Consider the following 57,671-nt stretch of genomic DNA (forward strand, 5'->3'; position numbering starts at 1 on the left):
TTCCGATTCAAGAATTTATTGATTATCAATACATAGCACAAAATCAGATCAAAGAAAACAAATATAAAAATAAAATTAATAAATCAAGTATTCCAAAGGGCATCTGTGAAGAAATTGGAATTGAAATTAAAGGCTTTAAGAAGAAGGTTAACTGGCATTATCATATTAAGGATTTTATCACGGAGGCAATGAATTATAAACAACAAGGGGGACAAATCAACGAACACTCAAAGAAACAATCATAGTTTTGAAATAATACCTCACTATGAAGAAAGTAAAGACAGCTGTATAAATGAGACAATTGAGAAGAATATTGAACAAGTAATCAAATACATAATGAAGAAATATTCCAAAAACATAAGAAATGAAGTATAATAAACTAATGATAACTATAATAAGGAGATGTCATTTGATTGATAACCTTAAAAGGATCTGAAAAATTTAATAAGCAACAACTAGAGGCCTTGATTTCAAAAATCAAGGCTATTGTTTATGCTCGTGTTTCTACCGATATGCAGGTTGATAATTATTCAATAGAATCTCAGATTGAAAGATGTGTCAATCTAGCAAATCAGAAGGGAATAACAGATGATGAAATAGTTGTCTTAGTGGAAGATGGTGAGTCCGGTGATAATCCAAACCGTCCAATGATTAACTATGTTTGTTTTCTTTTAGAGTACGGTATTGGAGATCATGCAATATTCTTACACCCAAGTCGGATGAGTCGTTTTCTCCAATTACAGACTCAAATATCTAACCGTATATGGGGACTAGGAAAAGATTTTTGGTTCGTAGAATTCGATTTTGACAAATCTAACCCAGAATCAATGTTGAATTTTAATATTCAGGGGTCCATATCAGAGTACAATAAAGCAAAAATACTTGCAGATACTAAGCGAGGTAGGACTACTAAGGTAAAGAACAATTTAATACCCGGTATTAATAGAATATATGGATACCATTATGATAAAGAGTTAGATACATTGGTTGTAAACCCTCAAGAAAAAGATGTGTATTTGAAAATGGTAGATTTGTTATTAGTTCAGAATTTCAGTGTGTCAAGAATAGCTTTTGATTTGTCCTTAAAGGGAATTGCCGCTCCAAAGGGTAAAAGATGGTATCAATCAACGATTAGCAGAATACTAAAGAATGAAACATATATAGGTACTTTCTATTTCGGAAAGACTAAAGTAATAACTAATCTCGATGGAACAAAGAAGCAAGTGCCCCAGCCACGTGAAGAATGGACATTAATCACTGTACCAAGTTATATTAACCAAGAAACATATGAAAGAATACAGAAGAAAATTGAATCATTAAATACAAAAACTAGAGGTAGGCCATCCGAAGATTATTTATTGCGAGGATTATCTAAATGTGGTCGGTGTGGAGGAGCAGTATCATCAGGAACTAGCAGTAAAACAAATGGAGCAATTCATAAATATTATACTTGTGTGAAAAAGGCGAAAAAATCATTTGAGGTTGGCTCTGGTGAATCAAATCAATTGTGTAGAGGGAAGAACTGGAGAGTTGACTATGTTGATAAAATGGTGTGGGAATATATATTGAATATAATCCTACACCCTGAAAGTTTTTTGACCAGAATATTGAATAAACAAAACGAGCATCAAAACACCGATGATCTTATTAAAGAAAAGAAAGATTTGATAAAATTAATAAAAGAAAAAGAGTATGAAAGAAATCGCTATACTGAAATGTATGCGAGTGGAATTATTAAAACGTTAAAAGAAGTTGAAGAAAAGGTACAGAATATAGATCAATATATCAACGAACTTAAAGAGAGTCTGCACTATATTGATACTAGCCTTACTGAAGTAATACATGAAAAAAACGATATTGCTAAATTGACTCAAAGTATTAGTGATTTGCAAAAAATATTGAGCGAACACATTACAATGGAGGATAAGCGCAATATTGTTGGTGTGTTTATAAAAAGAGTAGTATTTAATGAAGATAATAAGATAGACATTTTCATGAATTTCACTCAAGATAGAGGATATGGGTTCACAAAGGAAATAAATACACATGGAAATATAATCATTAGTGAAATCGATGGAGGACCACCGCAGCCAGTTTGTCCTGATTCTGGCCGGGTATTCCGGAGAGATTGACTATTTTCTGATGAGCAATCCGGGTCTGCCCTCGCGGTTTCCGATCCAGGTTGAATTTCCCGATTATACCATCGACCAGCTGCTGCAGATTGCCGAGCTGATGGCCAAGGACCGTGATTATATTTTGATGCCGCAGGCCATACTCAGACTCAAGCAGCATTTGCTTATGGAAAAGACAGAGAGTCTGCATGCTTTCAGCAATGCAAGGTATGTACGCAACAGTATTGAGAAGGCGGTACGCGCACAGGCTGTGCGGCTCTTGAACCAGTATGAGAGTACAAGTCCGGGCAAGCAGGAGCTGATGACGCTGCGGACCGAGGATTTCAAAGGATAGTCCAGGAAGAATAGATGAGGAGCATGGAATGAATGGCAACTACAACACATGACACAGAGACAGAAGTGCAGGACCGGGCGATTCTTGTCAGTCTGGTGACTGACAAGATCAAACGCACCGGGATCGACCCTGAGCTCTCGCTTCAGGAGCTGGTACAATTAGCAGAGACCGCCGGGGTAGAGGTTCTGGATGTACTGCGGCAGAATAAGGAGACCCCGGATTCAAGATGGTTTATCGGTAAAGGTAAGGTGGAAGAGCTTCGGATGGCCGCTGACGGGCTTGGCGCGAATACCGCGATCTTCGATCAGGAGCTGTCCGGGGCGCAGGTGCGTAATCTGGAAGAGGCGCTGGATCTCAAAATCATTGACCGTACACAGCTGATTCTCGATATCTTCGCCGGACGCGCGAAGACCCGGGAAGGGATCATCCAGGTAGAGCTGGCCCAGCTGTCTTATCTGCTGCCGCGTCTGTCCGGGCAAGGCAAGAATCTGTCGCGTCAGGGAGGCGGAATTGGTACGAGAGGTCCCGGAGAGAGCAAGCTGGAGACGGACCGCCGGCATATCCGTGACCGGATTACCGAGCTGAAGCGCCAGCTGGATGAGGTGGTCAAGACCCGTGAGCTGCACCGTGAACACCGCCGCAAGAGCGGTGCGGTTCAGGTGGCACTGGTAGGCTATACCAACGCGGGCAAATCCACGCTGCTGAAGCAGCTGACCGATGCCGATGTGTACATCGAGAACCAATTGTTCGCTACCCTTGACCCGACCTCGCGTGTGCTTCAGCTTCCGGGCAGCAAGGAGGTCGTGCTTACGGACACCGTCGGCTTCATTCAGAATCTGCCGCATGATCTAGTAGCCTCCTTCCGCGCTACGCTGGAGGAAGTCAATGAAGCCAATCTGGTGCTGCATGTGGTAGATTCCTCTTCTCCGATGCGTGAGGAGCAGATGGAGGTCGTTCAGAGTATTCTGCAGGATCTGGGCGCGGCAGGCAAGCCGCAGATCGTATTGTTCAACAAAATCGATCTGTGTCAGCCGGAGCAGCTGGAGATGCTCCCGACCGGTGAAGGCTTCCTGAAGATCAGTGCTTTTAATGAGGAGGATCTCTCACGGATCACGGAGATCATCAGCGATCAGCTGGCCGGGGATACTCTGATCTTCCGCATTCCCGGTGACCGCGGGGATCTGTCCTCTCTGCTCTATCGGGTGGGCGAGGTGCTTGAACAGGATTATGACGGAAGCGATGTACTCTATAACGTGCGACTGAATAAAGAGGACTACGATAAATGGAGCTACAAGCTGGCTGAATTCGTGGAGCCGCAATAATTTCTTAACTGAACCCGTTTGGATCTGACTTGGCTGGTTAGAGATGAAGCATCTATATCCCCGCATTGCAACAGTCTGCTTTGGATACTGATCCAGGCAGGCTTTGCTGTGCGGGTTGTGCCTGATGCATAAGCAGGACATCATTATACAGAATGTTAGGAGAGATGAAGGGGACATGGCAGGATTTGCAGAGGATTTATTACAGGCGGCGGAAGCTGCAGAGCTAGAAATCGAAGGTGCGGTCAAGGCGCTGGATCGGATTGTGGATCATAATCAGTGGAAGGTGATCGAAGCCTTCCAGCGTCAGCATGTGAGTGATTTTCACTTCGCAGGTTCTACCGGTTATGCCTACAATGACCGGGGGCGTGAGGTGCTGGATCTGGTCTATGCTGAAGTATTCGGTGCGGAAGCTGCGCTAGTCCGGCCGCATTTCGCTTCAGGAACTCATACCATATCTACCGCTCTGTTCGGTGTGCTGCGGCCCGGAGATGAGCTTCTGTACATTACAGGGCGCCCCTATGATACGCTGCACAAGGTGGTGGGGAAGCCAGGAGACGGGACAGGCTCTCTGGCGGATTTCGGCATCGGCTACCGGGAGACAGCGCTGACAGAAGAGGGTAAGGTTGACTGGGAGGAGGTCGCCTTAGCAATAAATGACAAGACTAAGGTCATCGGAATCCAGCGTTCGCGCGGCTATGACTGGCGTTCTTCCTTCACGGTCGCTGAGATTGGCGAGATGGCAGCACGGGTAAAAGCCATTAAGCCGGATGTTATCGTATTCGTGGATAACTGTTATGGAGAATTCACAGAGACGCTGGAGCCGCCGCAGGTTGGCGCTGATCTGGTCGCCGGTTCGCTGATCAAGAATCCCGGCGGCGGAATCGCCGAGACTGGCGGTTATATCTGCGGCCGTGCAGAGCTGGTGGAGCTGGCGGCCTACCGTCTGACTGCCCCTGGAATCGGCGGTGAGGTAGGTGCGATGCTCGGCACGACACGCGGCCTGTATCAAGGCCTGTTCATGGCCCCGCATACGGTGGGACAGGCTGTGAAGGGAAGTATCTTCGCAGCGGCGGTATTCCAGCGCTGCGGCTTCACCACCAAGCCTGCCTGGCATGAGCCGCGTACGGATCTGATTCAGGCGGTGGCTTTTGACGGACCCGAGCATCTGATTGCCTTCGTACAAGGAATCCAGCGCGCAGCAGCGGTAGACAGCCATGTCGTGCCTGAGCCTTGGGACATGCCGGGGTATGAGCATCCAGTCATCATGGCTGCCGGGACATTCATCCAGGGCGGAAGCCTGGAGCTGTCAGCCGACGCGCCCATCCGCGCACCATATATCGGGTATATGCAAGGCGGATTAACCTATTCTCATGTCAAATACGGGGTATTAATGGCTCTTCAGAGCATGAGGGAGCGCAAGCTGCTGTAGTTCTCGAACACATAGGAGGCAGAGGCCGATGTACGAAGCAGAAGCAATCGAGGGATTGTTGCAGAAAAGGAGTGCGGACAAGGCTCCACTAGTCGTCATGATGTGCGGAGTAGCGGGTTCGGGCAAAACGACTTTTGCGCTTAAGCTGGAGCATGAGGGGTTCGTCCGGCTGTCCATCGATGAGGATATCTGGAGTACATATGGCCGCTACGGGATAGATTATCCTGAGGAGGAGTACGAATCCTTGAAGGAACAGTCGGAACGCAAGCTGCGCAAAGAGCTGGTGCAGCTGGTTCAGGCGAAGCGTCATGTGGTGGTGGATTTCAGCTTCTGGCAGCGGCAGCGCCGGGATGATTACAAGCAGCTGATCGGGGAGTATGGCGGGAAATGGGCTGTGATCTTCCTCAAGGTACAGCCTGAAGAGCTACGGCGGCGGCTCCTGTTAAGAAGCGAGCGGATGGATGCCAATGCGGCATTCACCATTACCGAGGAGATTCTGACCCGTTTCCTGAACGGATTCGAGACTCCGGCTGGAGAAGGGGAATGGGTCGTTGAAGCGTGACATGCTATGAAACATGTACAGTAAGCCTTTAAGGCCCCCGCAAAGCACCTATTTCGTCATCGGAACTAAAGCCCTGTTATGTGGGCGGATTTTGCCTGCGGATTACTCTTTGTGATATACTTCGGGGAACCAAATCCCATGCATCGGACACTTTGATCTGTTAATCTCACAATGGGTGAAAGAAATCTTGTGAGAAAAACTCACATACCATTGACACGCCATATAAGGAAATGTACAATGAGATGAGAAAAAGATCATTGGAAGGTTGGATGAGTCATGGGTGATGAAATCCGCAGAAATATGGCATTATTTCCGATTGGAATCGTAATGAAGTTAACAGATCTATCCGCCAGACAAATTCGTTATTATGAGCAGCACAGCCTGATCGTACCTGCGCGTACCTCCGGCAACCAGCGTTTGTTCTCTTTTAATGATGTGGAACGTCTGCTTGAGATCAAGGCGTTGATTGAGAAGGGTGTTAATATTGCCGGCATTAAGCAGGTGATGAATCCTGTCTCGAAGGAATCTGAAGAAGCTACGGTTATTACCCCTGACACAGAGGTGAGACGTAGAGAGTTGTCTGATTCGCAGCTTCACCGTCTGCTGAAGCAGGAGCTGGTTTCCGGTAAAAGACCGGGACAAGTGTCTCTGATCCAAGGTGAGCTATCCCGGTTTTTTAATAAATAATATAGAGCTGTTGAAAGGGAGAGGGTAACGTGAGCTTTACTAAAGAGGATATTCTGCGCATTTCCAAGGACGAGAACGTCCGGTTTATTCGCCTGCAATTCACCGATTTGCTGGGAACGATCAAGAATGTAGAGATTCCGGTAAGCCAGCTTGAAAAAGCACTCGACAATAAAATGATGTTCGATGGCTCGTCCATCGAAGGTTATGTGCGGATTGAAGAATCCGATATGTATCTGTATCCGGACCTGAGCACCTGGGTTATCTTCCCTTGGGTGACTGACAGCCGTGTGGCACGTCTGATTTGTGATGTGTACATGCCGGATGGCACACCGTTTGCCGGAGACCCGCGTGGTATCCTCAAGCGTTGTCTGCAGGAAGCGGAAGAAATGGGCTTCACAGCTATGAATGTCGGACCGGAGCCGGAATTCTTCCTGTTCAGAACAGACGAGAAGGGCAATCCGACTACAGAGCTGAATGACCAGGGTGGATATTTCGATCTGGCGCCAATGGATCTTGGGGAGAACTGCCGCCGCGAAATCGTATTGACACTGGAAGAGATGGGCTTTGAAATTGAAGCCTCCCACCACGAAGTGGCTTCCGGCCAGCATGAAATTGACTTCAAATATGCCGATGCCATCAAGGCAGCGGATCAGATTCAGACCTTCAAGCTTGTCGTGAAGACGGTAGCCCGCCATCACGGCCTGCATGCAACCTTTATGCCTAAGCCGCTGTTCGGTATGAACGGATCTGGTATGCACGCTCACCAATCCCTGTTCAAAGGCAAAGAGAATATGTTCTACGATGAGAGCGATAAGCTGGGCCTTAGCAAGACTGCCCGTTATTACATGGCGGGGATTCTGAAGCACGCACGTGCTTTTGCAGCGATCACTAACCCGACTGTCAACTCTTACAAGCGTCTGGTACCTGGTTATGAAGCGCCTTGTTATGTAGCCTGGTCTGCAAGTAACCGCAGCCCGATGATCCGTATTCCGGCTTCGAGAGGACTCAGCACACGCGTTGAGGTTCGTAACCCGGACCCGGCGGCTAACCCTTACCTTGCACTCGCTGTTATGCTGAAGGCAGGTCTGGATGGAATCAAGCGTCAGCTCGATCTTCCGGCTCCTATCGACCGTAACATCTATGTGATGTCCGAAGAAGAGCGGATCGAAGAAGGCATTCCAAGTCTGCCAGCCGATCTGAAGGAAGCCCTGAACGAAATGATCCGCAGCCACGTGATCACAGAAGCCCTCGGCGAACACGCCCTGGCCCACTTCTACGAGCTGAAGGAAATCGAATGGGACATCTACCGCACCCAGGTCCACGAGTGGGAAAGAGATCAGTACATGACGCTTTACTAGGATACAGCAGCCCTTGGCGCTATTCGCGCCGGGGGCTTTTTATATTTTTTAGAGAGTATGATTTACATCTGTCCGGGGATCTAGTGCTCTTACGTATGTGGGATTCAAGATGTATACAAAAAACCGAACACAATTGGCGGCCGCGAAGGGTTAGTTAGATTGTGGTGAAGACATACCCAAAAAGCAGGCTTCCTAAAGCTAGCACAACAGTCATGCCAAGGAGCACTCTAATATAAAAAACCAACAGCTTTCTTTTACCGAGAAATAAATCCCGGACTGCTGTTGGTATATGGAACTGAACGTCTCTGATTAGGTTAATGTATGATTATATATTTTGGTCATCCTTATGATGAAGATCCCTATATTCATTCTTTGTTAAACCAAACAACATAGAATCATGATATTTACCATTGATATAGAAGATTTGACGTCGGACTCCTTCTTGAACGCATCCTACTTTTCTAAGCATAGCAGCCGATGCCTTATTTCCGTCCAGAACATAATCATTAAATTTATTAAGTCTACGCTCGAAAAATGCATATTTTAAAAGCATGTGCACTGCCCTGGTACCGTAACCCTTACCTCGATAGGGATGATCAATTACAATACCTATGCTGAAAGTACCATTCCTCTCGTCAATGCTGTTTAGATTAATACCACCTACCGTTTCACCGTTCATATTTTCAATAGTAAACATGATTCGGCCATTAGTGGACGAAAATTCAACGTTCTCTTCAACGAATTTCTTCGCACCCGAGATTGTAGGCGGCAATTCAATAGTACATTCCAGAAAACGACGGGCAGGGGTATCGAATGCAGTTAAATATATACTTTCCCAATCCTCAGCCTCTATTGAACGCAATCTAATTTCATCATCCTGCCAATAATAGTTTGTATAATCTATATTTCGCATAAGTACACCTCCAAATAATATCACGATTCTATAAGTTTATCTCATGAAATATATATTTTGGAGGTGCTTTTTGATTATAAGTAATCTTAACATGATGACATTACTTAGATGGTGAAGTTCTAAGATTATTGTTCAAAGTCAAACGGGGGAGGGCGGAAGATCTGCTACATTAGTATATAAGTTATTCCGAAGTATGTTTATAAAAAAGGCGCCTACTCCCACCAAACGTAGTATGTGCCTAGCTGCTCTGTAAGTTGGTTAATCGTAGCGAGGATCTCTGGCGAATATTCGGTGATCAGAACGCCTTGGATGAGCGGCATTGCCTTAAGCGAAAATCCATTCAACGTTTCCTCCCAGGTTTAATAGATTATTCTTCGAGAGGAATCGGGGGCCGGATGATATACCATAGCAATCCATAAGCTAATCCAAAGTAAAGGAGTATACCCAGTATGGATAGGGACAGAAGAATGAGGATAACCTTATTTCCGTTCATACATTTACCTCCTAAATAAAAAAACTCTCCCGATTTTTAGTGCGGGGGAGAGACTGAAGATGAAGACTGAGCAAAACCCTTACAACATAATATAAAGGAATTATAACTCCAGATCAATTCATTTTACATACTATTCCATCTCCTATATACTTAACCAGAAGAGAATTCTAGTGGCAGACATGGGAGCGGATGATGAAGAATACATATAAGATTATGCTTTCGCTGATGCTCATCCTGGCGCTAACATGTCCGGTGGCTGGGGCGGAAGGAGTGGCTGTGCCAGCGGAGACCCAAACTAGGCTTATGGAGCAATATGGGCTGGATGCGCCGGCTCTGCCGTTGTGGGATTGGAGCAGCGTTGATGTCGGGGGCAGTGGCATTACAGGTGGGATGCTGTTCGTGTACCGGATGATGTTGAATCCGCTGGGGGTCATGTTGCTAGAGATACTATATATTCTGTAGTAGAGGGGGAAAAGAATGAATTCGCGTTATGATACGCCAAGCCCTGCACGCAGAGTCCGCAGGAGATCGGGCGGTAAGTCGTTACTGGTTCTTATCCTTGTTCTGATTGTGATGGCGGTTACGAATCCGGGAAAGGAAGCATTCAGTGAATATTCTGTAAAGAATCTGGAAAATACGCTCGGTCAGGAAATAGGCGACGGAATTACCAAGCAGGTGGCCCAGCCTGTAATTGAGTCTTTGACCGTGAGGGATAACTACATTTTGTTTTCTGTATTCAGTGTACCGGACCTTAAGAATACCAATTTTTTTACCCGGGATGGCGGGGCCACGAAGAAGTATATCGGATTGTTCAAAATCCTGTTTATTAAGCTGTAAATATGGTTTACATATTGTTCCATGACCCGGTATAATTGAATAGATTCGAGACGGAATCTTTAATATGGTTGTGGAACAAGGAGGAACGAAGTTGAATACGGCTTATAAAGTACTGTCCAGTGATGCTGATCTATTCGCTGCCGCACTGGCACAGGTACAGGTCTACGTCGTTCAGCTGGTTGATGGCAAACCGCATGTGATTGCTGATTATGCCGGACCTGTACAGAAATGGACACCGGAGTACATTGTGCTGGCCGGAATGACTTATAGACGCGATGAATTTGAATTCCGGGTACGATTGAACAAGAAGTAAGCAGATTCGCTGCCCACTACCTGCAGCTCTAACTAACATTACTGCCGAATCACACAATCTTTGGAGCCATTCTTGGCATCTCTTATACTATCCAAGTGTAAAAGAGGTGTAAAGATGAGCCAAAGAGAACGTAACCGGATTCGCAGAGCCATTAATGTCCTGCTGACACAGCGGGCAATCCTGCTGGAGAGACTGGAAGAAATCAATGAGAATCTGCGCAGGGTGCCTAGAGGTTCGCGGGCCAGAAGAGAACTGCTGGCAGCCAGAGAATCGATCCGCGAGGCCATCCGTTTGAATACGGTGGCTATCCGTCTGTTGAGAAGTGTGCTGTAGTCTGTATCCGCTCTAATTTATATGAGTCACAGGAACCCTTGGGACGCAATCTGGCGTCTCAAGGGTTTTTGCGACGTTCCTATTCCCGGATGGTGACACGGGTACCTATGGGAACGAGGGCGGCTAGAGCCAGAACATCTGCGTTATACATACGAATACAGCCGTGTGAGACCATGTGGCCGATGGAGGATGGGTCATTGGTTCCGTGGATGCCGTAATGCGGCTTGGACAGTCCCATCCAGAAGGCACCGAACGGACCGCCCGGATTGGGCTGTTTGTTAATGATGGTGTATTCGCCTACAGGCGAGACGGTTAACATTTTGCCGATGCCGACAGGGAAGCCTCTGGTGACAACGTCATTATCCAGCAGGTACAGCATGCGCTGTGACAGATCGACGATAATTCGGTAATTGGGCATACAGATCAGCACTCCTTTGTAACAGGATATGTGCGGAGCTAGGCAGCGGTTCGCAGAAAAAATGGCCAAAAAGCCGAATGCGAACAAATGTTTGTATACATCTTTTTGGCCACTACACGAAGTAAAATGAACATAAAACAGGCTGCTTCGCATGGTGCGGAGCAGCCTGTTCTTAAGCGGGGAGTAGATTAGTGGATATCGCGGAATAATCCGATGACCCGGCCCAAAATCGTAACGCGGTTGAGGCGGAGAGGCTCGTACGCCGGATTCTCCGGCTGCAGCCTGATATGATCCCGTTCTTTGTAGAAGGTCTTGACAGTTGCTTCATCTTCTTCGGTCATCGCTACAACAATATCGCCGTTGTCGGCAGTCTGCTGCTGGCGCACGATGACATAATCCCCGTTCATAATTCCGGCATCCACCATACTGTCACCAAGGACAGATAGCATAAATACCTTGTTATCACCTACATAATGAGCAGGCAACGGGAAGTAATCCTCAATATTCTCTGTTGCTGTAATAGGAACACCAGCTGTAACCTTACCCACTACCGGGATGCGGGTAACGGTCTGGACGAATTGATGCACATTCTCTGAATCTTCCTGGCCGAGTAGTTCAATGGCACGCGGTTTCGTTGGGTCACGCCGGATCAGGCCCTTTTTCTCAAGCCGGTCCAAGTGACCATGCACGGTGGAGCTGGAGGCCAGTCCGACAGCCTCGCCAATCTCGCGGACGGACGGAGGATAACCCTTGCTGCGGACTTCATTACGTATAAATTCCAGGATCGCCAGCTGACGACTAGAAATCTTTGACATCGGTATCAACCCCATATACTATGTTTGGGAAAATTATAACATAGAACTTCCGTTCGTACAAACATAAGTTCTAAAATGAGGAAAATAAGAGAACGGAAATAAAGAGAACAAATGTTCCGAAAAAACTATTGATCGAAACACATGTTCGTGTTATATTATTTTCGAAAGCAAGAACATGTGTTTGGAGGATGATAATCATGTTAAAGTATAGTACATACAACAGCATCTACAATAATGAGGATATCAAGGTGTCCGCTCCCGGTAATCCAACTGCTAATAGTAATGTAACCAAGATCAAGGACGCGATTCTTCATAGTGTCGCTGCGCTATCATCACTATTCCGTCAGGTTAGCCTGATGAAGATGCTCCTGGTGCTGATGCTTGTTATTTCGGGATTCACTGTGGTGGGGAATGTTTTTGCCGGTTCGGTCTCGTCGATGAAGCCGGATAAGCGGATTGTAGTCGAACGCGGGGATACCTTATGGAGTATTGCGTTAAGCAACAAGCCTGAGGACATGAAGACAGCCGTATATATAGAAGGAATAATGAAGAGTAATCATTTGGAGAACAGCTTCATTAAGGCCGGAGATATTCTGACTTTACCTTTATACTGAAGGAATGCAGCAGGCTAATGATCGACTCGGAGAGCTTTCAGGGGGTAGACCTTGACAAGCTCTTTTTCTCATGGCAAAGTTAAAATGAATTTAGAGGGAGGGAAACGTATTGAATATTGACGAATTGGTCGCACGCATCAATGAATTGGCACGCAAAGCTAAGAACGGCGGCCTGAATGAAGAGGAACTGGCTGAACGTGCCAAGCTCCGCGAGATTTACCTGGGGAATATCCGCACTAACTTTCGGGCCCAGCTTGATACCATCGAAATTGTGGACAATCCGGAGCATGAAGAAGGCAATAACGGACTTAAGCATTAGCCTGTTGCCTTTTCATAGATAATACAGGATGACTAGGGGGAACTTACATGGCCCGTTCTTGGGAAAGAATGGTTCAACGCAACACCAAGCAAATTAACCAGCAAAGAAAGAAGCAGGGGAAGGACTCCATTTACACTTCCAGCACTAAGACTGCTGCGAAAAGCATCGATATTTTCAAAGGCCGCAATATTGTATTCCCCGTTGTACTGATGCTGCTTGGCATCATGTTCTGGGTGGTCGGCTCAATTGACGAAGCCAAAGGAAGCGGGATTCTGGCCAACTGGCTGGGTGTAGTGCTGTACTTCCTGCTTGCTGCGCTGCTGTTCTTCCGCCGTCCGTTCCTTAAGGTTGAGCGTGCGCGTATCTCTACTATTAAATACAACCGCGAACGCTTCCTGGCTGCGGCGGATATTGAGAAGATCACTTTATCGCGCAGTGTAGTTACTATTAAGTATAAGGGTAAGCGCAAGCAGTGGATTTTCTCCAAGCTGATTAACCGTTATGACACTGCTGCGATGGGGGAACGCCTGGAGCAGTTCGCCAAGAACAACAACATTGAGGTTGTGCACGAATAGGAAGACAGACCAGCATATAGGGAGTGGAAGAACAAATGCCGATTACCGCCGTACTATTTGACCTTGACGATACTCTGCTGTGGGATGACCGCAGTGTGGAAGAAGCCTTCCGCTATGCTTGTGAGGCTGCTGGAGATTCCGTTGATCCCGGGGAGCTGGAAGCTGCTGTACGCAGGGAAGCCCGTACACTGTACGAATCCTATGAGACGTATCCGTTCACGAAGCTAATCGGTATTAACCCGTATGAAGCGCTGTGGGCGAACTTCACTGCCGGTGAGCAGCCGGAGTTCCGTCAACTGGAACAGCTTGCCCCTGTCTACCGTAAGGAATCCTGGCGCCGCGGCCTGGCCTCACTCGGGGTAGAGGATGAAGCGCTGGCTGCACAGCTGGCTGACAAGTTCGCCGCAGAGCGCCGTAGCCGTCCCTATATCTATGAGGAGACACTTCAGGTGCTGAACGAGCTGCGCGGTAAGGTGAAGCTGCTGCTGCTGACGAACGGCTGCCCGGCCCTTCAGCAGGAGAAGCTAGATGGTGTGCCGGAGCTTACCCCGTATTTTGACCACATTGTAATTTCGGGAAGCTTCGGCAAAGGCAAGCCGGACAAAGGAATCTTCGAGCATGCGCTCGGACTGCTGGATATTACTCCGGAGCAAGGGATAATGGTGGGCGATAAGCTTACGACAGATATTCTTGGGGGCTTGTCTGCCGGACTGACCACGGTCTGGATCAACCGAAATAGCAAAGCCTCGGACCCGGAGATTACGCCGGATTACCAGATCAGCCATCTTTCAGAGCTTCTGCCGCTGGTAGACTCCCTATAATTGAATTCTATGAGGCCAGTATCCTATTTTAGGATATTGGCATTTTTTATAAAGATATGACTATTCTCATGTTAACGAGTGAATCATGCAGCTTCTTTAAGGCAAATTGAATAAAATGTGTATAATAAGAAGAGTAGCGATCTGACTTTCATTGTAATATAGAATGGATATGTTCGTGGATGAAGAAGAATCTACCTATGAACCGGGAGGACTTCAGATGATGAAGCCAAGGATACGCAGGGGACTTATATGCATTATAATGGGGATGACGCTAGCCGGATGCTCGGGGAATAAGGAAGATGAGATGCAGATGCATGCTGCGGCCAATTCCTCCATGTCACCGATTAAGGTGGAGCTGAGCTGGACCCCGGAGGAAGTAACCGCAGGGACGGCAGTAAGCTTCAAGGCTGTGGTGACACAGGACGGTGAACCAGTGGATGATGCGAGAGAAGTAATGTTTGAGGTCAACGAGGCAGCGGATAAGACCAAGAAGGTTGAAATCAAGGGTGAAAGTGCCGGGGAAGGGGCTTATGTCGGGGAACATACCTTTGCAGAGGCAGGCGAATTCAGTGTCACTTCACATGTGACTGCCCGGACGCAGCATTCCATGCCAAGCAAGAAACTTGTGGTAGCGCCGTAATAGAAATGAAATCAATAGAAATACAAATAATGCAGGGTGGAAAGGAAGGCTTTCCGAAATCCCTTTATTCTGCTAAAATTACTCTAATGTTTCACTGGGGGGATGGAAAGTGGCCAAATACACACTTGCTGAGAGCTTGCAGCAGCGCATATTGATACTGGATGGAGCTATGGGTACCATGATTCAACAGGTGCCGCTCACCGGCGAGGATTTCGGCGGGGATGACCTGGATGGCTGTAATGAAATGCTGGTGCTGACCCGGCCGGAGGTTATACAGGACATTCATGAGAAATACCTGGAGGCCGGTGCGGATCTGATTGAGACGAACACCTTCGGTGCCACTTCAGTGGTGCTTGCCGAATATGATATACAGGACCGTGCCCGGGAGATTAACCTTGCGGCCGCCAGACTTGCACGTGATGCCGCTGATAAATATGATACACCGCAGCGCCCGCGTTATGTTGTAGGAGCTATGGGACCGACCACCAAGACGCTCTCTGTCACCGGGGGAGTCACCTTCAAGGAGCTTATAGACAGCTATGAAGAACAGGCGGTTGCCCTGATCGACGGCAAGGTGGACGCGCTGCTCCTGGAGACATCCCAGGATACCCTGAACGTGAAGGCTGGAAGCATTGGCATCCGTAACGCCTTCGAGAAGAGCGGAATTACGCTGCCGGTGATGATATCAGGAACAATTGAACCTATGGGAACTACACTTGCCGGTCAGAATATAGAAGCCTTCTATATTTCGCTGGAGCATCTGAAGCCGGTGTCCATCGGACTGAACTGTGCTACCGGACCGGAGTTCATGCGGGATCATATCCGTTCTCTGTCCGCAATCTCTTCAGCGGCCGTCAGCTGTTACCCGAACGCAGGTCTGCCGGATGAGAACGGGAATTATCATGAATCCCCGGATTCCCTGGCCCGTAAGCTGGGCGGCTTCGCGGAGAAGGGCTGGCTGAACATTGCCGGCGGCTGCTGCGGAACGACTCCTGATCATATCCGGGCGATGGCTGAAGTGATGGAGGCTTACCCGCCGCGTAAGCTTGAAGGCCAGCATCCTCCGGCCTTATCGGGGATAGAGCCGGTGTACGTGGAGAGTGAGAACCGTCCGTATATGGTCGGTGAACGGACCAATGTCCTCGGTTCCCGGAAGTTCAAGCGTCTAATTGTCGAGGGGAAATATGAGGAAGCTTCGGAGATAGCCCGTGCCCAGGTGAAGAGCGGCGCACAGGTTATTGATGTCTGCGTGCAGGACCCGGACCGGGATGAGACGGAAGACATCATGCGGTTCCTGGAGCTGGTGGTGAAGAAGGTCAAGGTGCCGTTAATGATCGATACGACGGACCCGAAGGTCATTGATCTGGCCTTGCAGTATTGTCAGGGCAAAGCGATCATTAACTCCATTAACCTTGAAGATGGTGAAGAGAAGTTCGAGCTTGTCACGCCACTGATTCATAAATACGGAGCAGCGATTGTAGTTGGTACCATCGATGAGACCGGCCAGGCCATCCTGGCTAAAGACAAACTTGAGGTGGCCAGACGTTCCTACGATTTGCTTGTCAACAAATACGGTCTGGCTCCCGAGGATCTGATCTTCGATACCCTTGTGTTCCCTGTAGGAACCGGGGATGAGCAGTATATCGGCTCCGCCAAGGAGACGATTGACGGTATCCGTCTGATCAAGGAGGCTATGCCTGCTGTTCACACGATTCTCGGTATCAGTAATGTCTCCTTCGGTCTGCCGGAAGCCGGCCGCGAGGTGCTGAACTCGGTATTCCTGTACGAGTGCACCAAGGCCGGTCTGGATTATGCCATTGTGAACACCGAGAAGGTGGAGCGGTACGCATCGATCCCTGAAGAGGAGCGCAAGCTCGCAGAAGAGCTGATCTATAATACGAATGACGATACCTTGTCTGCGTTCGTGGCGGCTTTTCGCGGCAAAAAGGTCGAGAAGAAGGAGAAGATCTCCAATCTCTCCCTGGAGGAGCGCCTAGCTTCCTATGTGGTAGAAGGCACTAAGGAGGGGCTGATCCCGGATCTGGATGAAGCGCTGAAGACCTCGCCTCCGCTGGAGATCATTAATGGACCGCTGATGGCGGGGATGTCTGAGGTCGGACGGCTGTTCAATAATAATGAATTAATCGTGGCAGAGGTACTCCAGAGTGCGGAGGTCATGAAGGCCTCTGTAAGCCATCTGGAGCAGTTCATGCAGAAGGATGAGACCTCGGTTAAGGGGAGAATCATGCTTGCGACCGTCAAGGGTGATGTGCATGATATCGGTAAAAACCTGGTCGAGATTATTCTCTCCAACAACGGTTATGAGATCGTCAATCTGGGGATCAAGGTTCCGCCAGAGAATATTATTGAAGCCTTCCGCAAGGAAAAGGCTGACGCCATCGGCTTGTCGGGACTGCTGGTGAAGTCGGCGCAGCAGATGGTGCTGACTGCGCAGGATCTTCGGTCCGCCGGTATTGATGTGCCGATTATGGTGGGCGGTGCGGCACTGACCCGCAAATTCACCAAGACCCGAATCCGTCCGGAATATGACGGACTCGTCTTATACGCGAAGGATGCCATGGACGGTCTGGATATCGCCAACCGGCTGATGAACCCGCTGGAGCGGGTGAAGATTGAGGAGGAGGTCCGCGAGGAGGCTGAGGCTGCCGTAGCTGTCGCTCCGCAAGCGCCGCTTCCCGAGCTTACGCGCGCAGTCCGCTCCAAAATCTCTGGTGATGCTCCGGTGTTCACCCCGCCTGATCTGGAGCGTCATGTCCTGCGCAATTATCCGCTAGGACATGTGATTCCTTATGTGAATATGCAGATGCTGCTCGGCCATCATCTCGGTCTGCGCGGCTCTGTAGAGGCGCAATTGGCAGCGCGGGACCCGCGTACGGTAGAATTGAAAGAGACCGTTGACGATATTCTGCATCAGGCGATGCTCGAAGGCACGATCGTGCCGCATGCGATGTACCAGTTCTTCCCGGCCCAGTCACGCGGGAATGACATTCTGATCTATGATCCGCAGGATCAGGCCAAGGTGCTGCATACCTTCACCTTCCCGCGCCAGAATGTGGAGCCGTATCTCTGCCTTGCTGACTTCCTGAAGCCAGTGGAGGGCGGAGCCATGGACTATGTGGGCTTCCTGGTGGTTACTGCGGGACATGGTGTCCGTGAATTATCGACTGAACTTAAGGATAAGGGTGATTATCTCCGTTCCCATGCTCTGCAGGCAGTCGCTCTTGAAGTCGCGGAGGGTCTGGCTGAACGTGTCCATCATATGATGCGCGACACCTGGGGATTCCCGGACCCGGCAGATATGACTATGAAGCAAAGACATGGCGCGCGTTACCAGGGCATCCGTGTATCCTTCGGCTACCCGGCCTGCCCGGATCTGGAGGATCAGGGGCCGTTATTCAAGCTCATAAAGCCTGAGGATATCGGCGTGCAGCTTACCGAGGGCTTCATGATGGAGCCGGAGGCTTCGGTCTCGGCGATGGTCTTTGCCCACCCTGAAGCGCAGTACTTCAATGTGGAGAAGCTCTGAGCCTTCCGCATGCTTACCGGTCAGAAGGGGCTATGCCCCGACTTTTCGGAACCTCCCGTTACCGGGAGGTTTTTTGCTGCAAAAGATGCTTTTACAGCCAAAACAGAGTAGAATTCTTGTCATAAGAACAGACAAGATCACAAAAAATAATGAAGACATCAGGGCGAGAGAGGGGAGGGACATAATGGAAATCTATTTTCTCGGAACGAATGCCGGGGTGCCGACGCTGCAGCGCAATGTGACGTCGGTTGCACTCCGGCTGCTTGAAGAACGGCGAACCTTCTGGATGTTCGACTGCGGGGAAGGGACACAGCATCAGGTTCTGCGCTCGCCGCTGCGGCTGGGCAAGCTGGAGAAGCTATTTATCACCCATCTGCACGGTGATCATCTGTTTGGCCTGCCTGGACTCATCTCCAGCAGGGGCTACCAGGGCGGGACTTCACCGCTTACGGTGTACGGACCTCCCGGGCTCAAGGCATATCTGGACATATCGCTGTCTGTCAGCCAGTCCCGCATTCCTTATAAGCTGGAGATTGTGGAGCACAGCGGCGGGCTGATTTTTGAGGATGAGACCTTCAAGGTGGAAGCAGGACTGCTGGAGCACCGGATTGACAGCTATGGCTACCGGGTTACGGAGAAGGACAGTCCGGGTAACCTGAATACGGAGCTGCTGAAGAGCTATGGACTGAAGCCGGGACCGCTATATGGCCGGTTAAAAAAAGGCGAGGATATCACTACTGATGAAGGCGTGCTGATCCGGGCGGCCGAGGTGATTCATGCACCCAAGCGCGGACGCATCGTAGTTATTCTGGGAGATACCCGGCCTTGTGCGGGCTCACTGCCGCTGGCGCAGGATGCCGATCTGATTATTCATGAGGCGACATTTGCCCATGGCCTAGCAGAAATGGCTCATCAATATCATCACAGCACGGCACAGCAGGCTGCGGAACTGGCAAGAGATGCAGGCGGGGCTGAGCTAATCTTGACCCACTTCAGCTCGCGTTACACTTCGCAGGAGGAGCTCGCTCCACTGCTGAAGGAAGCGCAGGAGATCTTCCCGAATACGCTGCTGGCAGAGGAATTTTGCACCTTCCCGGTCTACCGGAGAACCCCGGGAAATGACGCTGCGGACTGAATTATTTTCCGGGAAAGCGCAGGAAATGACAGGGCTATGCCAAAAATAGCCGGGCGCTGCAGGAGTTCGCTAGCGTTCGACGAAGAACGTTAAATTTAAAGTAAAAGCTGAAGATTAAGCGTACGAAGCAGTAGAGAAAATGCCGAAACGAAGCGGCTAAAAATCGCAGGCAGGCGGGCAATAAATCCATTCACAGCGCGCTTCCCGGAGAAGCTGCCGCTGCTCTGAAATATAATTCATAGGGTTAATAATAAATGAGATGAACCACTTAATTCGAATCGACAGGAGGAGTTATGAACAATATCGGAGGCTTGTTAATTGATCTGGATGGCACCTTGTATCATGGCGGCAGAATGATTCCCGGGGCCCAGCGGCTGATAGCAGCGCTTCGTGCGGCGGAGATTCCGTTCCTGTATGTGACGAATAACTCTTCAAGAACACCGGCGAGTGTAGCTGCGCATTTGCGCGGAATGGGCATTGAAGCCAGGCCCGAGGAGGTCTGCACTTCAGCGCTGGCTGCGGCGCGTTACATTGCCGGAGAATCTCCGGGAGCATCCGTGGCGATACTTGGAGAAGAGGGGCTGGTGGAAGCCTGCACAGAGGCAGGGCTAACCCTGGTCTCCGAGCATCCGCAGGTTGTCGTTCAGGGGATCGACCGTTCTTTTACATATGAAGCACTGGCCCGCGCCTCGCGTTGGATTCGTGAAGGAGCCAGATTCGTCCTGACCAATCCCGACCTGATGCTTCCCTCCGATGACGGAGTGATGCCCGGTGCAGGTTCGATAGGTGCAGCTATTGAAGCAGCCAGCGGAGTGGCGCCCGTGGTCATCGGCAAGCCCGAGACGCACCTGGTGACATATGCGACATCTCTGCTCGGCATCAAGCCGGAGGATGCGGTGATGGTGGGTGACAATATGAGAACGGATATCTTGGCGGGGGCCAATGCAGGCTGCCGGACTGTACTGGTGCTTACGGGACTTACCACCCGGGATAATCTGGAGCATTACCAGCAGCTGACCGGAGTCAAGCCTGATGAAATTTGTGCTGATTTAGCTGAACTTATGGTACTGCTCGGTGTATAATGACAAAGGTGACCATTTGACCATCCAAGAAGGGAAGATGACAATATGCCGGAATTGCCGGAAATGGAGAATTACAGAAAGCTGCTTAGCCAGCATCTAATAAACGTACCCATTACAGGGGTAACCGTAAATAGAGAAAAGACTATCAATATGGAGACTGAAGAATTCGTGAAGGGACTGGTTGGTGCCCGAATTGTATTCGTGGAACGCCGCGCCAAGCATATCCTCTTCCATCTGCATGACGGCCGCAGACTGCTGCTGCATCTGATGCTGGGCGGACTACTGTTCTATGGTACAGAGGAAGAACGTCCTGACCGTACTACACAGGTTGAGCTTGCGTTCGGTGAGCATATCCTCTACTTCATGGGACTGCGTTTGGGCTATCTCCATCTGCTGTCTGTCAAGGAGGGTGAAGCGGCAATGGGGAAGCTTGGACCCGAGCTGCTGGACCGCCGGATGACGGCCGAACGCTTCGCCGGACTGCTCAAGGGACGGCGCGGCGCGCTGAAGAGTCTGCTGGTTAACCAGCATGTTATGGCCGGAATCGGCAACTGCTATGCTGACGAGATTGCTTATGAAGCCCGTCTGCTACCATCTACGCTTGTTCAGAACCTGTCACCGGAAGCGGTGACCCGGCTGTACGACAGCGTGCGTAAGGTGTTAACGGATGCCACTGAAATCGGCGGGTATATGGAAATGCCGTTCATGACCGGCGACACCGTGACCGGTTCTTATAATGATGCCTGTAAAGTGTATGACCGTGAAGGCGAGCCTTGCCTGCGCGGCGGGGGAACCATAGTGAAGACAGAGCTGTCCGGACGCAAGGTATTCTATTGCCCGGATTGCCAGCATGACGCATAGCCCCTTCATAGGGGCGCATGTCAGCATACGCGGCGGGTACGGGCAGGCTGCCCGGTCCGCCAGGGAGAGCGGGGCTACATGTTTTCAGTATTTTCCGAAGAATCCGCGCAGTCTGAAGCTGAAGCCGGTAGACTACCGCGATGCAAGCAGCTGCGCAGAATACTGCCGGGAGCAGGGGATGGCTTCCATTGCCCACACCCCGTATCCGACGAATCTGGCTGCTGGCCCGGGCGACAGAGAGGTGATGATTGCCTCCCTGCGCAACGATCTGGAGATTGCCGAGGCGTGCGGATCGGTGGGCATTGTGGTGCATTTCGGCCATTTTGCCGGGATGGAGCCGTTACAGGGTTATCAAAAAATTATACAATGTATGAACGAGGTGCTGGCAGACTGGACGGGACGAACCAAGCTGCTGCTTGAGAATATGGCAGGGAATCATGGGTATGAAGGCATGACGCCCGAAGAGCTGGTTAAGGTCCGTGAGCTGTGCCGCTACCCGGAGAAGATCGGCTTTTGCTTCGATACCTGCCATGCTTTCGCTGCAGGCATCTGGAACCCGGAGCAGACGGAGGAGCTTATCGCACGCGGTGAGAAGCTGGGGTACTGGGCGAATCTGGCGGCTGTGCATTTGAATGACTCCCGGTTTCCCTACGGCTCCCGGCGGGACAGACATGCCGGAATCGGCAGCGGATATATCGGGGGAGCGGCGCTTAGCCAGCTTGTGAAGATGGAGGCCCTGGCTGATAAAGTGATCGTTATGGAAACGGAAAAGGGACCGGATGGCACGCACAGAGCGGAGATTGCTGCTGTGAGGACCTGGTTTGAGGCGGGGGAGGATTGAGGATGAAGGAAATGAATCAGCCGGAGCTGCTGGAGCTGCTGGCCACGAAGGGCGAGCCGCTTGTCCTGTTTCTGCATACCCCGCTATGCGGAACCTGTAAGGCAGCCCGGCGGATGATTGAGGTGGCGGAGCATCTGCTTCCGCCTGGCCTTTTGATTGCTGAGGGGAATGTCAATAGGCTCCCTGATCTGGTGAACACCTATCAAATCTCAAGTGTGCCCGCTCTGTTGGCCGTATCTGCTGACCGCAGCGCTGAACCGGACATCATCTATTCCATTCACTCTGTTGAACGGGTGCTGGCATACATAAGGAGAGTGACATTATAATGATATCATTACAACATCTGTCCCTGCGCAGGGAGGAGAGCCTGATTCTTGACGATGTATCGCTGGATATGAAGCAGGGGGAGAACTGGGTCATTCTCGGGCGTAACGGCTCCGGCAAAACCACCCTGCTGGAAATGATGACCGGCTACCTGTTCCCCAGCAAGGGCTCTGTTGAAGTGCTGGGGTACAAGTATGGTCAATGTGATCTGCGCGAGGTGCGCAAGAGAATCGGTTATATCGGCCCGTCCCTGATGGAAAAGCTCTCGCTAACCGACCCGGTCTGGGAGGTTGTAGCTACTGGTGCCTATGCGTATTTACGCTTCTACCAGGAGATTCCGCAAAGTGTGAAGGACCGGTCGCTTAAGCTGCTGGAGGAGATGAACCTCGGCGAACTGGCGTATCATCCGTTCGGCTTGTTATCCCAGGGGGAGCGTAAGAAGGCTATGCTGGCCCGCTGCCTGATCGCAGAGCCTAAGCTGCTTATTATGGACGAGCCTTGCGCCGGTCTTGATTTATATGAACGGGAGAAAATGCTTGCCGAGATCGACAAGCTGCGGCAGCATAACGTTGGAGTGGTGTATGTCACCCATCATGTGGAGGAGATTGTTCCGCTCTTCACTCACGTGGCGCTGATCCGTGACGGGAAGCTGGCAGGAGCCGGTCCCAAGGAAGAGGTGCTGACGCAGGAGATGCTGATGGCTACCTATGATCTTCCGGTCAAGGTTGAATGGGATAATGGACGTCCCTGGATAAAAATAAGTTCTGGAGGCAAAGCGATTTGAACGATGTTACGGAAGACAAGATCATTTCAAGATATATCTGCACGGCGAACCATGGCTTCGCCCCCTATGCACAGGAGGAGCTTAGACGCCTGTTCGGAGCGGTGAAAAGCACCTTGCTGCTGCCGGGAGAAATCTTCCTGGCCACGCTTGAGGCGGAGCCGGAGGAGGTAGTGCAGCGGCTGGCACAGAACCTGCCGGTCTTCTTGCGCCACATCCAGCCTGTTGATTTCCAGGACACCGGCGATCTGCCGGCTCTGGAACGGCTGGCGGTATACTTAAGCCGGCGTTCGGAGCTGCAAGGCGAGAAGGTGTCGCTGCATGTTCGTAAAGGCTCGTCCTCCTTCTGGGAGCAGAGTCCGGGTGAGCTGCGCGAATGGCTGCAAGCCAGGCTTGACAGCCTCGGGGCCGAGTTCACCGTGCAGGAGCCCGCTTGGGTGATCTCCGTCTATGCGGACGGTGACGCGCTGTATGCCGGTGTATCCCGGCCGGAGGCGAACCTGTCCAGCTGGAATGGCGGCATGATCCGCTTCCGCAAGGAGGACGGACAGATCTCACGGGCCAAATTCAAGCTGATGGAGGCGGAGAAGGAATTCGCCATTCCGTTCTACAGCTTCAAGAATGCGGTCGATATCGGCGCTTCTCCGGGCGGCTGGACTTCGTTCCTACTGGAGCGCGGTCTCAAGGTTACTGCTGTTGATCCGGCGCTAATGCACCAATCCTTACGTAAGAATCCGGCACTCAAGATTCTGCGCAAAAATGCCGGAGAGGTCAAATTCCGTGAGAACGAATTTGACCTGCTGGTCTGCGATATGAGCTGGAGCCCCAAGCTGATGGCGAAGCTGGTCACTGAGCTGCTGCATAGCCTGACACCGGGCGGCAGCGCGATTGTTACCGTGAAGCTGATGCACAAGAAGCCCATGGCGGTGATCAAGGAGATCATCACCATGTTTGAAGGCCAGCGGATGCAGGTCCAGCGTGCGAAGCAGCTGTTCCACAACCGGGACGAGATTACACTTTATATGATTAAGTATTAATTCATATTTGCAGGATTATGGGAAAGCATCCCGCAGTCTGCACCTCCGGCTTCTTGCCGGTTCCGGTGCGGGCAGTGGGGGCTTTTTTTGCGTTATACAACATTCTATATGAACAGGCGGGGAAGAGATGGAATTCACAGGAAAGTTAAGTCCCGGACAGATTCTGGGAGGGCGTTATTATGTAACCGGCCTGATAGGAACAGGCGGAATGAGCCGGGTATATCTGGCGGAGGATGTGCGGCTGCCGGGCATGCTGCGGGCCATTAAAGAAAGTGTAATCCGGGAGGGGAGTTATGGTGCGGGCGCCATTCAGGCGGAAGCGGAGCTGTTAATCTCGCTACGTCATCCGCTGCTCCCGCAGATTGCGGATTTCTTTCCGCCGGACGCTGACGGCTACACCTATCTGGTGATGGATTATATCGAGGGCATCACCCTGCATCAGTATATGGCAGAGCATCCCGCTGCAATGACGGGAGAGCGAATCCTCAGCTATGCCCGGCAACTGCTGGAGGTACTGCATTATTTGCACAGCCATGAGCCGCCGATCGTCTACCGGGATCTCAAGCCTTCTAATATCATGCTGACTGGAGAGCATGAGCTGAGGCTCATTGACTTCGGGATTGCGCGCAGGCTGAGAAACGGCTCCGGTGAGGATACGGAGAAGCTAGGAACAGCCGGGTTCGCAGCCCCGGAGCAATATGGGGGCGGGCAGAGTAGTCCGGTGTCGGACCTGTACGGGCTTGGCGCGCTGCTGCTGTATATGGCTTCCCGCGGGGAGTTCAGCGCCTGGCAGCCCGGGATGGAGCGGAAGCTGCAGGGTCAGCTCCCGGACCGGATGATTCCGGTCATACGGCGGCTGCTGCGGCATCACCCGGAGGAACGGTATGGCAGTGCTGAGGAGGTAAGGATGGTCCTCCAGCAGCTGGAGATTGGTGGTGCGGGGGAAGCAAGACATGAGCGGACGAACATACGCAAGGCTGCGGATGACCTACAATCGCAGCCATCGCCTGTAGTAGTGGCAGTATTAGGAGTGTCCCCTGGAATTGGGACCACACATACCTCGCTTGCTGTCAGCCGCTGCCTGTCGCCCGCAGGACGGACGGCATGGGTAGATTGTAATCCCGGTTCGCAGGTATTTAACCGCATGAAGGAAATGGCGGGGAGCCCTGAAACTAGCGGTGTTCAGGGGACACAGGAGCAGCCGTTCACCTGGATGGGGGTAGACTACTGGAAACTGGCCCCTTCGGAAGGACTCCTGCAGGGGCCGGATCAAACCTATACTTACATCGTCCTGGATCTTGGAACCGGCGGCGGTGAGGGGGCGCTGGAGGTGTTCACCGGCAGCAGATTCCCGTTATTGATTGCCTCGGGTGCGGATTGGCGGCTGGAGGATACCCTGCACTGGCTGCGCCGCAGAGGTCTGATTCCCAGGCCGGAATGGCGGATCTGTCTGCCGCTGGCCGGGGAGCATACTGTGGCGCTGCTGGCTTCCCTGCTTGAACCTGCCAGCGTATACAGCCTGCCGCTTCAGCAGGACCCTTTTCAGAGTAAAGGGAAGCTGGTTCAGGCCATTAGGGGGCTGATTGGTCCGCTTAAGGGTGCACGTTTTCCTGCAAAGAATATTAGATTGTTTCAGAAAAAGAGCTGAACGCTCAGAGCTTTTTGACAGTTTTTCAGAAATCGGGCTTTATTTCTATTTCAGTGCAGGGTGCAGGTGTGCTAGAATGGAGCGATATCTATAATTATTGAACCTCTTGGTATTTACAATATAGAATGGAGCTTGCAGAGAATTTATGAGTTTACTTAGTGTAGAAGACGTTTCCCATAATTTCGGGGACCGGGTGTTGTTCAAGGATGTGTCCTTCCGTCTGCTGGATGGAGAGCATGTGGGAATCGTGGGTGCGAACGGCGTGGGCAAATCGACGCTGATGAATATTTTGACCGGCAAATTATTGAAGGACAACGGTAAGGTGGAATGGACGCCGCGGGTCCGTTACGGATATCTGGATCAGCATACCCTGCTTACCGCCGGTAAAACCGTGCGCGATGTGCTTAAAGATGCCTTCCTGCCGCTGCTGGAGCTGGAGCATGAGATGCTGGCGATTACCGATAGAATGGGGGAGGCGACTCCCGAGGAGCTGGACCTGCTGCTTGAGCAGATGGGTGACATTCAGGAGCAGCTCGATATCGGCGATTTTTACCTCATCGATGTGAAGGTTGAAGAGATGGCGAACGGACTGGGCCTGACGGCGATCGGTCTGGACCGGGATGTCACTTCCCTGAGCGGGGGACAGCGGACCAAGGTTCTGCTGGCAAAGCTGCTGCTGGAGAAACCGAATGTACTGCTGCTCGATGAGCCTACCAACTATCTCGATGTGGAGCATATTGACTGGCTGACGAATTATCTGAAGCAATATCCGTATGCGTTCATGCTGATCTCCCATGATACGGAATTCATGAACAAAGTGGTCGATGTGATCTATCATCTGGAGTTCTCGAAGCTGACCCGCTATACGGCCAATTACGAGAAGTTCCTGGAGATGGCGGGGATGAACAAGGCCCAGCATATTGATGCGTACGAGAAGCAGCAGGATTTCATCAAAAAGCAGGAGGACTTCATTCAGCGCAACAAAGCGCGTGCCTCCACCTCAGGCCGGGCCAAGAGCCGGGAGAAGCAGCTTGGACGGATGGAGCGGATTGACAAGCCGGAAGAGGCGATGAAGCCTACGTTCCAGTTCAAGGAGAGCCGGGCCAGCGGGAAGACGGTGTTCGAGGGCGTTGATTTCGAGATCGGGTATGACCGTCCGCTGCTGCCAAGTAAGCTGAATATGATCATAGAACGCGGTGACAAGATTGCGATTGTCGGCTACAATGGGGTCGGCAAATCGACACTGCTCAAAACGATTCTGGGTGTCATCCCTACGTTCAGCGGAAAAACCTACCTTGGTGATTATCTGAGTTCAGCCTATTTCCAGCAGGAGCTGAAGGCGGAGAATATCACGCCGATTGAAGACGTATGGAATGAATTCTCCGGTCTGACCCAGAATGAAGTGCGTGGCCATCTGGCCCGCTGCGGTCTCAAAAACGAGCATATCACCCGTCCGATGAACATGCTGAGCGGCGGCGAGCAGGCTAAGGTCCGCCTGTGCAAGCTGATGATGCGTGAGAGCAACTGGATTCTGTTCGATGAGCCTACGAATCACCTTGATATTGTAGCCAAGGCTGAGCTTAAGCGGGCGCTTATGGAATACAAGGGAACGATTCTGCTGGTGTCCCATGAACCGGAGTTTTACGAGGATTGGGTGACGAAGGTCTGGAATGTGGAGCAGTGGTCCGCGCAGACCGAATACTAATGGAGTCCGGGAAAAGTGGAGGTCTGCGCTTTTCCCGGTTTTTTAACAAAAACCTACGTACATAGGGGGCTGTTCAGAGATGGGTCCTGATCAAAACACGCCGGTTCCGGCTTCTTCGGCCGGCAGGGATGGCAGATATTCAAGACAGGTCCGCTTCGCGCCGTTCGGCGCAACAGGACAACAGGGGCTGGCACGTTCCTGTGTGCTGGTCGTTGGCATGGGGGCGCTGGGGACAGGCATCGCCGAGACATTGGCCCGCTGTGGGGTAGGGCGGCTTATCCTTGTTGACCGTGACTATGTGGAATGGAGCAACCTGCAGCGCCAGCAGTTGTATACGGAAGAAGACGCCCGTGTGCGGACGCCCAAGGCGGCTGCAGCCCGTACCCGGCTGATGGCGGTTAATTCGGAGATTGTGATCGAGGCCCATGTGCTCGATGTACGTGCAGAGGAGCTGGAGAGTCTGCTTCCCGGCGTGGATCTGATTATGGACGGGACCGATAACTTCGATACCCGGTTGATCATCAATGACCTGGCTCAAAAGCACGGCATCCCCTGGATCTACGGAGCCTGTGTCGGAAGTTACGGCATTACGTATACGATTCTGCCGGGTGAAACCCCTTGTCTGAATTGTCTGCTGGGCACGATCCCGCTCGGCGGGGATACCTGCGATACGGCGGGCATTCTTCCGCAAGCGGTGCAGATGGTTACTACGAATGGAACGGCTGAGGCGCTGAAGCTGCTCGGCGGATTCAAAGACAAGCTGCGCGGCAAGCTGCTGACCTTCGATATCTGGCGTAATGAGCAGCAGGAGATTGGGGTCCAGATGGCGAAAAAGACGGACTGTCCCTCATGCGGTGAATCACGGAGCTATCCGTATCTGTCAGCCTCTAATACAGAGCGCAGCGACGTGCTGTGCGGCAGGGATACGGTGCAGATCCGTCCGGCACACCGCAGAAGCCTTGATCTGGAGGAGACGGCCGCCCGCCTGTCCAGGCTCAGCAGCGGCAAGGTGGAGAGCAATCCGTATCTGGTTTCTTTTACAGAAGAGCCGTACCGGATGGTTGTGTTCGCAGACGGGAGAGCCTTAATACATGGAACCAGTGATATCGCAGCCGCCCGCAGCTATTATCACCGGTATTTCGGATAATGGAGGAGAAACGTAATGAACAAGGGAACCATCCGTCATATGGCCGTATTTACACTCAAATCTGCCCCGGATTCGGAGGAGACCAGAGCTTTCCTGCGGGATGGTGCTGAGATTCTTAGCGCTATTCCGGTGGTGGAGAATTTCGAGGTGCTGCGTCAGGTCAGCGCCAAGTGTGAGCACCAGTACGGATTCTCGATGGAGTTCGCCGATCAGGCGGCTTATGATGCCTACAATAATCATCCGGCGCATCAGGCTTTTGTCGCAGAGCGCTGGGACACCCAGGTGTCCGCATTCCAGGAGATCGATTTCGTACAAATATAAGAAATTATATGTTGCACACGATTAGTGCCGCAAAGAGACCATTCCCCCGAATGGTCTCTTTGTTTTGCGGGAATTCTAGGTATCATCTGCGGCGGCACAGCCGGTGCAAGACTGGTACAGGGGGACTATCCCGGTGAATGAAAAGATAGCATGGTATAAACCCGGTCCGCGCCCGGATAGCCTTGAAGCTGATGCAGACAGAGAGGATAGGGCTGCCGGCCGTATCGGGCTTGAGGAGGCCATCCATAGCCTTGGTATAAGAACAGCAATAAGCGAAGACCTGGATAGTCTTCGCTTATTGCTCTCAGGCGGTGAGCCTGTGCTTCTGCTCGCGGAGCTGGAGGAACCCGGAGGCTGGGCGGGCTGGGAAGCTGTCTCGGAGGCGCGGAAGGAGGGGATGATTCTGCCGGTGATGGTCATATCCGGAGGGGCGCCTGGAGTGAAAGGGGAAGCGGCTGTCTCCGTATTCGATGCCGGAGGCAACGAATACATGGAGAAGCCTGTACATACCGGTGAGTTCAAACGCAGAATATTGAATCTACTTAAGCTGACAGGCCGCCGTAGAGATGCGGCCTCGCTGCTTAAGGTGGACGGATTGCTCCTCGATCGCGGACGCCGGCAGGTCATCCGGGATGGAGCCGAGCTGAAGATGACCCCCAAGGAATTCGACCTGCTGTATTATCTGGCAGAGAATCTGGGTGAAGTCTGTCCCCGTGCTGAAATATTGCAGCAGGTATGGGGGTATCATTTTCAAGCGGATACCAATGTGGTGGATGTGTACATCCGGCATCTGCGACTGAAGGTGGATAAAGGCCGCCGGAATAAACTGATTCATACGGTGCGTGGAACCGGATATGTACTGCGGACACCGGAGAGCGGGGCCACAAGCTGACGGCCGCTGCAAGCAGCTCTCCGGCTAATAGACATGTACTCTCTTGGTACAAGCTATAATAGGTCTTCTGGCTGTTACAGTACGCGGCGTGATTTCAAGTAGGTTTTTTTCCAGTTACCCGAATTCAGATCTGAAATGGTCACGCCGGGTGAGCCGTAAGTGTGCAGGATCTTGCCGTTGCCGGCATATACAGCCACATGGGTGACGTTCTTGCCGTTGGCCCGGCTTCCGCTGGAGAAGAACACCAGATCGCCGACACGCAGATTGGCTTTGCTGACCGATTTACCCACTTTAGATTGGGCAACGGACGTACGGGGCAGATCTACACCATATTTTTTGAAAATATATTGAGTAAAGGAGGAGCAGTCAAAATAACGTGTAGTTGAAGTGGAGGCACCGAACTGGTAACGCGTACCCAGATACTTTTTACCGAAGCTGACCACTTTGGAGCCAGTGGAAGATGCGGATACAGAATCGGCACTTACAGAATCGGCAGATACAGCATCAGCGGATACAGCTGAAGCGGCAGCAGGGGCTGTTCCTGCTCCGGTTGCGAGTAAGGCGCTGAACCCGATTGTTGTGCACAGACCAATTGTCATTGCTTGCTTGAACCATTGTTGCTTATTCATGTTGTATACCTCCAAGGTTGTAATGAATTCTAGTAGTTTCGTTCGTCTGATTCGTAGTATAGCAGGTTATGACAGGCCTAAATTATGGAAGAGATGGGCTAAATGCAGGCGGGATATGCAATGTAAGCGTTTTATTAAAATCACATTAAAAGTTACAAAATATTAATATTTGCGTAGTGAGTTCGCCGAAAAAAGCCGGGAAACCCTTGATGCACAAGGAGATTCCCGGCTTTACGATTTTGAAACAAAGGTTACAGCGATGTCTCCAAAAATCTATGTATTCAGTCCTTGCTCTGAATAATTAGCAGAAGTCCGCTCTCAATATGAACGGTTCCGCTCTGCTCCAGCAGCACATTGCTCACGGCCAGGGATTGCCCTAACTTGAGGGTGGCGTTCTCCAGAGGATATTGGAAGCCCTGAAGGGTGATGCCCGTTACCTCGGGAGTCAGAGGCAGCAAGGAGACATAGGAATACCCCCGTTCCTCTACAACCGCCTGAGAGCCGGTAAGCGTAATGTAGTTGTTCGCATCCATAATAGAGCAGGCTACCTGCCGTTGCAGTGCTCTTGTCATCATTTGAATGCTGGCCAGCGTATGGTCCATGCGCGTACCCGTTACCCCGATCATCAGAATAGACTGCGGCTGGAGGTTCAGGGCAAGATCCAGGGCCATTTCACTGTCGGTAAGGTCTTTGTTGACCGGATCACAGCTTATAGTCTTCTTGCTTCCCGCCTGAATCCGCTCCAGTGCCTCAGGAGAGACAGAATCGAAATCACCAACGGCAAGCTGGGGGGTGAAGCCATGATCAATCAGGAACAGCGCTCCCCGGTCAGCACCGATAATATAATCCTCTTCATCTAATAAGCGCAGGCATTCCGCGGTCAGTTCACCGCCTGCAACAATTACAATACGCCCGGATGGCAATAGCTCCCCCTCCTTGTTGTTCTATTAAGTTCATCATCCTGAACAGTATATAGCAGTTTCAAAAGTTGTACAATTGCCGCGCTGACGCTAAAATAGGGTTAGTGCGTCTGACCGCACCCATCCATTACGGATGATAAGGAATGCTTGAGCGCAGGAGGTGAGAGGGATCGTTAACGTGTTGTTTGTATGTCTGGGGAATATTTGCCGTTCGCCGATGGCAGAAGCTGTGCTGCGCAGCAAGATTGAACAGCGTCAGCTTGCGGATCAGATTACAGTGGATTCTGCAGGAACGGGAGACTGGCATATCGGGAAAGCGCCGCATGAAGGGACAAGGCGTATCCTTGATCTGCATGGCATCAGCTATGAGTATATGAGAGCAAGGCTGGTAGCCAGTGAGGATTTCGAGAGATTCGAATATATCATCTGCATGGACAAGTCCAACGGGGAGAATGTGCGCAAAATTCCTGGCGGTGAGCAGTCCAAGCTGTTGTTCTTCATGGATCTGTTGCCGGATGAGGAGCTGCGTGAAGTGCCTGACCCGTATTTCACCGGTAATTTCGAGCAGGTCTATGATTTAATCAACGCCGGTTGTGATGTGCTGCTGGAACGGATTATTCAGGAGAAGATACAGCAGGCATAGTGCTACAGCCGGACCGGTTGCCGTCCTTATAATTTAAGGAACGGCACCGTATGGCCGATTCGTGATGAAAGCGCAGTCAGTCGTGCTGCATACATAAGTTCGTAAGATGTTCACTTTTGGGGTTCTATTTGCTGTTTCAGGAGCTGAAGAAATAGAGTAATGATTCCGGGAGCTCTTTTTGCCAAAAACCCCAAAGATGCTGGCCGTCCTTCTCGCGGTAGGACACCGTGGCTCCCTTGGCTTCAAGCATGGCCTTGGTCTCCCGGTTCATCTCCACGAAATCATAGACGCCGGTATCGGTCTTGTAGTCGCGCTCTTGAAGCCCTACAACCATATTGATCTGAAGCCAGGAGAGATCCTCCTCTTGAGATAGCAGCTCGCGGGTCTCGGGATAGTAGGCGCCGGAGAGGCTGAGCACACGGCTGAATAATCCCGGATACGCCAGCGCCAGGTGGAGGGAGACACTTCCGCCCAGGGAATCACCGGCTACGATCCGCTCCTCCGGTGTGCGCCGGACAGGATAATTATGTTCAATGAAGGGAATAATCTCTTCGGCGAAGCATGCAAGGTACTGCTTGAAGCGGCTGCCGAACGGAGCGTATTCAGCGGTGCGGACTGCCACGTTCACTTCGACGCCCACTATAATGAAGGGTTCCACATCCTGCTCCAAAATCAGCTGACCAGCCAAGGTGGCAATCCGGCCGAAGTTGAAGAATTCTTCACCGTCCTGGCAGTAGACGACGGGATAGCTGAGTACTTCATTATATCCGGGGGGAAGATAGATACGCAGCTTGCGCTCTTCCTGCAGGTGTTCGCTCCACAGTGTTTGTTTTACAATTGTACGTTTCAGAAAAACAGGTTCGCTCATTGTCAAATCGTCACCTTTCATGTCGGATTTTGCTTAAGACTTAGTGTTGCGTTAAAATTAGCCAAGCGGCAAATGTGGGATATATCATTTACTTGATAAATATCCTTCAATCTGTTATAGGATATTTAAACGCCTGTTATACATACAAAATTTATGGAAACATAAATTTTATGCGTATTTCTTTGACGAAACAGATACAACAGGTGTATAATAATTCTATAACAGAGACCACTGATATTCAAATTTTTTTATTGAGGTGAAGATAATGACTAGAGTTCCTTATGAAGTGTATACAGAGGACGTTGAAGCCCTTACGGTTCTTTCCCCGGATGGAGAAATTATCAACAAGGAAATGATGCCTAACCTTACCGATGATCAATTGAAAGAAATTATGTACCGTATGGTATTTACCCGTACCTGGGATGACCGTGCTGTCAACCTGGGCCGTCAAGGCCGTCTCGGCTTCTATGCACCGGTATCCGGACAGGAAGCTACAATGATCGGCAGCGAGTACGCTTTGCAGAAGGAAGATTTCGTCTGCCCGGGCTACCGTGATATTCCACAGCTCGTATGGCATGGCCTTCCATTATATCAGGCTTTCCTGTATTCCCGCGGACATCAGCATGGCGGACAGATTCCTGATGGCGTGAATGTACTGATGCCGCAGATCATTATCGGAGCACAGATCCTTCATGCTACCGGTATTGCTATGGGCTTCAAATTGAAGAAACAGCAGAACGTTGCAATCACATATACCGGTGACGGCGGTTCGTCTGAAGGCGACTTCTACGAAGGCCTTAACTATGCAGGAGTATATAAGCTGCCGGTGATCTTCTTCGTTCAGAACAACGGCTATGCCATCACCACTCCGTTCTCGAAGCAGACAGCAGCGAAATCCATCGCCCACAAGGCGGTTGCCGCAGGGATTCCCGGAATCAAGATCGACGGTATGGACGTCTTTGCAGTAATCTCTGCTGTACAGCAGGCTGCTGAACGTGCCCGCAAAGGCGAAGGCGCCACACTGATCGAAGCGGTAACCTACCGTTTCCGTCCGCATTCCCTCTCCGATGATGCCAGTAAGTACCGTACGAAGGAAGAAGAAGGTCAATGGAATGAGAAAGATCCGATTGCCCGTCTCGCCAAGTACCTGGAGAAGAAAGGCCTCTGGACAGAAGAGGACACTCTGCGCGTAAGAGAAGAAGCGAAAGCAACTGTGAACGAGCAGATTAAGAAAGCAGAACAGACCGAAAAAATGACCATTCCCGGCTTGATCGACAGCATGTTCGAGGTAACTCCGAAACATCTTGAAGAACAAAAAGCCGATTTTGAATAAGGGGGATATCACGCAATGGCACAGATGAATATGAAAGAAGCAATTCGTGACGCAATGCGCGTTGAACTAACTCGTGACCCCAATGTTCTTATCTTCGGAGAAGACGTTGGTAATGTAGGCGGCGTGTTCCGTGTAACGGAAGGGCTGCAGAAGGAATTTGGCGAGGAGCGCGTTTTCGATACACCGCTGGCAGAGTCCGCTATTGGCGGTTTGGCTTTCGGTCTCGGCGTACAGGGCTTCCGTCCGATCGCTGAGATCCAGTTCGTAGGCTTCATCTTCGAAGCTCTGGATCAGATCGTTATTCAGGCAGCACGCCTGCGCTGGCGTTCCGGGGGCAAGTACAATGCTCCTGCAGTCTTCCGCACTCCGTTCGGCGGCGGCGTTAAGGCAGCCGAGCTGCATACCGATTCCCTGGAAGGCCTGATTGCCCAGAGTCCTGGTATCAAGGTAGTTATTCCTTCTAATCCATACGATGCGAAGGGGCTGCTGATCGCTTCGATCCGCGACAATGACCCTGTATTCTTCATGGAGCACTTGAACCTGTACCATGCTTTCCGTGCAGAGGTGCCTGAAGGTGAGTATACCGTTGAACTCGGCAAAGCGAATGTAGTTCGCGAAGGTACGGATGTATCTATCATTACCTACGGTCTAATGGTACATACAGCGACCAAAGCGGCCGACCAGCTCGAGAAAGAAGGCATCAAAGTCGAAATTATCGACCTTCGTACCGTTAGCCCGATTGATATCGACACCATTGTGGCTTCCATCAAGAAGACTAACCGTGCGATTGTTGTACAAGAAGCTCAGAAGAGCTCCGGCGTAGCCGCTGAGGTTATTGCCCAGATTAACGAAAAAGCTCTGCTGCACCTGGAAGCCCCTGTGCTTCGTGTAGCAGGTCCAGATACAATTTTCCCGTTTGCTCAAATCGAAGATACTTGGATTCCTACCCCTGCACGTGTCATCACGGCAGTTAAGAAAGTCATGGAATTCTAGGAAGTAACGACCTTGCCGTCCTTGTATAAAGGGCGGCAGCCGTTTCTGTCTTCTATCAAACAGGACTGTTGGAATAACTCAACATAATTTATAGGAGGTTATCAAGGTGGCAAAATTTGAGTACCGGTTCCCTGAGCTGGGCGAAGGTCTGCATGAAGGCGAAATTATCAAAATGCATATCAAAGCCGGCGACAAAGTAACCGATGACGATATCGTAATGGAAGTTCAGAACGACAAGGCGGTAGTAGAGGTGCCTTGTCCGGTCAACGGCACAGTGCTTGAAGTCTTCACCAAGGATGGTCAAGTTTGCCGTGTAGGCGAAGTTGTAGCTATCATTGATGCAGAAGGCGACGTTCCTGAGCAGGAAGGCGGCCATCCGGCAGAACAGGCTTCCCAGGAAGCAGATGCAGCCAAAGGCGGAGCAGATACAACCTCTTCTCCTGCAACCAGCAGCTCTGCAACCGGCGGAGCTACGAACTTTGAATATAAGTTCCCTGAACTGGGCGAAGGCCTGCATGAAGGGGAAATCATCAAGATGCACATTAAGGTTGGAGACAAAATCACCGACGACGATATCATTATGGAAGTTCAGAATGATAAAGCGGTGGTGGAAGTTCCTTCTCCAGTCAACGGTACTGTAGTCGAAGTGTTCACCAAAGATGGCCAGATCTGCCGTGTAGGTGAAGTTGTGGCAATCATTGCTGCAGAAGGTGATGTTCCTCAGCAGGAGGGCGGCCACGCTGAAGCATCCGGTGCCCAGGCAGCAGCACCTTCCCAAGGTACTGCACCGGCAGTGGCGGCGGCAGCAGCACCAGCCCCTGACCGTGAAGTGCTGGCAACACCAAGCGTGCGCAAATATGCCCGTGACAAGAGCGTAGATATCTCCAAGGTGAACGGCTCCGGCAAGAACGGTAAGATCACACTTGAAGATGTGGAAGCCTTCCTGAAGGGCGGCTCTGCAGCTCCAGCAGCAGCGGCTCCTGCAGCATCTGCCCCAGCAGCAGCAGAAGCGCCAAAAGCTAAGGTGGCAGCACCGGCAGCTTCCGCTTCCGGCAATGCAAGCCTGGAAGAAGAACGCGTACCATTCAAGGGTATCCGTAAAGCGATTGCCAATGCTATGGTTAAATCAGCTTACACTGCACCGCATGTTACTATCATGGACGAAGTGGATGTTACGGAGCTTGTAGCCTTCCGTGCCCGCATGAAGCCTGTAGCTGAGAAGAAGGGCGTGAAGGTTACTTACCTTCCGTTCATCGTGAAGGCACTCGTTGCCGCTTCCCGTCAGTTCCCTGCGCTTAATGCAATGATTGACGAAGCTACGAATGAAATTGTCTACAAGAAATACTACAACATCGGTATTGCTACAGATACAGACAACGGTCTGATCGTTCCTGTCATCAAGGACGCTGACCGCAAGAGTATCTGGATGATCGCAAGCGCGATTACAGATCTGGCTGTACGTGGACGCGACGGCAAGCTCGCTCCGAATGAAATGAAGGGCAGCACGATCTCGATCAGCAATATCGGCTCTGCCGGCGGTATGTTCTTCACTCCGATCATTAACTTCCCTGAAGTTGCTATTCTTGGAACCGGACGTATCACTGAGAAGCCTGTTGTGAAGAACGGCGAAATCGTTGCAGCACCTGTAATGGCTCTGTCCCTGAGCTTTGACCACCGGATTATTGACGGCGCAACAGCACAGAATTTCATGAATTACATTAAGACCCTGCTTGCAAATCCTGATATGTTAGTTATGGAGGTGTAATTAATGGTAGTCGGAGACGCTTCAATCGAAATCGACACATTGGTAATTGGTGCAGGTCCCGGCGGGTATGTGGCGGCAATTCGTGCCGCCCAGCTCGGCCAGAAGGTCATCATTGTAGATAAATCGGAACTCGGCGGCGTGTGCTTGAACCGCGGCTGTATTCCTTCCAAGGCCCTGATCTCGGCCGCTCATCAATTCGAGGCTGCCCAGCACGGTGAAGTATTCGGTGTTACTGCCGAGAACGTTAAGGTGGACTGGTCTAAGACTCAGGCCTTCAAGAACGGCGTAGTCAAGAAAATGACTTCCGGCGTTACCAGCCTGATGAAAGGCAACAAGATCGAAGTATTCAGCGGAGAAGCTATGTTCATCAGCACAAACGAAGCCCGTCTGTTCAATGATCATGAATCCCCGCGTTACAAGTTCAATAACTGCATTATTGCAACGGGCTCCCGTCCGATTGAACTGAAGCCATTCCCGTTCGGCGGACGCATCCTGTCCTCCACGGAAGCGCTGGATCTGCCTGAAATTCCTAAGAGCATGATCGTTATCGGCGGCGGCTACATTGGTGCGGAGCTGGGTCAGATGTATTCCAAATTCGGCACCAAGGTTACCATCATTGAAGGGCTGGATACTGTTCTGCCTGGCTTCGACAAAGACATGACCCGTCTGGTTGCTAAGAATATGGCTAAGACTGGCATTGAAATTGTAACTAACGCCAAAGCCGAATCTGCGGTTCAGAACGACAAGGAAGTTACTGTGAAGTACTCCGTAGGCGGAGAGTCCAAAGAAGTGACTGCTGAATACCTGCTGGTAACCGTAGGACGCCGTCCGAATACTGATGGCGAGCTGGGCCTGGATCTGATCGGCGTTGAGCTGGATGACCGCGGTCTGGTGAAGGTAGACCATCAGGGACGGACTAACATTCCTAACATTTTCGCAATCGGCGATATCGTTCCGGGTCTTGCCCTGGCGCACAAAGCTTCTTACGAAGGTAAGATTGCTGCGGAAGCCATTGCCGGACACAAATCGGTTGTGGATTACAAGGTAATGCCGGCTGTAGTCTTCACAGATCCTGAATGCTCCAGCGTAGGTCTGACCGAGAAGGAAGCTAAGGATAAGGGCTATGCGGTGAAAGCCGGCAAGTTCCCGTTCGCAGGCAACGGCCGTGCCGTGTCCCTGAATGCTCCTGAAGGCTTCATCAAGATTGTAGCGAAGAGCGACAACAATCAGGTGCTTGGCGCACAAATCGTCGGTATCGAAGCTTCCAACCTGATCGCTGAGCTGGGTCTGGCGATTGAAATGGGCGCAACGCTTGAAGATATCGCACTGACCATCCATGCGCATCCAACCCTTGGCGAGATCGTTATGGAAGCGGCTGAGCTGGTAGAAGGCCACCCAATCCACGTAATGAAATAATAACCGCTTAAGCTTATGCGGTAAGAATATAAGAGGATGTTCCCGAAGCCATGCAGATGGTCAGGGAACATCCTCTTTTGACTGAGGCCACTGTCCTGAACGTTCGGAAATAGCTGGCAGTCAGCCCAATTCAGGCAGAGAAATGTATGTTTTTTTGCGTATTTTTATCGTTAGGGAAGTTACAACGACCGTCTGCTCATGGTAAACTGATAGAAGAAAAAGAGAGTGGGGTGTGATACGGCTTGCGTAATTACTTGGATTTATTACAGGATATTCTCGACAACGGTACAGCTAAGAGCGACCGGACAGGTACAGGTACAGTGTCCGTCTTTGGGCGTCAGCTCCGCTTCGATCTGTCGAAGGGCTTCCCGCTGATGACCACCAAGCGCATTCATTTGAAATCGGTGGTACATGAGCTTCTCTGGTTCCTCAAAGGGGATACCAATACAACGTATCTGAAGGAGAATGGCGTCTCGATCTGGGATGAATGGGCCGATGAGAACGGGGAGCTGGGACCAGTATACGGTTCGCAGTGGCGGGCGTGGGAGAGTAAGGATGGACAGCATATCGATCAGATTGCGAATGTGATTGAGTCAATTAAGCATAATCCCGATTCACGGCGTCATATCGTTAGTGCGTGGAATGTAGGCGAGATCGAGCAGATGAAGCTACCGCCCTGCCATTTCGTGTTTCAGTTCTATGTAGCGGGCGGCAAGCTCTCCTGCATGCTTACGATGCGTTCGGTGGATACGTTCCTGGGGCTTCCGTTTAACATTGCCAGCTACGCGCTGCTAACGCATATGGTGGCGCAGCAGACGGGGCTTGAGGTCGGAGACTTCATCTGGTCCGGCGGAGATGTGCATATATATACAAATCATATGGAACAAGTGGCTACACAGCTTACACGGGAGCCTTATGCGCTGCCGAAGCTTAACATCCGCAGAGTACCGGACAGTATTTTTGATTATACTTATGAGGATTTTGAATTTACCGACTATGTCTATCATCCGGGAATCAAGGCGCCGGTTGCTATATGAGTATTACCATGATATGGGCGATGGCCTCGAATGGCGTAATTGGCAAAAATAATGACATGCCCTGGCATTTGCCGCTGGATTTCGCTTATTTCAAAGCTGAGACACTCGGCAAGCGGATGCTGATGGGCCGCAAAACCTGGGAGTCGCTCGGCAGCAAGCCGCTGAAGGGCCGTACCAGCCTCATCCTGACCCGTGACCGGAGCTTCGCACCCGAAGGGGCTGAGGTCATCCATTCGCTGGCTGAGGCGCTCGCTGAGGGGCGCAAAGAGGATGAGCTGATGGTGATCGGCGGAGCCGAGATCTATAGCCTGATGCTGCCGTATGCCGACAAGCTGCGTGTTACACGGATAGAGGCGGAGATTGAAGGCGATACGAGATTCCCTGAGGTAGACTGGAGCCAGTGGAAGGAAGTTTCCAACACACCGGGACTCAAGAATGAGCAGAATCCGTATGATTATCGTTTTATGGTGTACGACCGCAAGGAGTGACAATGAAGCGTTTTCTCTGACACAAGATGTGAAATAGTACAAATAATCAGCAGATTAGTCCATTACAGTGCGAAAGTATTGAATGCTAATATAATTAAAATTAGAAATGGTGTACTATACATCAACACGAAGAGAACGGATGGGGGAAACGTATATATGTCTACACCTACTGGATTTATGGAGTATAAGCGCCAGCTCCCAGGGGACCGCGATCCCGAGCAGCGCGTGAAGGATTGGGAAGAATTCCACGAGCATCTGACCGAGGACGAGCTTCGGACCCAGGGTGCCCGTTGTATGGATTGCGGCACACCGTATTGCCACACCGGCATGGATATGAGCGGCGGTACTTCAGGCTGTCCCGTGCATAACCTGATTCCGGAGTGGAATAACCTGGTCTACCGTGGCTTGTGGAAGGAAGCGCTGGAGCGCCTGCACAAGACCAATAACTTCCCTGAATTCACCGGCAGCATCTGTCCTGCACCCTGCGAGGGCTCCTGTACCGTCGGTCTGATTGGACAGCCTGTTACGATTAAGACGATCGAGCTGGCCATTGTGGACAAGGGCTTTGAAGAGGGCTGGGTAGTCCCGAGTCCGCCGGAGAAGCGTACAGGCAAACGGATCGCCATCGTCGGCTCCGGTCCGGCAGGACTGGCCGCAGCAGCCCAACTGAACAAGGCGGGTCACACGGTAACGGTCTTTGAGCGCAGTGACCGGATCGGCGGACTTTTGATGTACGGCATCCCGACGATGAAGCTGGACAAACGTGTCGTACAGCGCCGTGTCGATCTGCTGGCTGCAGAAGGTATCGAGTTCGTGGTTAACACTGAGATTGGTAAAGACATTCCTGCTCAGCAGCTGGTGGACGAATATGATGCCGTTGTACTCTGCGGCGGTGCTACCAAGGCAAGACGCTTCAACGTGGAGGGCCATGACCTCAAAGGGGTTATGTATGCCATGGATTACCTGAACGGCACGATCAAGAGCTATCTGAATTCCAATCTGGAAGATGGTAATTACGTATCCGCTGCAGGCAAGGACGTAATCGTGCTGGGCGGGGGCGACACCGGCTCTGACTGTGTAGCGACTTCCCTGCGGCATGGCTGCAGCAGCATCACCCAGTTCGGTACTCACGACAAAGCGCCGCTTACGCGTGATCCGATTGCCAACCCTTGGCCGCAGTTCCCGAATGTCTACACCCTGGATTATGCCCAGCAGGAAGCCAAAGCGGTCTTCGGTGAAGACCCGCGTGAATTCTCTATCATGACGACGAAGTTCGTCGGCGATGAAGAAGGCAACCTCAAGGAGCTGCACACGGTGCAGATCCGCCGGACGGTGGACGAGACAGGACGGAAGATCTACCAGCCGGTTCCGGGCACCGAGGCTGTCTATCCGGCCCAGCTGGCGCTGATCGCGATTGGCTTCGACGGACCGGAGCAGGATATCATTGAGCAGCTTAAGCTGGATACGGACCGCCGTACCAATGTGAAGGCCCGTTATGGCAAATTCAACACGAACGTGGATAAAGTATTCGCAGCCGGAGATATGCGCCGCGGACAGAGTCTGGTTGTCTGGGCTATCAACGAGGGACGTGAAGCAGCGCGTGAAGTGGATAAATACCTGATGGGTTCGACTGTACTTGCTTGACCCTATATGTACCAAAAAGCCGTCCTTCAGCATTGCTGAGAGACGGCTTTTTATTATGCTCTTATTATGCTGCTATATTATTGAATGGCCTTCACCGCTCACGTGATTACGGGGGCTAGTCTTCCAGCTTGAACCGTTCAATCTTAAGCTGCAGATCGCCCGCCATCCTGGACAGCTCCGTAGAGGAGGCGGAGATCTCTTCCATGGAAGCGAGCTGTTCCTCTGTAGCTGCCGTTACACTCTGGAAGGCGTCAGAAGTAGAACGGGAGATGCCGGAGATCTCGTGAACGGAAGCGGCGACCTCCTGCGCTCCCGCTGACATCTGCTCGGTAATAGCCGAGATGTCATGCAGCTGGCTGTTGATTTTGGCCGTAGACTGTTCAATGCTGTTGAAGGATTCCTTGGCTTCGGCGGTAACCTGAATACCCAGCTCAACATCAGCTGCAACGGTATGCCGGATCGATTCATAGGTCTGGTCGATCAACCGGGTCATCTGCTGGAGGGTATCTTGAATATCTCCGGCGGTATTCTTCGATTGATCGGCCAGCTTCCGCACCTCAGCAGCCACGACGGCGAAGCCCCGGCCCTGCTCTCCGGCCCGGGCCGCTTCAATGCCGGCGTTCAGCGACAGGAGATTTGTCTGTACGGCGATCGCCGAAATTGCACTGCTCATCGCGGACACCTCATCGTTCAAGCCGTTTAATTGCCCGATCAGCTGCGAAGAGTGGTGGGTAGAGGTCCGGATGGCATCCATTTGCTGGCTGACCTGTTCCATCTTCCGGCTGCCGCTGCGCACATCTGCTTCAGTGCTTGCGGAAGAATCGACGATGGAGGCGGCGGCTTCGGCGATCCTTTGAATACCGGAAGACATTTCCTCCATCGCGCGCGAGGTCTCTGCCATGGCCGAGGTCTGTGTCTGCGCACCCTCGGAGGAGTCCTGCACCAGTTCAGCCACGTAAGCGGTGGCTCTGGAGTTCTCTTCGGTTGTGGCATTCAATTGCTGGCTGGAGGCTGCGAGTTGTCCCGAGGTGTCCGAAATATCCGATACGATGCCGCGCAGAGAGCCTACCATCAGGTTGTAATTCTGTGCCAGCTGACCGATCTCATCCACCCGGTTCATCTGAATCTGCTCATTCAGATAGCCTTCGCTTACCCGCTGTGCAGAACGGTTCAGGCTGCGGATCGGCTTCGTGATGGAGCGGACAATCAGGTACATCAGGGTTAAGGCGACAATCAGGGCAACGGCCAGAACCATCAGTCCGGTATAGATAATGGGCTGTGAGGCATCCGAGAATTCTTGGGTAGGCAGAATGCCGACAATTTTGAATCCGGTGTTCGGATCGGTTGTATAATAACCCTGCATGTCCATCTCCGTGTCCGGATTGGTATAGTGCAGGTCCCCGCTGTCGTTTGCCAGCATTTTCACTATATAATCTGCTACATCCTCACCTGCTGCTTTGCCGGGATAAGAGACGAATTTATCATTACGGTCCACAATGTAGAAGTAGCCGGTTTCACCCGGATGGGTAGTATGGATTCTTTCACTCATTGCCTTGAGATTGAGGCTTGTGGTCACAGCTCCTTTGCCATCCTCCAGCGAATGGGAGATGAACAGCGTATAATTGCCGGTTGTTGCGGAGACAAAAGGATCAATGATTGTAGTGGTACCGGCATTCTGCATGGACGCCTTATACCAGTCCCGTGTACGCGGATCATAATCCTGTTTGCCGGGGTCCGGAGCCTTCATCCAGGCACCTTGTTCGTTGCCCGCCGTAAGAATCTCCAGCTCAGGATGTGCCTTCATGAACTGATCGATGAGTGTGCGTGTTGCGGGAGCCTTCACATCGAGCCCGGAAGACTCAATCTGGCGGCTGAGCAAATCTACATTCCGCATAGCAGCGGATACATATTCTTGGATGGTCCCGGCGACCAGATCTACACTGGAATGCGTGGCTTTCTGCATTTTAAGCTCCAATTCCCGTTTCGCACTGGAATAGGAGAAATAACTGACCAAGAGGATCGGGATCACCAGCATAATGGTGAAAAGCATCATCATTTGTCTTTGCAGTGATCGCGATCTGAGCTTGCCGGTGAAGCGGTTGACTGACTTGAACATTGGAACGGTTCCCCCTCTGGTACATGGAAATCGGCTGGTAGCTAGCCGTTTCTCTCTAAATACCTCAACTCCTATTCGGTTTATCGACACATTCTTTTCAGATCTTAAGGATTTGGTGTAAAATATTTAATTGCATTCACAATCTATTCATCGCCCGCTTGACGCGGCCTCGAATATCGTATAGATTAAGAACCAACATTTATAACGTAACAGCGTTGACCAAGGACCTGGTATCCATAAACGCCGGAACAGAGAGGGGATTCACCGGCTGAAAGATCCCCCGAGTGCGTAAGACACCAATCCTGCCTTGGAAGCTGCAGCTTATGCTGAAGATGGGCATAAGTCTGCCGGAGCCGGCCGTTATCCGGTTTAGAGGACCGCAAACTTAGATAGTTTTGTGGTTGAAACAGGGTGGTAACACGGCGCATTCGTCCCTGACGGATGCGTCTTTTTTGCGTTCTCATTATGGCAGCGAAATGTTCTGGACCCGTTCACACTTATCGACGAAAGAGGCTGATCTGTATGCGTCAAACCAATCTATTAGTTACCACTCTGCGCGAAGCTCCTGCCGAAGCAGAGACAAGGAGCCACCAGTTGCTGCTGCGTGCCGGATATATCCGGCAGGTGGCCGCCGGGGTATACACCTATTTGCCGCTCGGACGGCGGGTGCTGCGCAGGATGGAGCAGATCGTGCGCCAGGAGATGGAGTCCGCCGGTGCGCAGGAGGTTCTCATGCCTTCGATGCAGCCGGCAGAGCTCTGGAGAGAATCGGAACGTTATGAGGTGTACGGCAAAGAGCTGATGAAGCTCCGGGACCGTCACGACCGTGAGTTCGTGCTGGGTCCGACCCATGAGGAAGTGGTTACAGCGCTAATGCGCTCAGAGATCAGCTCTTACCGGCGGCTGCCGGTGACTGTCTATCAGATTCAGACGAAGTTCCGGGATGAACGTCGTCCGCGCTCAGGGCTTCTGCGGGGCAGGGAATTCCTGATGAAGGATGCCTATTCGTTTGATACGGATTGGGAGGGCCTGGATCTGGCCTATCAGGTGATGTACAGCGCTTATGAGCGGATCTTTGACCGCTGCGGCCTGAAGTACCGGGCGGTGCAGGCGAATGCCGGAGCGATTGGAGGCAAAGGCCAAAATCATGAATTCATGGCCCTGTCAGATATAGGTGAGGATACGATAGCTGTGTGCTCCCTGTGCGGATATGCTGCGAATCTGGAGCAGGCGGAAGTGCGGAGCGGAGCCGAACCGGATAGACAAGATTTTGCCGGACGCCCTGCCCCTGAGCGATTCCATACGCCTGGCCAGAAGACCATTCAGCAGCTGGAGCAGGAGAGTCAGCTCACACCGCAGGATATCATCAAGACATTAATCTATACGGGCGAAGGTGGCACATTTGCCGTGCTGGTCCGTGGAGATCATGAGGTGAATGAGCTGAAGGTGCAAAAGTATCTCGGCTGCGGTGACATTATACTGGCTGATGCCATGCATGTGCAGGAGGCTGCCGGAACCGGAAGCGGTTATGTCGGTCCTGCCGGATTGTCCGTGCCTATCCTGGTGGATGCTGCTGTTGCAGCCATGACAGAAGCAGTCACAGGCGCGGGGGAAGAGGATTACCATCTGCGTGGAGTGGTGCCCGGCCGGGACTTTCCACTGACGCAGGTGGGGGATTTCCGTAATGCGGTTACCGGCGACAGCTGTCCGCAGTGCGGCGAAGGGGAGCTGGATTTCCAGCAGGGCATCGAGGTAGGGCATGTCTTCAAGCTGGGCACGGTCTACAGTGAGAAGCTGGGGGCAGATTATCTGGATGCAGACGGCCGCACCCGGCCTATGGTAATGGGCTGCTACGGCATCGGAATCTCCCGCTTGCTGGCCGCAGTGGCTGAGCAGAACAACGATGACCAGGGGCTGATCTGGCCGCTGGGTCTGGCTCCATATACAGTTCATATTCTTCTGATGTCGGTCAAAGATACAGCGCAGCGGGAGCTGGCCGAAGCCCTGTATGCACGGCTGACCGCCTTGGGCATCGATACCCTGCTGGACGACCGCGATGAGCGGGCCGGGGTCAAATTCAAGGATGCCGGACTGATCGGTATACCGGTTGCGCTGGTGGTCGGCAAGCTGGCCGCAGAGCAAAGAATTGAATACATGGACAGGAGAACGGGTAACAAGGAAGTAGTTGATATTGGCGAGGCCGTGCTGCGCGTAAGCAGGCCTCAATAATGAGCAGCGGATTTTGGGGTCCAGGAATGGTATAATAGACTACTGGACAACTTTTGTAATGAACCGAGGGTAAGGAGCGATTATTGTTGAAGACACTCATTATTGCGGAGAAACCGGACATGGGGCGGAATATCGCCGCCGCAATAGAACCGAAGGCCAAAAACTACCGTTCCTATCTGGAAGGGGAGCAGTACATCATCACCTGGGCGATTGGGCATCTGATTGGCCTGGCAGAGCCCGAAGCCTACGACAATAAATATAAAAAATGGAACATTAATGATCTGCCGATCATCCCCGAGGAGTTCAAGCTGCTGCCCAATGCACGTACCATGGATCAGCTGAAGGTGATCGGGGAGCTGGCGAAGCGCAGCGATCTGCTGGTGAACTCCTGCGATGCCGGGCGTGAGGGCCAGCATATTTTCTCGCTGATCCAGCGCTACCTGGAGCTGAACCAGCCGGTGAAGCGCCTGTGGATCTCCGATCTGACGCCGGAGACGATCCGCAAGGGCTTCCAGGAGCTGAAGGACGGATCGGAATACGAGAATCTGACCAAAGCGGCCCGGGCGCGCAGCGAGGCGGACTGGCTGATCGGAATGAACGGCTCGCGCGCTTTTACCACCAAGCATAATGTACTGCTCTCTGTAGGCCGGGTGCAGACCCCTGTGCTGGCGCTGATCTATGACCGTCAGAAGACCATTGAAGCATTCTCCTCGCTGAAGTTCTTTGAGGTGGAAGGGCATTTCACCCAGAATGAGCTGACGTATAAGGGAATGTGGCAAGGCGACCGGTTAACGGATGGTGCGAAGGCAGAAGCGCTTGCAGCCAAGGTCAAAGGCAAGCCCGCCCGGATTGTTCTCTATGAGGTCAAAGAGACCAAGGAATATCCGAATAAGCTGTACGATCTGACGCTGCTGCAGCGTGAGGCGAACGGGAAATATGCTTTCTCCGCCAAAAAAACACTGGATATCGCCCAGGCGCTGTATGAGAAGCATAAAGTAATCTCGTACCCGCGTACTAACTCCAACTATGTCACGGAGCAGAATATTCCTGAAATGCACAAGACGCTGTCGGCCCTTCAGGGTACGCAATACGACGATTGGGTGAAGGGTGCGAACCGTAACCTGGTTCATAAAGGTAACAAGTTTATTTGTAATCCGTCCAAGGTCGAGGATCACCATGCGATTCTGCCTACGAACCGTAAGGCGAACGGGCTGAGTGCGGACGAGGCTAAGCTGTACGATCTGATTGTCCGCCGCTTCCTCTCCCAGTTCTACCCGGCTGCGGAATATAAGGTGCATACGGTGATGACCGAAGTGGAAGCCGAGAAGTTCAAGACTACGGTCAAGGAACTGCTCAGCCTCGGCTGGAAGGTGATTTACGCAGACCAGAAGAAGGACAAGTCCAAACCGGCCAAGGGTAAAGGCAAGGAGGAAGACGAGGAAGAGGAGCTTGAGGTGAACGAGCCGTTCTCGGTCAACGCAGACGGTGAAGTGCTCTGCAGCGATGCGATCGTGAAGGAGAAGGACACCCAGCCGCCAAAGCATTACACGGAAGGGACCTTGCTGAAGGCGATGGAGAGCGCAGGCAAGCAGATTGAGGACGAAGAGCTGCGCGATGCCATGAAGGATTCGGGGCTGGGTACTCCGGCCACCCGGGCCGCTACGATTGAACGGCTGAAGAATGTCGGCTATGTGGAGATGCAGGGGAAAAAGATCGCCATCACCCAAAAGGGGCGGACGGCGGTGGAGCTGATCCGCGGCGCTGGCGTGGAGCTGCTGACCTCCCCGGAAATGACCGGGCAGTGGGAGCGCCGCCTGAATGAGATTGCCCGCGGCACCGCAGCGGACGGGCAATTCATGGAGAACGTCAAGCGGTTCGCTTCGATGATTGTGGACAAGGTGCGCGTGCAGTCGCGCGCCGCTAAGACCTCCTTCGAAGGGGATACACCTTCGCTGAACAGCGGCGGCAAGGGCCGCAGCTCCGCAGCTGCGCCGCACAAGACCGCCGAATCCAAGGCGGCCGGTCGCAAGCCGGCAACGGCCAAACCGCGCAGCGCGGCGTCTGCCGCGGCCGGGAAGAGCGGGGATACCGGGCCGAAGGTCATCGGCAGCTGCCCGCGTCCCGGCTGCGGCGGCATGATCTTCATGGGCCGCAAGGGCTACGGCTGCTCTCATTATAAGGAGGGCTGCGCCTTCGTGATCTGGAAGGAGAATCACGGGCGTACACTCACCGATACCCAGGTGAAGGCTTTGATTGAGAAGGGCCGAACCGGGAAGCTGAAGTTGACCGGTGAGGACGGCGCGCCGCTTGAAGGCAAGCTGGTGCTGCAGAATATGGATACCGGCCAGCTGGCCGTGGAATCATAATTCCTGAATACCAAAAGCGCCCCGGCCAGATTTTCATGGCGGGGCGCTTTGTTATAGGATGATGAGTTTAACCTGCAAGCAAGATTACGGGGATTCATTCAAAGCCGCATCAACGGCGGCACTTAAGCCTTCATAGGAGGAATCCGGCAGCAGGACGCCGTTCACCATGAATTTCGGTGTGCCGTTGACGCCGTAGGCTCCGGCGATTTTGAAGTCCTCTTTGACATCGTACATATACGTATGGTTCTTCAGATCCTGCTCGAACCGCTCTTGGTCGATCCCTGCAATATTGTCCTTCACGAACTTAAGGATGAACTTCTGGGTTGCCCAGATCTTGCTCTCATCGCCCTGGCTCTCATAGAGCTTGTGGAGATACTCCCAGAACTTCTCATTATTCTGCTGATAGATAGCTTCCCCCGCACTGGCGGCCAGGTAAGAGTCCCGGTCAATGAAGGCGAAGTTCATGAAGTAGAACTGGACTTTCCCGCTGTCTACGTAGTCTTTGATGAACGTATCCAGGTAGGAGGCGGTCCAATTTTTGCAGGCAGGGCATTTGAAATCGGCGAATTCAATCACCTTCACCTTGGCGGATTCGCTGCCCAGATGCGGCTGCTTCTCGTATTTCAGCCCGTCCACCACGATCTTGCCCTTCACATCGGTGTAGTTGGGGAGATTATCGAGCGCCTCAGTGCCGGACGATTTGCCCTGTGTAAGGAAGAAGGCAAGAAGAGCGATCAGCAGCACGGCAATCACTGCAAGCAGCATAGGGAGCAGACGCCCGTGATTCGGGGTATTCCTGGAACGGTTAGCTTTGTTATTCATGGCCAGCCTCCTGCTCGATGTGAAAATCTACTCAAATAGTATAATCATACCGGCGGCAGGCTGCCTATGCCATTTGTAACAATTGCCCGATTCTGATGGTGCAAGTCAATCAGCCGTGATGCTCCCGCAGCGCAGCGGTGCGGATCACCGGAGGCACCTCGTGAATGGCAGAGATGGTCAGGACGGACTGCTGCATCTCCCGTTCCAGCTCAATCAGATTGTAGAGCCACTCATTCGGCTGCTTCAGATAGATGCTATTGATCCCGGCAGTCAGCGCGGGCAGTACATCTGTACGCAGGGAGTTGCCGATCATCCAGGTGATTTTACGGTCGAACGGATAGGTAGTCAGGATATTCTCAAGCGCCTCCACATTTTTGTGCTGGCGGATATAGATGCGGTCATCGAAATAGGCGTCCAGCTTCATTTGGGCGATTTTGCGCTGCTGGATGGTGTCGTCGCCGCCGGTATAGAGATAGAGGGAATGGCCGTCCTGCTTGAGGGTATCCAGCGTCTCTACCATGCCGGGATAAGCTTCCACCTCCTGGTCGTACACACTCAGTCCCAGCTTCATCAGCTGCCGCTCCTCGAAGGCATCCGGCTTGCGGTTATATTTGCTGCAGAAGTAACGGTAGGTGGCAATCAACGATTTCGGGAAATTGTCGCTGGCCAGGCCGCTTGTGCTAACGGTCTCGACATCGATCTCTACCTGCTTGCTGCGCAGTTCGCCGATGGTAGGCTGGTAATCGCTGAACCAGTCAGACATCAGCTCGAAATATTGTCCAAGGATAAGGTCAAAATACTTATTGCAATGCACCAGGGTATCGTCGAGATCAAAGATCACTTGTTGGGTCAAATACTTCATGAGGTTCACTCCTAAGTTGGTCTGTTAGATACGGATGTAGGACTCCAGAAACATCTGGAGCTCCGAGGCCCCGTCAGGACGTATGCTGTAGCGTTCGGTGCCTTCACCGCGCAAATGGACCCGCAGAAGCCCGGCGACTCTTAGACTGAGCAGGTGATGCATCAGCATCTCCCGGGACAGGCTCAGCTCGGACTGCATCTCCCACAGTGTCTTCGGTTCGTTCGCTACGAAGCGCAGCAGTCTCAGCCGGGTAGGATCAGAGAGAGCCTGTGTTAAACGAAGCAGCACCGTTGGAGGCTCCTCCTCATTGTCTGAAGGGACATCTACCGGATATTGCACCAGCATCAGGTTCTTGTAGAAGCAGTACGTGTTGATCGGCCGGTTATGCACGGTAGGCAGCAGCACAATCGTCTTCAGCCCGGGAATGTCCTCAATGACAATTCCGCCGGAAGCATATTCGATCAACGGGACCATGTCCATTTTGCTCTCCAGCATTTTTTTCTCAGAGGCGTCTTCAATCAGCAGCGGCAGCAGCGTATGCTCCACATGGCGGAAATAATGCTCATACCATATCCGCAAAAGAGGCGTGTATCCGTTCTTGATCCGCGCGCATTCCTCGGCCGTGAATTGATGGAAGAACGGCTCGGTCCGCCGGAGGCAATCCTCCAGAGACGAGCTCTCCAGCTCAGCCAGGAACTGCAGCACCTTGGAAGCCTCGCCCCGGCTGTAGGCCCAGGCGTAGAGTACATCATAATCTTCGAACGGCCATTCGGCGGCCTGCTTCAGTGCAGCCAGCTGTGCGGGGGTGAAGCGGCCATCCACATCCCGGATCCAGTCGGTGCCGATGTCCAGATTGGAGGTCCATTTCTTGGTTACATATAACATGAAACTGTCCAGCAGTTCGTATACGGGGGAAACATCAATGCTCAGTTCATACTTCATTTAAGCCGGGTCACCTCCAGAAAATCAGTCACTTCTATATATTATCTCTTGTTTTGAAGAGGGTTGTCTACTATAATGTTCGGTGTTTGCCTGCATGGACATCAGGTTCGCACATCAATGAATTACATAGGAGGATTTATTTGTGTCAGATTCTACACCGATGCCGCATGGACAGAGCGGTAGAATGAATTATTCGATTTTGATTGCCGTGATTATTCTGGCAGGGCTGAGCCAGGGGATGCTGCTGCCGGTCTTATCTATTCTGCTGGAGCAGGAAGGCGTATCGTCCTCGCTGAACGGACTTAACGCGGCCGCCTTGTATGTAGGCTCATTTGCCATGACCTTGATTGCAGAAAGGGTACTTGGCGCCATCGGCTTCAAGAAGCTAATCGCCGCGGGTCTCGCGCTGGTGCTGGTATCACTCCTGCTGTTCCCGCTCCTTACCGGCGTGAAGGTATGGTTCGTGCTCCGCGTGCTGGTCGGGATCGGCGATTCAGCGGTGAATTACGCCGCGCAGCTCTGGGTGCTGCTCATGACACCGGCGGAGCACCGTGGACGGAACCTGTCGCTTTACGGGATGTCCTACGGACTGGGCTTCAGCCTCGGACCGCTGGGCATCAGCCTGCTGCGGTTCGGGCAGCCCGCACCGTTCCTGATTACAGCCCTGCTGTTCGTAATCGTGCTGCTGATTGTGGGCTTCAAGCTGCCTGACTCGCGGCCGGAAGCTATGGATCACAGCGAAGGCCAGGCGAGCAGATTCGGCCGGAGCTACCGGCTTGCTTGGTATGCGCTGATTCCGGCGCTGCTATACGGCTATATGGAAGCCAGCCTGAACAGCAGCTTCCCGGTATACGGGCTGCGCACCGGATTCAGTGCAGACCAGATTGCCGCTTTGCTGCCCTTTGCAGGCATTGGAGGCCTGCTCCTCCAGCTGCCGCTCGGCATATGGAGCGACCGTTATGGCCGTAAGGCCATCCTGATTGCTGCGGGGACAGGAGGAGGCCTGGCCTTCACGCTGCTGCCGCTTACCGGCAACCATGTCTTGCTCACCCTGCTGGTACTGATGGTGGCCGGGGGGCTTGTCGGCTCCTTTTTCTCGCTAGGATTAAGCTATGCCGCCGATATCCTGCCGCGCAAGCTGCTTCCCGCTGCCAATGTAGTCGCTTCCTTCCATTATAGTCTGGGAAGTATTGCGGGGCCGGGCATCGGCGGGCTGCTGCTGCAATTCGGCTGGGGCGGCAGTGTGTTTGCCGTAATGGGCGGCCTGTATATTGTATTTGGGCTGGCAGGGTTATTGTTCTCGCCACGGAAGACGATATGAGGTAGAATAAGAACGAATGCTCGCATGGAATTTGATCCCGCTTTCAGAGTACACTATAGAGTAGAGTCGAAGACAGGAGAGGCTGACCTATGATTACAGTTGAACATTTGGCCAAAGCGGTCGGGGAAGATAAAACACCGGTGCTTCAGGATATCGGATTTCAATTAGAACCGGGAGAATTTGTAGCGCTGCTGGGAGCCAGCGGCAGCGGGAAATCAACACTGCTGCGCTGCCTTGCCCTGCGTGAGAAGTGGGACAGAGGGAATTTCAGGGTAGATGGGCAGGATATTATGAAGAGCCCCTTCGCCGGCAAACGTAAAATCCGCCGGGAATGGGCTTATCTGGAGCAGAATGCGGAGCTGAATCCGAACCGCACTGCACTGAAGAATGTGCTGATTGGACAGGCCTCCCAGACGCCGCTGTGGCGGATGGCTACAGGCATGGTCCGTTCAGATGATTATATGGGGGCGATGGACCAGCTTGATCTGCTTGGCCTGCTGGACAAGGCCAAGCTGAAATCCGGCCAGCTCAGCGGCGGTGAACGTCAGCGTGTAGCCATTGCCCGGGCATTGGTCCACGGTGCCAAGGTCATCCTGGCGGATGAGCCGGTGACGGGCCTTGACCCCAAGACTGCGGAGAATGTGCTGGAGACCCTCCGCAATCTGTGCAAGGAGACAGGCCTTACCGTGCTTACGGTGCTGCCGATCGAGCTGGCCGAGCGTTATGCCAGCCGTCTGTGGGTGCTGGAGGACGGAAGAATTAAGCATGATGTCAAAGGACGCCGGCTAACCTCACAGGAGCGGCTGCATCTGTGAATTAAGGCAAGACGTTCAGTAAGGAGAGCGTAAATGAAGTTGAATATGCGTATGCGTCTACTGGGAGGAATTGCCGCAGCCGCCCTGTCGCTGTTTGCCCTGTCGGGCTGCACCTTCATCAGCGATCCGGTATCCCAGATGAGGGTGCCCCAGCTGCCTGCGGACAAGGCTTCGCTGATGGCAGCCATCAACTCTTCTTTGAAGGCGCTGGACGGCACGTTGATCCGTCCTGCCAATGATGATAACAGCTCTATTTTTACAGAGGACCTGGACCAGGATGGCGTGATGGAGACGCTTGTATTCTACCAGACGAAGAATGAAGCCGTGGTTAATCACGGGATGATTCTGGAGAAGCAGGGGGATACCTGGGTCAAGAAGCTTACGTTCGATGGTGTTGGTAACATCCTTGATTCTGTAGATCTTCAGGATGTAACTGGTGACGGTAAGCTCAACATTATTGCCGGCTATTCCCGTGGGGAAGAGAAGGGCATGGTCGTCTACAGCTATTCCGGGGGAGTGCTGGAAGAGATTCTAACGAAGCCGTACACCAAATACATCATCGATGATCTGAATGAGGATGGAATCGCGGATATTACCGTGGTGTATTTCAAGCGTAATGAATTCGCAACAATTGCTACTTACCAGTACAATGACAGCTTCCAGGTGCTGGATCAACTGGACGACTTAGACCCTTATTTCAATAGTTATTACAATATTGTCTCAGGAAAAGTAGCTGCGAACAAAGAAGGTATAGTCCTGGATTCAGCCGTGGATTCTCACTCAGCGTATACAACAGTGGTTGTAATGGAGAATAACAAGCTGCGTGTCGCTATTCCCGGAAATGACCTCACCTTCAAGGACCGCAAAATAGTCAGCGAGGATATTGATTCGGACGGAATTATTGAGATAGGGATGCTGGTTCCCCCCAAGGGCTGGGAGTATTTCGATCCTGAGACCATTCCGTATTTCAATTCCTATTACAAATGGGACGGGAAAGACGGCTTGACCTTCAGTACCCAGCTCTATAATGATCCGCTGGACCGGTTCACTATTAACTTTGCCCCCGAATGGCAGGAGCGGGTGACCGTGGACACGAAGTCGGTTCAGAACAAATCGCTCAAATTCATTTTGACGGATACCGGAGAGACGGTTGCCGAAGTAACATTCTTCTCGCCTGCGGAATGGGACAATGTGAAGAACACCGGCTGGAAGCTGCTCGGACGCGATCTGGATAAGATGATCGGGTACCGGGGAGGACTGGAACAAAATACAATCGGGGGAGAGGACGGGCGAATTCAATCCTCTATTGAAAGGAAGGGAATCAATGAGTAAAGTACTAATACTGGAGGACGAAGAGTCTATCCGCAGTTTTATTGTTATTAATCTGAAGCGTAACGGCTTTGAGGTGCTGGAGGCGGCAGATGGCCATGAGGCGCTGCATAAGCTGACTACTATACATGACATTGATATCGCCCTGCTGGATGTTATGGTACCCGGCATCGACGGCTTTGAGGTATGCAGACGCATCCGGGAGACCAATGAACGGCTCGGAATTATTTTCTTGACGGCCAAAGTACAGGAACAGGACAAGGTCTATGCGCTGTCGGTGGGAGCAGATGACCATGTCAGCAAGCCGTTCAGTCCAACCGAGCTGATCGCACGTATTCAGTCGCTGCTGCGCCGGGTCAATGTTCACCGCGAGCAGTCGGCCAAGGTATCGTTCCAGTCGGGTCCGTTCACATTAGATCTGATCTCCAAGCAGTTCAAGCGGAGCGGGGAAGCCATTGAGCTTACCCCAACAGAGTTCTCGCTGGTGCAGTTCTTCCTGGAGAAGGAGAATACGCCGCTCAGCCGTGATTCCCTGCTGGATCATGTCTGGGGCAAGGAATATATGGGGGACCCTAAGATTGTTGACGTCAATATCCGCCGCTTGCGCCAAAAAATCGAGAACAATCCATCGGAGCCTGAGTACCTGCAGACGGTGTGGGGACACGGCTATAAATGGAAAGGCCAGGTACAATGATCAAGAAGGGGATGCGCAGACAGATCGTACTGCACTATATTCTTGTAGTCTTTGTAGCGCTTCTCCTGGTTGAGACAACCTTTCTGCTGGCGATCCGCACCTATTATTACGACAGCATCTACACCAAGATCACTACACAGATTAGTGCAGCTGAAAGTATGGTTAAATATGGGAACTTGAACGGCACATCAGCGAACCAGTTGAAGGGGTTACTCGATTATTTTAATCTGGAGTATACCGAGCTGGAGGTCCTGACCCTTAAGGGGGACATCCTTACCAGTACAACCGGGTTTCAGCCGGACCGGACCATCACCACCAGTGATGTCCCGGAGGCGGTGGGCGGCAGTATAGGACGCTGGCTAGGCCGGCAAGCCGGAACTAATGAAAGTGTCATGGCGGTCTCCAAGATGGTGCGTATTAATGCTCACGATACTTATATTCTGCGGTATCTGACTTCCATGGAAGGCGTTAATAAAGATCTGCTTAATCTGACCCTGCTCTCCATTGCCATCGGTGTAGCAGTCCTCACCATCGTTCTGCTGCTCAGCTTCGGTCTCGCTAATTCGATTGTGCGTCCGCTGAATAATATTACGGCAGTGTCGGCGCAGATGGCGAAGGGCAAGTTCACGACCCGGATCAAAGGCGATTACCGGTACGAGATCGGCGAACTCGCTTCAACGCTCAACTATATGGCGGACGAGATTGTCCGCAGCAACCAGATTAAGGATGATTTCATCTCCTCGATCTCCCATGAGCTGCGGACCCCGCTGACCAGCATCAAGGGCTGGAGCGAGACGCTGGTCTCCGGGGGCTACGACCCTGAAGAGACTAAGCTTGGGGTCGGAATTATCTCCAGGGAGAGTGACCGGCTGATCGGGCTGGTGGAAGAAATCCTCGACTTCTCGAAGCTGCAGCAGAACGAAATGAAGCTGTCGATGGGGCAGGTGGATATTAAGGTTCTGCTGCAGGAGACGCTGCTCAATATCTGGGCCAAGGCCGAGAAGAAACGGATTCATCTGCTGCTGGAATGCGAGGAGACGATCTTCATCAAGGGGGATGCCAACCGCCTCAAGCAGGTCTTCCTCAATCTGGTGGATAATGCGGTAAAATTCTCGCCGGAGGATTCGAGCATCGTGCTGTCGGCGGAGCGTCTATCCGGTACCGAGATGGCTGTCACTGTCCGTGACAGCGGTATTGGCATTAGTGAAGCGCACCTCGCCAGAGTACGGGACCGCTTCTTCCAGGTCGATGCCCTTAACGGGGGAACGGGCCTCGGGCTGGCGATCTCCCAGCAGATTGTGGAGCTTCATAACGGCAAGCTGGAAATGGACAGTGAGCTGGGCAAGGGTACCCAGGTTACTGTCATTCTGCCGCTGGATGACAGCCAGCAGGGGAATGCCCGTCCCAGCAACTCACCGGTAACTTCATAAGCAAGCCAAGTGGAAACGGCTTTGGCGTCCTTACAGGGACGGCACCCGTTTCAGCGAGAAATAGAAGGATAAGTTATCGTGTGAAACATATAATTTCTTATATTTATACAAAAGGGATACAGCATTCGTCCGGACAGACCGGAGCTGTATCCCTTTGTATGTAGCAGCCCTATGGGCTGAACGATTGTGCTGAGCGATTGTTATGAAGGCATTCCTTCCGCACGCAGACGGCCGGCCTTCTCATAGACCTCCTGAAGCAGGCGGGCAGGCTGGGTACGGACCAGCGGCTTGGCTGCGACAATCTCATGCGGGCCGACAACTACGATGTTGTCTGCACTGCCTTTGATCACAGCGCCGTCCTTGATCACAGCACCTTCACCGATAATGGCGTGTTCAATCAGAACACCGCGTCCAATACGGGCACCGGGCATTACCACACTCTGCTTGATTCTGCTCTGCTTGCCGATCTCTACACCGCTGAAGATGACCGAGCGCTGAGGGCTGCCTTCGAGCTGGCAGGTCTCGTGAATCAGGCAATCTGCTGAAGCCGCCTGTTGAGTGCGTGGTCTGAGCGCAGTCAGCTTGGTCCGCTGTGCACGGCTGTACATCGGCCAGCGTGAATTATCAAGCTGGAAGCCGTCTTCTTGCAAGAGATCCATATGAGCTTCCCAGAGGCTGCCAACGGTACCCACATCTCTCCAATAGCCCTCGAAGCGGTAAGCGAACAGTTCATCACTCGCATCCAGCATAGCTGGAATGACATCCTTGCCGAA

General features: G+C 52.1%; 55 protein-coding genes and 1 pseudogene (2 of these 56 running past the window's edge). 45 read left to right on the plus strand and 11 right to left on the minus strand.

Going from position 1 to position 57,671, the window contains the following annotated elements:
- The 8 genes and pseudogenes from MHH78_RS18225 to glnA all read left to right on the plus strand — a co-directional run.
- Nucleotides 1-245 carry the end of a hypothetical protein gene (locus MHH78_RS18225; protein ID WP_341168330.1) on the plus strand. The gene continues 346 nt to the left of window position 1, outside the view, so the window shows 245 of its 591 coding nt (coding positions 347-591); the start codon falls outside the window, past its left edge; it ends in the stop codon at nucleotides 243-245.
- 219 nt (nucleotides 246-464) lie between these two features.
- Nucleotides 465-2,132, plus strand: coding sequence for a recombinase family protein (locus tag MHH78_RS18230; protein ID WP_341170338.1), 1,668 nt, complete (start codon nucleotides 465-467; stop codon nucleotides 2,130-2,132).
- Nucleotides 2,059-2,466 (plus strand): annotated as a pseudogene (locus tag MHH78_RS18235) (AAA family ATPase); the annotation flags it as partial. The gene MHH78_RS18230 and the pseudogene MHH78_RS18235, both read left to right, overlap by 74 nt.
- Before the next feature lie 32 nt (nucleotides 2,467-2,498).
- Nucleotides 2,499-3,788: a GTPase HflX gene (hflX, locus tag MHH78_RS18240; RefSeq protein ID WP_341140060.1), complete on the plus strand. Its 1,290-nt coding sequence runs from the start codon at nucleotides 2,499-2,501 to the stop codon at nucleotides 3,786-3,788.
- Nucleotides 3,789-3,963: 175 nt separating this feature from the next.
- Entirely contained in the window at nucleotides 3,964-5,217 is a 1,254-nt protein-coding gene (locus tag MHH78_RS18245; RefSeq protein WP_076079352.1) for a methionine gamma-lyase family protein, read from the plus strand.
- A 28-nt stretch (nucleotides 5,218-5,245) separates the two neighbouring features.
- The gene (locus MHH78_RS18250; protein ID WP_076079351.1) at nucleotides 5,246-5,779 is read left to right on the plus strand and encodes an AAA family ATPase; all 534 of its coding nucleotides are present in this window, start codon (nucleotides 5,246-5,248) and stop codon (nucleotides 5,777-5,779) included.
- 276 nt (nucleotides 5,780-6,055) lie between these two features.
- Nucleotides 6,056-6,466, plus strand: a complete 411-nt coding sequence (locus tag MHH78_RS18255) for a MerR family transcriptional regulator (RefSeq protein ID WP_019910684.1) — start codon at nucleotides 6,056-6,058, stop codon at nucleotides 6,464-6,466.
- A gap of 29 nt (nucleotides 6,467-6,495) precedes the next feature.
- A complete protein-coding gene (gene glnA / locus MHH78_RS18260) occupies nucleotides 6,496-7,824 on the plus strand; it encodes a type I glutamate--ammonia ligase (protein ID WP_036724635.1) in 1,329 nt (442 codons plus the stop codon).
- Between the two features lie 325 nt (nucleotides 7,825-8,149).
- Here the strand turns inward: glnA and MHH78_RS18265 are convergent, their stop codons facing one another.
- Nucleotides 8,150-8,737 carry a GNAT family N-acetyltransferase gene (locus MHH78_RS18265; RefSeq protein WP_341168331.1) on the minus strand — a complete coding sequence of 196 codons (588 nt, stop codon included), beginning with the start codon at nucleotides 8,735-8,737 and terminating at the stop codon, nucleotides 8,150-8,152.
- A gap of 682 nt (nucleotides 8,738-9,419) precedes the next feature.
- Between MHH78_RS18265 and MHH78_RS18270 the strand changes: the two genes are divergently transcribed.
- The 4 genes from MHH78_RS18270 (at nucleotide 9,420) to MHH78_RS18285 (ending at nucleotide 10,713) form a co-directional block, all read left to right on the plus strand.
- Nucleotides 9,420-9,692, plus strand: a complete 273-nt coding sequence (locus MHH78_RS18270; RefSeq protein WP_341168332.1) for a hypothetical protein — start codon at nucleotides 9,420-9,422, stop codon at nucleotides 9,690-9,692.
- A gap of 15 nt (nucleotides 9,693-9,707) precedes the next feature.
- Nucleotides 9,708-10,067, plus strand: a complete 360-nt coding sequence (locus MHH78_RS18275; protein ID WP_341168333.1) for a hypothetical protein — start codon at nucleotides 9,708-9,710, stop codon at nucleotides 10,065-10,067.
- Nucleotides 10,068-10,158: 91 nt separating this feature from the next.
- Nucleotides 10,159-10,380, plus strand: a complete 222-nt coding sequence (locus MHH78_RS18280) for a hypothetical protein (protein ID WP_036695469.1) — start codon at nucleotides 10,159-10,161, stop codon at nucleotides 10,378-10,380.
- Between the two features lie 114 nt (nucleotides 10,381-10,494).
- On the plus strand, nucleotides 10,495-10,713 hold the full coding sequence (locus MHH78_RS18285) for a hypothetical protein (protein ID WP_036726416.1): 219 nt from the start codon (nucleotides 10,495-10,497) through the stop codon (nucleotides 10,711-10,713).
- Between the two features lie 79 nt (nucleotides 10,714-10,792).
- On the opposite strand, the gene MHH78_RS18290 is transcribed toward MHH78_RS18285, so the two are convergent.
- Nucleotides 10,793-11,131, minus strand: a complete 339-nt coding sequence (locus tag MHH78_RS18290; RefSeq protein WP_076079347.1) for a L,D-transpeptidase — start codon at nucleotides 11,129-11,131, stop codon at nucleotides 10,793-10,795.
- 188 nt (nucleotides 11,132-11,319) lie between these two features.
- Nucleotides 11,320-11,946, minus strand: a complete 627-nt coding sequence (gene lexA / locus MHH78_RS18295) for a transcriptional repressor LexA (RefSeq protein ID WP_036695466.1) — start codon at nucleotides 11,944-11,946, stop codon at nucleotides 11,320-11,322.
- 197 nt (nucleotides 11,947-12,143) lie between these two features.
- Here lexA and MHH78_RS18300 point away from each other — a divergent pair, with 197 nt between their 5' ends.
- The 18 genes from MHH78_RS18300 to MHH78_RS18385 all read left to right on the plus strand — a co-directional run bounded on the left by MHH78_RS18300 (nucleotide 12,144) and on the right by MHH78_RS18385 (nucleotide 30,236).
- On the plus strand, nucleotides 12,144-12,560 hold the full coding sequence (locus MHH78_RS18300; RefSeq protein WP_341168334.1) for a LysM peptidoglycan-binding domain-containing protein: 417 nt from the start codon (nucleotides 12,144-12,146) through the stop codon (nucleotides 12,558-12,560).
- 109 nt (nucleotides 12,561-12,669) lie between these two features.
- Nucleotides 12,670-12,879, plus strand: a complete 210-nt coding sequence (locus tag MHH78_RS18305) for a DUF896 domain-containing protein (RefSeq protein ID WP_036695465.1) — start codon at nucleotides 12,670-12,672, stop codon at nucleotides 12,877-12,879.
- 47 nt (nucleotides 12,880-12,926) lie between these two features.
- Nucleotides 12,927-13,454: a hypothetical protein gene (locus tag MHH78_RS18310; protein WP_036726420.1), complete on the plus strand. Its 528-nt coding sequence runs from the start codon at nucleotides 12,927-12,929 to the stop codon at nucleotides 13,452-13,454.
- A gap of 35 nt (nucleotides 13,455-13,489) precedes the next feature.
- Nucleotides 13,490-14,275, plus strand: coding sequence for an HAD family hydrolase (locus MHH78_RS18315; protein ID WP_341168335.1), 786 nt, complete (start codon nucleotides 13,490-13,492; stop codon nucleotides 14,273-14,275).
- Nucleotides 14,276-14,492: 217 nt separating this feature from the next.
- Nucleotides 14,493-14,915, plus strand: a complete 423-nt coding sequence (locus MHH78_RS18320) for a FixH family protein (protein ID WP_341168336.1) — start codon at nucleotides 14,493-14,495, stop codon at nucleotides 14,913-14,915.
- A gap of 169 nt (nucleotides 14,916-15,084) precedes the next feature.
- Entirely contained in the window at nucleotides 15,085-18,462 is a 3,378-nt protein-coding gene (metH, locus tag MHH78_RS18325; protein WP_445668100.1) for a methionine synthase, read from the plus strand.
- 184 nt (nucleotides 18,463-18,646) lie between these two features.
- Nucleotides 18,647-19,597: a ribonuclease Z gene (rnz, locus tag MHH78_RS18330; RefSeq protein WP_076079343.1), complete on the plus strand. Its 951-nt coding sequence runs from the start codon at nucleotides 18,647-18,649 to the stop codon at nucleotides 19,595-19,597.
- A gap of 293 nt (nucleotides 19,598-19,890) precedes the next feature.
- Entirely contained in the window at nucleotides 19,891-20,679 is a 789-nt protein-coding gene (locus MHH78_RS18335; protein ID WP_341168338.1) for a TIGR01457 family HAD-type hydrolase, read from the plus strand.
- Between the two features lie 45 nt (nucleotides 20,680-20,724).
- Entirely contained in the window at nucleotides 20,725-21,540 is an 816-nt protein-coding gene (locus MHH78_RS18340) for an Fpg/Nei family DNA glycosylase (protein ID WP_036726428.1), read from the plus strand.
- Nucleotides 21,530-22,381, plus strand: a complete 852-nt coding sequence (locus tag MHH78_RS18345; RefSeq protein ID WP_341168339.1) for a deoxyribonuclease IV — start codon at nucleotides 21,530-21,532, stop codon at nucleotides 22,379-22,381. The genes MHH78_RS18340 and MHH78_RS18345 overlap by 11 nt, the downstream gene beginning before the upstream one ends.
- A gap of 2 nt (nucleotides 22,382-22,383) precedes the next feature.
- Entirely contained in the window at nucleotides 22,384-22,707 is a 324-nt protein-coding gene (locus tag MHH78_RS18350) for a thioredoxin family protein (RefSeq protein WP_340993191.1), read from the plus strand.
- On the plus strand, nucleotides 22,707-23,489 hold the full coding sequence (locus tag MHH78_RS18355; RefSeq protein WP_341168340.1) for an ABC transporter ATP-binding protein: 783 nt from the start codon (nucleotides 22,707-22,709) through the stop codon (nucleotides 23,487-23,489). The genes MHH78_RS18350 and MHH78_RS18355 overlap by 1 nt, the downstream gene beginning before the upstream one ends.
- Nucleotides 23,486-24,523 carry an SAM-dependent methyltransferase gene (locus MHH78_RS18360; RefSeq protein WP_341168341.1) on the plus strand — a complete coding sequence of 346 codons (1,038 nt, stop codon included), beginning with the start codon at nucleotides 23,486-23,488 and terminating at the stop codon, nucleotides 24,521-24,523. The genes MHH78_RS18355 and MHH78_RS18360 overlap by 4 nt, the downstream gene beginning before the upstream one ends.
- Before the next feature lie 127 nt (nucleotides 24,524-24,650).
- Nucleotides 24,651-26,171, plus strand: coding sequence for a serine/threonine protein kinase (locus MHH78_RS18365; RefSeq protein ID WP_341168342.1), 1,521 nt, complete (start codon nucleotides 24,651-24,653; stop codon nucleotides 26,169-26,171).
- A 145-nt stretch (nucleotides 26,172-26,316) separates the two neighbouring features.
- Nucleotides 26,317-27,876 carry an ABC-F family ATP-binding cassette domain-containing protein gene (locus MHH78_RS18370; RefSeq protein ID WP_341168343.1) on the plus strand — a complete coding sequence of 520 codons (1,560 nt, stop codon included), beginning with the start codon at nucleotides 26,317-26,319 and terminating at the stop codon, nucleotides 27,874-27,876.
- Between the two features lie 79 nt (nucleotides 27,877-27,955).
- Entirely contained in the window at nucleotides 27,956-29,023 is a 1,068-nt protein-coding gene (locus MHH78_RS18375; protein WP_341168344.1) for a ThiF family adenylyltransferase, read from the plus strand.
- A gap of 15 nt (nucleotides 29,024-29,038) precedes the next feature.
- Nucleotides 29,039-29,344 (plus strand): Dabb family protein, encoded by a 306-nt coding sequence (locus tag MHH78_RS18380; protein ID WP_341168345.1) that lies wholly within the window; start codon nucleotides 29,039-29,041, stop codon nucleotides 29,342-29,344.
- A gap of 133 nt (nucleotides 29,345-29,477) precedes the next feature.
- Entirely contained in the window at nucleotides 29,478-30,236 is a 759-nt protein-coding gene (locus tag MHH78_RS18385) for a winged helix-turn-helix domain-containing protein (RefSeq protein ID WP_341168346.1), read from the plus strand.
- 74 nt (nucleotides 30,237-30,310) lie between these two features.
- Here MHH78_RS18385 and MHH78_RS18390 read toward each other — a convergent pair whose 3' ends face one another.
- Together MHH78_RS18390 and MHH78_RS18395 are read right to left on the minus strand one after the other, a co-directional pair.
- Nucleotides 30,311-30,865 carry a C40 family peptidase gene (locus MHH78_RS18390; protein ID WP_036726441.1) on the minus strand — a complete coding sequence of 185 codons (555 nt, stop codon included), beginning with the start codon at nucleotides 30,863-30,865 and terminating at the stop codon, nucleotides 30,311-30,313.
- A 281-nt stretch (nucleotides 30,866-31,146) separates the two neighbouring features.
- Entirely contained in the window at nucleotides 31,147-31,788 is a 642-nt protein-coding gene (locus tag MHH78_RS18395) for a thiamine diphosphokinase (RefSeq protein ID WP_036726443.1), read from the minus strand.
- A gap of 166 nt (nucleotides 31,789-31,954) precedes the next feature.
- Here MHH78_RS18395 and MHH78_RS18400 point away from each other — a divergent pair, with 166 nt between their 5' ends.
- On the plus strand, nucleotides 31,955-32,428 hold the full coding sequence (locus MHH78_RS18400; RefSeq protein ID WP_341170339.1) for a low molecular weight protein-tyrosine-phosphatase: 474 nt from the start codon (nucleotides 31,955-31,957) through the stop codon (nucleotides 32,426-32,428).
- A 136-nt stretch (nucleotides 32,429-32,564) separates the two neighbouring features.
- On the opposite strand, the gene MHH78_RS18405 is transcribed toward MHH78_RS18400, so the two are convergent.
- The gene (locus MHH78_RS18405; protein ID WP_076079333.1) at nucleotides 32,565-33,296 is read right to left on the minus strand and encodes an alpha/beta hydrolase; all 732 of its coding nucleotides are present in this window, start codon (nucleotides 33,294-33,296) and stop codon (nucleotides 32,565-32,567) included.
- A gap of 265 nt (nucleotides 33,297-33,561) precedes the next feature.
- Here MHH78_RS18405 and pdhA point away from each other — a divergent pair, with 265 nt between their 5' ends.
- From pdhA to MHH78_RS18440, 7 genes are all read left to right on the plus strand, one after another.
- Entirely contained in the window at nucleotides 33,562-34,629 is a 1,068-nt protein-coding gene (gene pdhA / locus MHH78_RS18410; RefSeq protein ID WP_036726447.1) for a pyruvate dehydrogenase (acetyl-transferring) E1 component subunit alpha, read from the plus strand.
- 15 nt (nucleotides 34,630-34,644) lie between these two features.
- Nucleotides 34,645-35,622 (plus strand): alpha-ketoacid dehydrogenase subunit beta, encoded by a 978-nt coding sequence (locus tag MHH78_RS18415; RefSeq protein ID WP_341168347.1) that lies wholly within the window; start codon nucleotides 34,645-34,647, stop codon nucleotides 35,620-35,622.
- 106 nt (nucleotides 35,623-35,728) lie between these two features.
- A complete protein-coding gene (locus tag MHH78_RS18420; protein WP_341168348.1) occupies nucleotides 35,729-37,387 on the plus strand; it encodes a 2-oxo acid dehydrogenase subunit E2 in 1,659 nt (552 codons plus the stop codon).
- 3 nt (nucleotides 37,388-37,390) lie between these two features.
- The gene (gene lpdA, locus MHH78_RS18425; protein WP_076079331.1) at nucleotides 37,391-38,803 is read left to right on the plus strand and encodes a dihydrolipoyl dehydrogenase; all 1,413 of its coding nucleotides are present in this window, start codon (nucleotides 37,391-37,393) and stop codon (nucleotides 38,801-38,803) included.
- A 242-nt stretch (nucleotides 38,804-39,045) separates the two neighbouring features.
- Nucleotides 39,046-39,840, plus strand: a complete 795-nt coding sequence (gene thyA, locus MHH78_RS18430) for a thymidylate synthase (RefSeq protein WP_076079330.1) — start codon at nucleotides 39,046-39,048, stop codon at nucleotides 39,838-39,840.
- On the plus strand, nucleotides 39,837-40,328 hold the full coding sequence (locus MHH78_RS18435; RefSeq protein ID WP_076079329.1) for a dihydrofolate reductase: 492 nt from the start codon (nucleotides 39,837-39,839) through the stop codon (nucleotides 40,326-40,328). The genes thyA and MHH78_RS18435 overlap by 4 nt, the downstream gene beginning before the upstream one ends.
- Before the next feature lie 156 nt (nucleotides 40,329-40,484).
- Nucleotides 40,485-41,972 carry a glutamate synthase subunit beta gene (locus tag MHH78_RS18440; RefSeq protein WP_341168349.1) on the plus strand — a complete coding sequence of 496 codons (1,488 nt, stop codon included), beginning with the start codon at nucleotides 40,485-40,487 and terminating at the stop codon, nucleotides 41,970-41,972.
- Between the two features lie 115 nt (nucleotides 41,973-42,087).
- On the opposite strand, the gene MHH78_RS18445 is transcribed toward MHH78_RS18440, so the two are convergent.
- Nucleotides 42,088-44,088: a methyl-accepting chemotaxis protein gene (locus MHH78_RS18445; protein WP_341168350.1), complete on the minus strand. Its 2,001-nt coding sequence runs from the start codon at nucleotides 44,086-44,088 to the stop codon at nucleotides 42,088-42,090.
- A 522-nt stretch (nucleotides 44,089-44,610) separates the two neighbouring features.
- Between MHH78_RS18445 and MHH78_RS18450 the strand changes: the two genes are divergently transcribed.
- Both MHH78_RS18450 and MHH78_RS18455 read left to right on the plus strand, forming a co-directional pair.
- Nucleotides 44,611-46,317: a proline--tRNA ligase gene (locus tag MHH78_RS18450; protein ID WP_341168351.1), complete on the plus strand. Its 1,707-nt coding sequence runs from the start codon at nucleotides 44,611-44,613 to the stop codon at nucleotides 46,315-46,317.
- A gap of 86 nt (nucleotides 46,318-46,403) precedes the next feature.
- Complete coding sequence (locus MHH78_RS18455) at nucleotides 46,404-48,683, plus strand: type IA DNA topoisomerase (RefSeq protein WP_341168352.1); 2,280 nt, start codon at nucleotides 46,404-46,406, stop codon at nucleotides 48,681-48,683.
- 84 nt (nucleotides 48,684-48,767) lie between these two features.
- Here the strand turns inward: MHH78_RS18455 and MHH78_RS18460 are convergent, their stop codons facing one another.
- From MHH78_RS18460 to MHH78_RS18470, 3 genes are all read right to left on the minus strand, one after another.
- The gene (locus tag MHH78_RS18460; protein WP_341168353.1) at nucleotides 48,768-49,505 is read right to left on the minus strand and encodes a DsbA family protein; all 738 of its coding nucleotides are present in this window, start codon (nucleotides 49,503-49,505) and stop codon (nucleotides 48,768-48,770) included.
- 109 nt (nucleotides 49,506-49,614) lie between these two features.
- Nucleotides 49,615-50,367, minus strand: a complete 753-nt coding sequence (locus MHH78_RS18465) for an HAD family hydrolase (RefSeq protein WP_209873691.1) — start codon at nucleotides 50,365-50,367, stop codon at nucleotides 49,615-49,617.
- A 24-nt stretch (nucleotides 50,368-50,391) separates the two neighbouring features.
- On the minus strand, nucleotides 50,392-51,309 hold the full coding sequence (locus MHH78_RS18470; protein ID WP_341168354.1) for an ArsR/SmtB family transcription factor: 918 nt from the start codon (nucleotides 51,307-51,309) through the stop codon (nucleotides 50,392-50,394).
- A 160-nt stretch (nucleotides 51,310-51,469) separates the two neighbouring features.
- Here MHH78_RS18470 and MHH78_RS18475 point away from each other — a divergent pair, with 160 nt between their 5' ends.
- From MHH78_RS18475 to MHH78_RS18495, 5 genes are all read left to right on the plus strand, one after another.
- A complete protein-coding gene (locus MHH78_RS18475; protein WP_341170340.1) occupies nucleotides 51,470-52,630 on the plus strand; it encodes an MFS transporter in 1,161 nt (386 codons plus the stop codon).
- Nucleotides 52,631-52,719: 89 nt separating this feature from the next.
- The gene (locus MHH78_RS18480; RefSeq protein ID WP_036726471.1) at nucleotides 52,720-53,445 is read left to right on the plus strand and encodes a phosphonate ABC transporter ATP-binding protein; all 726 of its coding nucleotides are present in this window, start codon (nucleotides 52,720-52,722) and stop codon (nucleotides 53,443-53,445) included.
- A 33-nt stretch (nucleotides 53,446-53,478) separates the two neighbouring features.
- A complete protein-coding gene (locus tag MHH78_RS18485) occupies nucleotides 53,479-54,777 on the plus strand; it encodes a hypothetical protein (RefSeq protein WP_341168355.1) in 1,299 nt (432 codons plus the stop codon).
- Entirely contained in the window at nucleotides 54,770-55,468 is a 699-nt protein-coding gene (locus tag MHH78_RS18490; protein WP_036695433.1) for a response regulator transcription factor, read from the plus strand. Before MHH78_RS18485 ends, MHH78_RS18490 begins: the two co-directional genes overlap by 8 nt.
- Nucleotides 55,465-56,898: a sensor histidine kinase gene (locus tag MHH78_RS18495; protein ID WP_341170341.1), complete on the plus strand. Its 1,434-nt coding sequence runs from the start codon at nucleotides 55,465-55,467 to the stop codon at nucleotides 56,896-56,898. The genes MHH78_RS18490 and MHH78_RS18495 overlap by 4 nt, the downstream gene beginning before the upstream one ends.
- A gap of 200 nt (nucleotides 56,899-57,098) precedes the next feature.
- Here MHH78_RS18495 and MHH78_RS18500 read toward each other — a convergent pair whose 3' ends face one another.
- Nucleotides 57,099-57,671, minus strand: the 3' end of a protein-coding gene (locus MHH78_RS18500) for a glucose-1-phosphate adenylyltransferase (protein WP_341168356.1). 651 nt of this gene lie beyond the right edge of the window; the window shows 573 of its 1,224 coding nt (coding positions 652-1,224); its start codon lies beyond the right edge, outside the window — the gene reads right to left on this strand; the stop codon is at nucleotides 57,099-57,101.

The sequence above is a fragment of the Paenibacillus sp. FSL H3-0333 genome (assembly GCF_038002805.1).
GTDB classification, from domain to species: Bacteria; Bacillota; Bacilli; order Paenibacillales; family Paenibacillaceae; genus Paenibacillus_AQ; species Paenibacillus_AQ silagei.

What these genes read in the sequence shown, in the direction of transcription:
- MHH78_RS18405 (WP_076079333.1), bottom strand. Translation starts at nt 33,296, where the DNA reads ATGAGCGAACCTGTTTTTCTGAAACGTACAATTGTAAAACAAACACTG.
- MHH78_RS18490 (WP_036695433.1), top strand. Translation starts at nt 54,770, where the DNA reads ATGAGTAAAGTACTAATACTGGAGGACGAAGAGTCTATCCGCAGTTTT.
- MHH78_RS18445 (WP_341168350.1), bottom strand. Translation starts at nt 44,088, where the DNA reads ATGTTCAAGTCAGTCAACCGCTTCACCGGCAAGCTCAGATCGCGATCA.
- MHH78_RS18390 (WP_036726441.1), bottom strand. Translation starts at nt 30,865, where the DNA reads ATGAATAAGCAACAATGGTTCAAGCAAGCAATGACAATTGGTCTGTGC.
- MHH78_RS18355 (WP_341168340.1), top strand. Translation starts at nt 22,707, where the DNA reads ATGATATCATTACAACATCTGTCCCTGCGCAGGGAGGAGAGCCTGATT.
- MHH78_RS18470 (WP_341168354.1), bottom strand. Translation starts at nt 51,309, where the DNA reads ATGAAGTATGAACTGAGCATTGATGTTTCCCCCGTATACGAACTGCTG.
- MHH78_RS18310 (WP_036726420.1), top strand. Translation starts at nt 12,927, where the DNA reads ATGGCCCGTTCTTGGGAAAGAATGGTTCAACGCAACACCAAGCAAATT.
- MHH78_RS18435 (WP_076079329.1), top strand. Translation starts at nt 39,837, where the DNA reads ATGAGTATTACCATGATATGGGCGATGGCCTCGAATGGCGTAATTGGC.
- MHH78_RS18415 (WP_341168347.1), top strand. Translation starts at nt 34,645, where the DNA reads ATGGCACAGATGAATATGAAAGAAGCAATTCGTGACGCAATGCGCGTT.
- MHH78_RS18320 (WP_341168336.1), top strand. Translation starts at nt 14,493, where the DNA reads ATGATGAAGCCAAGGATACGCAGGGGACTTATATGCATTATAATGGGG.
- MHH78_RS18340 (WP_036726428.1), top strand. Translation starts at nt 20,725, where the DNA reads ATGCCGGAATTGCCGGAAATGGAGAATTACAGAAAGCTGCTTAGCCAG.
- MHH78_RS18365 (WP_341168342.1), top strand. Translation starts at nt 24,651, where the DNA reads ATGGAATTCACAGGAAAGTTAAGTCCCGGACAGATTCTGGGAGGGCGT.
- rnz (WP_076079343.1), top strand. Translation starts at nt 18,647, where the DNA reads ATGGAAATCTATTTTCTCGGAACGAATGCCGGGGTGCCGACGCTGCAG.
- MHH78_RS18335 (WP_341168338.1), top strand. Translation starts at nt 19,891, where the DNA reads ATGAACAATATCGGAGGCTTGTTAATTGATCTGGATGGCACCTTGTAT.
- MHH78_RS18315 (WP_341168335.1), top strand. Translation starts at nt 13,490, where the DNA reads ATGCCGATTACCGCCGTACTATTTGACCTTGACGATACTCTGCTGTGG.
- MHH78_RS18265 (WP_341168331.1), bottom strand. Translation starts at nt 8,737, where the DNA reads ATGCGAAATATAGATTATACAAACTATTATTGGCAGGATGATGAAATT.
- lpdA (WP_076079331.1), top strand. Translation starts at nt 37,391, where the DNA reads ATGGTAGTCGGAGACGCTTCAATCGAAATCGACACATTGGTAATTGGT.
- MHH78_RS18285 (WP_036726416.1), top strand. Translation starts at nt 10,495, where the DNA reads ATGAGCCAAAGAGAACGTAACCGGATTCGCAGAGCCATTAATGTCCTG.
- MHH78_RS18460 (WP_341168353.1), bottom strand. Translation starts at nt 49,505, where the DNA reads ATGAATAACAAAGCTAACCGTTCCAGGAATACCCCGAATCACGGGCGT.
- MHH78_RS18250 (WP_076079351.1), top strand. Translation starts at nt 5,246, where the DNA reads ATGTACGAAGCAGAAGCAATCGAGGGATTGTTGCAGAAAAGGAGTGCG.
- pdhA (WP_036726447.1), top strand. Translation starts at nt 33,562, where the DNA reads ATGACTAGAGTTCCTTATGAAGTGTATACAGAGGACGTTGAAGCCCTT.
- MHH78_RS18450 (WP_341168351.1), top strand. Translation starts at nt 44,611, where the DNA reads ATGCGTCAAACCAATCTATTAGTTACCACTCTGCGCGAAGCTCCTGCC.
- metH (WP_445668100.1), top strand. Translation starts at nt 15,085, where the DNA reads ATGGGTACCATGATTCAACAGGTGCCGCTCACCGGCGAGGATTTCGGC.
- MHH78_RS18270 (WP_341168332.1), top strand. Translation starts at nt 9,420, where the DNA reads ATGATGAAGAATACATATAAGATTATGCTTTCGCTGATGCTCATCCTG.
- MHH78_RS18465 (WP_209873691.1), bottom strand. Translation starts at nt 50,367, where the DNA reads ATGAAGTATTTGACCCAACAAGTGATCTTTGATCTCGACGATACCCTG.
- MHH78_RS18475 (WP_341170340.1), top strand. Translation starts at nt 51,470, where the DNA reads ATGCCGCATGGACAGAGCGGTAGAATGAATTATTCGATTTTGATTGCC.
- MHH78_RS18375 (WP_341168344.1), top strand. Translation starts at nt 27,956, where the DNA reads ATGGGTCCTGATCAAAACACGCCGGTTCCGGCTTCTTCGGCCGGCAGG.
- MHH78_RS18275 (WP_341168333.1), top strand. Translation starts at nt 9,708, where the DNA reads ATGAATTCGCGTTATGATACGCCAAGCCCTGCACGCAGAGTCCGCAGG.
- MHH78_RS18350 (WP_340993191.1), top strand. Translation starts at nt 22,384, where the DNA reads ATGAAGGAAATGAATCAGCCGGAGCTGCTGGAGCTGCTGGCCACGAAG.
- MHH78_RS18440 (WP_341168349.1), top strand. Translation starts at nt 40,485, where the DNA reads ATGTCTACACCTACTGGATTTATGGAGTATAAGCGCCAGCTCCCAGGG.
- MHH78_RS18290 (WP_076079347.1), bottom strand. Translation starts at nt 11,131, where the DNA reads ATGCCCAATTACCGAATTATCGTCGATCTGTCACAGCGCATGCTGTAC.
- lexA (WP_036695466.1), bottom strand. Translation starts at nt 11,946, where the DNA reads ATGTCAAAGATTTCTAGTCGTCAGCTGGCGATCCTGGAATTTATACGT.
- MHH78_RS18380 (WP_341168345.1), top strand. Translation starts at nt 29,039, where the DNA reads ATGAACAAGGGAACCATCCGTCATATGGCCGTATTTACACTCAAATCT.
- MHH78_RS18300 (WP_341168334.1), top strand. Translation starts at nt 12,144, where the DNA reads ATGTTAAAGTATAGTACATACAACAGCATCTACAATAATGAGGATATC.
- MHH78_RS18245 (WP_076079352.1), top strand. Translation starts at nt 3,964, where the DNA reads ATGGCAGGATTTGCAGAGGATTTATTACAGGCGGCGGAAGCTGCAGAG.
- MHH78_RS18480 (WP_036726471.1), top strand. Translation starts at nt 52,720, where the DNA reads ATGATTACAGTTGAACATTTGGCCAAAGCGGTCGGGGAAGATAAAACA.
- MHH78_RS18345 (WP_341168339.1), top strand. Translation starts at nt 21,530, where the DNA reads ATGACGCATAGCCCCTTCATAGGGGCGCATGTCAGCATACGCGGCGGG.
- MHH78_RS18255 (WP_019910684.1), top strand. Translation starts at nt 6,056, where the DNA reads ATGGGTGATGAAATCCGCAGAAATATGGCATTATTTCCGATTGGAATC.
- MHH78_RS18495 (WP_341170341.1), top strand. Translation starts at nt 55,465, where the DNA reads ATGATCAAGAAGGGGATGCGCAGACAGATCGTACTGCACTATATTCTT.
- MHH78_RS18370 (WP_341168343.1), top strand. Translation starts at nt 26,317, where the DNA reads ATGAGTTTACTTAGTGTAGAAGACGTTTCCCATAATTTCGGGGACCGG.
- MHH78_RS18485 (WP_341168355.1), top strand. Translation starts at nt 53,479, where the DNA reads ATGAAGTTGAATATGCGTATGCGTCTACTGGGAGGAATTGCCGCAGCC.
- hflX (WP_341140060.1), top strand. Translation starts at nt 2,499, where the DNA reads ATGGCAACTACAACACATGACACAGAGACAGAAGTGCAGGACCGGGCG.